General features: G+C 68.9%; 46 protein-coding genes and 3 pseudogenes. 23 read left to right on the top strand and 26 right to left on the bottom strand.

What is annotated here, in order from left to right; all coding sequences use genetic code 11:
- A partial coding sequence (locus KPF47_RS12640) for an ISAs1 family transposase (protein ID WP_224389058.1) occupies nucleotides 1–916 on the bottom strand: 916 nt, incomplete at its 3' end.
- Between the two features lie 329 nt (nucleotides 917–1,245).
- On the bottom strand, nucleotides 1,246–2,196 hold the full coding sequence (locus KPF47_RS12645; RefSeq protein WP_224389059.1) for a hypothetical protein: 951 nt from the start codon (nucleotides 2,194–2,196) through the stop codon (nucleotides 1,246–1,248).
- A 650-nt stretch (nucleotides 2,197–2,846) separates the two neighbouring features.
- Here KPF47_RS12645 and KPF47_RS12650 point away from each other — a divergent pair.
- Both KPF47_RS12650 and KPF47_RS12655 read left to right on the top strand, forming a co-directional pair.
- Nucleotides 2,847–3,521: a ParA family protein gene (locus KPF47_RS12650; RefSeq protein WP_224389060.1), complete on the top strand. Its 675-nt coding sequence runs from the start codon at nucleotides 2,847–2,849 to the stop codon at nucleotides 3,519–3,521.
- Nucleotides 3,522–3,937: 416 nt separating this feature from the next.
- Nucleotides 3,938–4,267 (top strand): antibiotic biosynthesis monooxygenase, encoded by a 330-nt coding sequence (locus KPF47_RS12655; RefSeq protein ID WP_224389061.1) that lies wholly within the window; start codon nucleotides 3,938–3,940, stop codon nucleotides 4,265–4,267.
- Between the two features lie 33 nt (nucleotides 4,268–4,300).
- Here KPF47_RS12655 and KPF47_RS12660 read toward each other — a convergent pair whose 3' ends face one another.
- The 5 genes from KPF47_RS12660 to KPF47_RS12680 form a co-directional block, all read right to left on the bottom strand.
- The gene (locus KPF47_RS12660) at nucleotides 4,301–5,368 is read right to left on the bottom strand and encodes a C40 family peptidase (protein ID WP_224389099.1); all 1,068 of its coding nucleotides are present in this window, start codon (nucleotides 5,366–5,368) and stop codon (nucleotides 4,301–4,303) included.
- Nucleotides 5,369–5,704: 336 nt separating this feature from the next.
- Entirely contained in the window at nucleotides 5,705–6,775 is a 1,071-nt protein-coding gene (locus tag KPF47_RS40085; protein WP_308015387.1) for a transglycosylase family protein, read from the bottom strand.
- A 656-nt stretch (nucleotides 6,776–7,431) separates the two neighbouring features.
- On the bottom strand, nucleotides 7,432–8,550 hold the full coding sequence (locus tag KPF47_RS12670) for a glycoside hydrolase family 16 protein (RefSeq protein ID WP_224389100.1): 1,119 nt from the start codon (nucleotides 8,548–8,550) through the stop codon (nucleotides 7,432–7,434).
- Nucleotides 8,550–9,782, bottom strand: coding sequence for a MinD/ParA family protein (locus KPF47_RS12675; protein WP_224389062.1), 1,233 nt, complete (start codon nucleotides 9,780–9,782; stop codon nucleotides 8,550–8,552). Before KPF47_RS12675 ends, KPF47_RS12670 begins: the two co-directional genes overlap by 1 nt.
- Nucleotides 9,779–10,546, bottom strand: a complete 768-nt coding sequence (locus KPF47_RS12680; protein ID WP_224389063.1) for a hypothetical protein — start codon at nucleotides 10,544–10,546, stop codon at nucleotides 9,779–9,781. Before KPF47_RS12680 ends, KPF47_RS12675 begins: the two co-directional genes overlap by 4 nt.
- Before the next feature lie 453 nt (nucleotides 10,547–10,999).
- Here KPF47_RS12680 and KPF47_RS12685 point away from each other — a divergent pair, with 453 nt between their 5' ends.
- The 3 genes from KPF47_RS12685 (at nucleotide 11,000) to KPF47_RS12695 (ending at nucleotide 12,438) form a co-directional block, all read left to right on the top strand.
- Complete coding sequence (locus KPF47_RS12685) at nucleotides 11,000–11,524, top strand: hypothetical protein (protein ID WP_224389064.1); 525 nt, start codon at nucleotides 11,000–11,002, stop codon at nucleotides 11,522–11,524.
- Nucleotides 11,521–11,772 (top strand): hypothetical protein, encoded by a 252-nt coding sequence (locus KPF47_RS12690; RefSeq protein ID WP_224389065.1) that lies wholly within the window; start codon nucleotides 11,521–11,523, stop codon nucleotides 11,770–11,772. Before KPF47_RS12685 ends, KPF47_RS12690 begins: the two co-directional genes overlap by 4 nt.
- Nucleotides 11,773–11,850: 78 nt before the next feature.
- Entirely contained in the window at nucleotides 11,851–12,438 is a 588-nt protein-coding gene (locus KPF47_RS12695) for a hypothetical protein (RefSeq protein ID WP_224389066.1), read from the top strand.
- A 223-nt stretch (nucleotides 12,439–12,661) separates the two neighbouring features.
- Here the strand turns inward: KPF47_RS12695 and KPF47_RS12700 are convergent, their stop codons facing one another.
- Nucleotides 12,662–15,664, bottom strand: coding sequence for a Tn3 family transposase (locus KPF47_RS12700; protein WP_224386186.1), 3,003 nt, complete (start codon nucleotides 15,662–15,664; stop codon nucleotides 12,662–12,664).
- Nucleotides 15,665–15,811: 147 nt separating this feature from the next.
- On the opposite strand from KPF47_RS12700, the gene KPF47_RS12705 reads away from it, so the two are divergent.
- The 3 genes and pseudogenes from KPF47_RS12705 to KPF47_RS40880 all read left to right on the top strand — a co-directional run.
- The gene (locus KPF47_RS12705; RefSeq protein ID WP_224389067.1) at nucleotides 15,812–16,747 is read left to right on the top strand and encodes a transposase; all 936 of its coding nucleotides are present in this window, start codon (nucleotides 15,812–15,814) and stop codon (nucleotides 16,745–16,747) included.
- Nucleotides 16,701–16,859, top strand: a complete 159-nt coding sequence (locus tag KPF47_RS12710; RefSeq protein ID WP_224387492.1) for a hypothetical protein — start codon at nucleotides 16,701–16,703, stop codon at nucleotides 16,857–16,859. The genes KPF47_RS12705 and KPF47_RS12710 overlap by 47 nt, the downstream gene beginning before the upstream one ends.
- A gap of 33 nt (nucleotides 16,860–16,892) precedes the next feature.
- Nucleotides 16,893–17,306, top strand: a pseudogene (locus tag KPF47_RS40880) (hypothetical protein); the annotation flags it as partial.
- Nucleotides 17,307–17,626: 320 nt separating this feature from the next.
- On the opposite strand, the gene KPF47_RS12715 reads toward KPF47_RS40880, so the two are convergent.
- The 4 genes from KPF47_RS12715 to KPF47_RS12730 all read right to left on the bottom strand — a co-directional run bounded on the left by KPF47_RS12715 (nucleotide 17,627) and on the right by KPF47_RS12730 (nucleotide 20,555).
- A complete protein-coding gene (locus KPF47_RS12715) occupies nucleotides 17,627–18,046 on the bottom strand; it encodes an antibiotic biosynthesis monooxygenase (RefSeq protein ID WP_224389068.1) in 420 nt (139 codons plus the stop codon).
- A gap of 218 nt (nucleotides 18,047–18,264) precedes the next feature.
- Nucleotides 18,265–19,200 carry a DUF6545 domain-containing protein gene (locus KPF47_RS12720; RefSeq protein WP_224389069.1) on the bottom strand — a complete coding sequence of 312 codons (936 nt, stop codon included), beginning with the start codon at nucleotides 19,198–19,200 and terminating at the stop codon, nucleotides 18,265–18,267.
- A gap of 304 nt (nucleotides 19,201–19,504) precedes the next feature.
- The gene (locus tag KPF47_RS12725) at nucleotides 19,505–20,077 is read right to left on the bottom strand and encodes an ImmA/IrrE family metallo-endopeptidase (protein ID WP_224389070.1); all 573 of its coding nucleotides are present in this window, start codon (nucleotides 20,075–20,077) and stop codon (nucleotides 19,505–19,507) included.
- A complete protein-coding gene (locus tag KPF47_RS12730) occupies nucleotides 20,055–20,555 on the bottom strand; it encodes an XRE family transcriptional regulator (RefSeq protein ID WP_224389071.1) in 501 nt (166 codons plus the stop codon). The genes KPF47_RS12725 and KPF47_RS12730 overlap by 23 nt, the downstream gene beginning before the upstream one ends.
- A 412-nt stretch (nucleotides 20,556–20,967) precedes the next feature.
- On the opposite strand from KPF47_RS12730, the gene KPF47_RS12735 reads away from it, so the two are divergent.
- Both KPF47_RS12735 and KPF47_RS12740 read left to right on the top strand, forming a co-directional pair.
- Nucleotides 20,968–21,207: a hypothetical protein gene (locus KPF47_RS12735; protein WP_224389072.1), complete on the top strand. Its 240-nt coding sequence runs from the start codon at nucleotides 20,968–20,970 to the stop codon at nucleotides 21,205–21,207.
- A gap of 552 nt (nucleotides 21,208–21,759) precedes the next feature.
- Nucleotides 21,760–23,241: a hypothetical protein gene (locus KPF47_RS12740; protein ID WP_224389073.1), complete on the top strand. Its 1,482-nt coding sequence runs from the start codon at nucleotides 21,760–21,762 to the stop codon at nucleotides 23,239–23,241.
- 717 nt (nucleotides 23,242–23,958) lie between these two features.
- Here KPF47_RS12740 and KPF47_RS12745 read toward each other — a convergent pair.
- The gene (locus tag KPF47_RS12745) at nucleotides 23,959–24,816 is read right to left on the bottom strand and encodes an IS5 family transposase (RefSeq protein ID WP_224389074.1); all 858 of its coding nucleotides are present in this window, start codon (nucleotides 24,814–24,816) and stop codon (nucleotides 23,959–23,961) included.
- A 103-nt stretch (nucleotides 24,817–24,919) separates the two neighbouring features.
- Nucleotides 24,920–25,369 carry a hypothetical protein gene (locus tag KPF47_RS12750; protein WP_224389075.1) on the bottom strand — a complete coding sequence of 150 codons (450 nt, stop codon included), beginning with the start codon at nucleotides 25,367–25,369 and terminating at the stop codon, nucleotides 24,920–24,922.
- A 2,348-nt stretch (nucleotides 25,370–27,717) separates the two neighbouring features.
- On the opposite strand from KPF47_RS12750, the gene KPF47_RS12755 reads away from it, so the two are divergent.
- The 10 genes from KPF47_RS12755 to KPF47_RS12800 all read left to right on the top strand — a co-directional run bounded on the left by KPF47_RS12755 (nucleotide 27,718) and on the right by KPF47_RS12800 (nucleotide 34,627).
- Entirely contained in the window at nucleotides 27,718–28,692 is a 975-nt protein-coding gene (locus KPF47_RS12755; protein ID WP_224389076.1) for a hypothetical protein, read from the top strand.
- 282 nt (nucleotides 28,693–28,974) lie between these two features.
- A complete protein-coding gene (locus KPF47_RS12760) occupies nucleotides 28,975–29,271 on the top strand; it encodes a hypothetical protein (protein WP_224389077.1) in 297 nt (98 codons plus the stop codon).
- A complete protein-coding gene (locus KPF47_RS12765) occupies nucleotides 29,268–29,573 on the top strand; it encodes a hypothetical protein (RefSeq protein WP_224389078.1) in 306 nt (101 codons plus the stop codon). The genes KPF47_RS12760 and KPF47_RS12765 overlap by 4 nt, the downstream gene beginning before the upstream one ends.
- Complete coding sequence (locus tag KPF47_RS12770; RefSeq protein ID WP_224389079.1) at nucleotides 29,570–30,091, top strand: hypothetical protein; 522 nt, start codon at nucleotides 29,570–29,572, stop codon at nucleotides 30,089–30,091. Before KPF47_RS12765 ends, KPF47_RS12770 begins: the two co-directional genes overlap by 4 nt.
- Nucleotides 30,088–30,528: a hypothetical protein gene (locus KPF47_RS12775; protein WP_224389080.1), complete on the top strand. Its 441-nt coding sequence runs from the start codon at nucleotides 30,088–30,090 to the stop codon at nucleotides 30,526–30,528. Before KPF47_RS12770 ends, KPF47_RS12775 begins: the two co-directional genes overlap by 4 nt.
- A 508-nt stretch (nucleotides 30,529–31,036) precedes the next feature.
- On the top strand, nucleotides 31,037–31,639 hold the full coding sequence (locus KPF47_RS12780) for a hypothetical protein (protein WP_224389081.1): 603 nt from the start codon (nucleotides 31,037–31,039) through the stop codon (nucleotides 31,637–31,639).
- Nucleotides 31,640–32,319: 680 nt separating this feature from the next.
- Nucleotides 32,320–32,790, top strand: a complete 471-nt coding sequence (locus KPF47_RS12785) for a hypothetical protein (RefSeq protein WP_224389082.1) — start codon at nucleotides 32,320–32,322, stop codon at nucleotides 32,788–32,790.
- Nucleotides 32,757–33,122: a hypothetical protein gene (locus KPF47_RS12790; protein ID WP_224389083.1), complete on the top strand. Its 366-nt coding sequence runs from the start codon at nucleotides 32,757–32,759 to the stop codon at nucleotides 33,120–33,122. The genes KPF47_RS12785 and KPF47_RS12790 overlap by 34 nt, the downstream gene beginning before the upstream one ends.
- Nucleotides 33,122–33,304, top strand: a complete 183-nt coding sequence (locus KPF47_RS12795) for a hypothetical protein (RefSeq protein WP_224389084.1) — start codon at nucleotides 33,122–33,124, stop codon at nucleotides 33,302–33,304. Before KPF47_RS12790 ends, KPF47_RS12795 begins: the two co-directional genes overlap by 1 nt.
- Nucleotides 33,305–34,258: 954 nt before the next feature.
- Nucleotides 34,259–34,627, top strand: coding sequence for a hypothetical protein (locus KPF47_RS12800; RefSeq protein ID WP_224389085.1), 369 nt, complete (start codon nucleotides 34,259–34,261; stop codon nucleotides 34,625–34,627).
- 904 nt (nucleotides 34,628–35,531) lie between these two features.
- On the opposite strand, the gene KPF47_RS12805 is transcribed toward KPF47_RS12800, so the two are convergent.
- Complete coding sequence (locus KPF47_RS12805; protein WP_224389086.1) at nucleotides 35,532–35,942, bottom strand: hypothetical protein; 411 nt, start codon at nucleotides 35,940–35,942, stop codon at nucleotides 35,532–35,534.
- Nucleotides 35,943–36,464: 522 nt separating this feature from the next.
- On the opposite strand from KPF47_RS12805, the gene KPF47_RS12810 reads away from it, so the two are divergent.
- Nucleotides 36,465–36,758 carry a MobC family plasmid mobilization relaxosome protein gene (locus KPF47_RS12810; protein ID WP_224389087.1) on the top strand — a complete coding sequence of 98 codons (294 nt, stop codon included), beginning with the start codon at nucleotides 36,465–36,467 and terminating at the stop codon, nucleotides 36,756–36,758.
- A 50-nt stretch (nucleotides 36,759–36,808) separates the two neighbouring features.
- A complete protein-coding gene (locus KPF47_RS40885; RefSeq protein WP_374108839.1) occupies nucleotides 36,809–37,615 on the top strand; it encodes a relaxase/mobilization nuclease domain-containing protein in 807 nt (268 codons plus the stop codon).
- Between the two features lie 765 nt (nucleotides 37,616–38,380).
- Here KPF47_RS40885 and KPF47_RS12815 read toward each other — a convergent pair.
- From KPF47_RS12815 to KPF47_RS12870, 11 genes and pseudogenes are all read right to left on the bottom strand, one after another.
- Nucleotides 38,381–39,022 (bottom strand): plasmid pRiA4b ORF-3 family protein, encoded by a 642-nt coding sequence (locus tag KPF47_RS12815; protein WP_224389088.1) that lies wholly within the window; start codon nucleotides 39,020–39,022, stop codon nucleotides 38,381–38,383.
- A gap of 86 nt (nucleotides 39,023–39,108) precedes the next feature.
- Nucleotides 39,109–39,825 (bottom strand): hypothetical protein, encoded by a 717-nt coding sequence (locus tag KPF47_RS12820; protein WP_224389089.1) that lies wholly within the window; start codon nucleotides 39,823–39,825, stop codon nucleotides 39,109–39,111.
- Nucleotides 39,826–40,106: 281 nt separating this feature from the next.
- A complete protein-coding gene (locus KPF47_RS12825; RefSeq protein WP_224389090.1) occupies nucleotides 40,107–41,267 on the bottom strand; it encodes an ISAs1 family transposase in 1,161 nt (386 codons plus the stop codon).
- A gap of 214 nt (nucleotides 41,268–41,481) precedes the next feature.
- Nucleotides 41,482–42,054: a hypothetical protein gene (locus KPF47_RS12830; protein ID WP_224389091.1), complete on the bottom strand. Its 573-nt coding sequence runs from the start codon at nucleotides 42,052–42,054 to the stop codon at nucleotides 41,482–41,484.
- Nucleotides 42,055–42,059: 5 nt separating this feature from the next.
- On the bottom strand, nucleotides 42,060–42,614 hold the full coding sequence (locus KPF47_RS12835; protein ID WP_224389092.1) for a hypothetical protein: 555 nt from the start codon (nucleotides 42,612–42,614) through the stop codon (nucleotides 42,060–42,062).
- A gap of 128 nt (nucleotides 42,615–42,742) precedes the next feature.
- A complete protein-coding gene (locus KPF47_RS12840; RefSeq protein ID WP_224389093.1) occupies nucleotides 42,743–44,404 on the bottom strand; it encodes a hypothetical protein in 1,662 nt (553 codons plus the stop codon).
- On the bottom strand, nucleotides 44,401–45,084 hold the full coding sequence (locus KPF47_RS40090) for a DUF4913 domain-containing protein (RefSeq protein ID WP_224389094.1): 684 nt from the start codon (nucleotides 45,082–45,084) through the stop codon (nucleotides 44,401–44,403). Before KPF47_RS40090 ends, KPF47_RS12840 begins: the two co-directional genes overlap by 4 nt.
- Nucleotides 45,081–47,132: a type IV secretory system conjugative DNA transfer family protein gene (locus KPF47_RS12850; protein ID WP_224389095.1), complete on the bottom strand. Its 2,052-nt coding sequence runs from the start codon at nucleotides 47,130–47,132 to the stop codon at nucleotides 45,081–45,083. The genes KPF47_RS40090 and KPF47_RS12850 overlap by 4 nt, the downstream gene beginning before the upstream one ends.
- Before the next feature lie 302 nt (nucleotides 47,133–47,434).
- A complete protein-coding gene (locus KPF47_RS38705; protein WP_255659606.1) occupies nucleotides 47,435–48,784 on the bottom strand; it encodes a helicase HerA domain-containing protein in 1,350 nt (449 codons plus the stop codon).
- A 277-nt stretch (nucleotides 48,785–49,061) separates the two neighbouring features.
- Nucleotides 49,062–50,569, bottom strand: a pseudogene (locus tag KPF47_RS40890) (SCO6880 family protein).
- A 2-nt stretch (nucleotides 50,570–50,571) separates the two neighbouring features.
- Nucleotides 50,572–50,787, bottom strand: a complete 216-nt coding sequence (locus KPF47_RS12870) for a hypothetical protein (RefSeq protein WP_224389098.1) — start codon at nucleotides 50,785–50,787, stop codon at nucleotides 50,572–50,574.
- 28 nt (nucleotides 50,788–50,815) lie between these two features.
- Between KPF47_RS12870 and KPF47_RS12875 the strand changes: the two are divergent.
- Nucleotides 50,816–51,063, top strand: a pseudogene (locus tag KPF47_RS12875) (hypothetical protein); the annotation flags it as partial.

Genomic DNA, 51,063 nt, shown 5'->3' on the forward strand with positions numbered 1-51,063 from the left:
TCGGGTCTGCCTGGAACGCGGTCAGGCTGGTGATCGCGTAGACGGTCACGGTCTTCCACCGTGCACCCGGACGTAGCGGGCGGCGCCGGCGGATGAGCCGGATGGCCTGGGCGGCGTGTGGGAAGAACTCCCCGCCCCGGTCCGGGCACCGCTGCAGGGAGAGCACGCTGATCGTGCGGGTCTCGACCCGCCCGTGGCCACGGGCCCGCTGCCGGGCGGCCGGCCCGATCATCTTCCAGGGCAGCGCACGCAGCCGGGCCAGCAGCGTGGGCTGGTTAGCCTTGACCGTCATCAGGTAGTGCCCACCGCGTTCGTGCAGGTAGCGGGCATGGGAGCGCTGAGTGTGCAGCGCGTCGGCGGTGACCAGCACACCGCGCAGGTCCAGTCCGGCCAGGAGCTCGGGGACCGCGGCCAGCTCCCCGGACTTCGAGTCGACCGCGACCTGGGTCAGCACGACACCGCTGGTCTGGTCGATCACCGACACCAGGTGCGTCGACCGCTGCTCACCATGACGGGCCCCGCGCAACGACTTACCGTCCAGCGCCCAGACCGGGCGTCGTTCTCGGGCGGGTATGCCCGGATCGGTGGGCCGGGTCGCGAGCTGCGTGGTCGCCCACCGGTGCAGCGCGTCTTCGACCGCGGTCGGGTCGAGTTGTTGGAGCAGTCTGCGGATGGTCGACTCGTGCGGGGCGACCGGTCCGGCGCCGAGGAGGTCGAGCACGGTCCGTCCGGTGTCGTGGACGTACTCGGCGATCGCGACGAACGAGCGGGCACCGGCCAGGACCGCGCACGCGCTGACCAGCAGGACCGCGATCACGCCGTGGCGCACACCGCGGGCGGCACGCGGGTCGGGGATCTGAGCCAGGGCATCGAGCAGCGACAACGCGGTCGACTCGACACCGGTATCGGCCCTCACCTGGTCGATGACGGTGTCCGATGCGGTCAGGGCAGCAAGGATCGGGGAGGATGACACGGCGGGCACGGCTTCCTGACGGTGATCAAGGCTTCGACACCCTGATGATCACGCCGGGACCGTGCCCGCGCCCATATCTCAAGCCTGCGTGTCACTGCAGCTCAGCGTCTGTCCACTGCGACTTTGCCGGGGCCCTGGCCTCGACCCGGACACACTCGGACTGACCACCACCAAAAACGGCATCTGGATCCAGCCGTAAGTTACCCTCCTGATTGTTTAGCATAATTCAGCAGTGGGCGACAAACCCGGGGCTGCGCCTTAAGTTCCATCGCCTACATGCGCGCGAGGGGAAGTTCGCGGAGATGGTCGACAGCGCGACGGAGTGAGTGTACAAGTATGCGCTCGCCCGCCTGTCCAATATCCGCATGACGCTCTGTTCCGCCCTTGGCGTAGAACCGCTCCAGATCGGCGTCGATCACTGGCGTATCTCGAAATCTCATCCGGTCTGGAAACTCAGTTTCGGCGAGGGGGTTCTTTAATTCTTGGCTCGTAATGAGCTGCCGCTTCGCGGCGAGCTCGAGACCGGTAGCGAGCCAGCCGCTGAACGCCTCCAGCCGCTGTATCTGCGCTTTTACTGCATAGCCCCCCAGAAGCCAGTGGCGCTGATCGATGCACCGTCGCCCGGCGGCTTGGGCACGGTGACACCCCTGGACGACTGCGTGGTAGGCGGTCCGATGGCCGCCACCATCAAGATGGTGTCCCATTTTATGAATCAGCGTCTGATCTCGCTCGTACCGCCACTCATCCCAAGCCGAATGGAGATTCTTTCGTATTTCAAGAAGGGGGTTTATCGCGGCCATCACTTCGATCGCCACCGCGCGAGCTTCAGCGACAGGAAGCCCATCAGCTTCAGTCAATTCGTGCATATATTCGCACGGGGCAAGATCGGGCCAGACATGCTCAGGGAGGACTTCCAGCACGCTCTCTTCGGGGAAAATCTTTGCGCGCCTTAGGTCGTCGCTCACGTAAGCGAAACGATCCGGCGTGGATTCAGTTGTGCCGTACTTCAAAAACAATATTCGGAGCACGTGCGGATACACCCCGGACGAGCGGTTCGCATGCAAAAGGCGCGTCCGCCCTACCCGTGATTCCTGCAACAGCCCAGCCGCGACGAGCCGGTTAGCTTCGCGGAGCGCTTTCGACTCCGACCATCGAAGAATGCGCGCCGCATCAGCGATGGAGACGAAGCCTCCGTGTCCGTCATGCTCGATCACGGCGTGCATCAGACCCTCCGCCGCTGAGGCGACAACGTTTAGGAAGTTTAAGTCATCCTTCACACAGTGCATGATACCATGCTGCCAGGTGTGCCTCTCCGGAGGTGTGCCTCTCCGGAGGTGTGCCTCTCCGGAGGTGTGCCTCTCCGGAGGTGTGCCTCTCCGGAGGTGTGCCTCTCCGGAGGTGTGCCTCTCCGGAGGTGTGCCTCTCCGGAGGTGTGCCTCTCCGGAGGTGTGCCTCTCCGGAGGTGTGCCTCTCCGGAGGTGTGCCTCTCCGGAGGTGTGCCTCTCCGGAGGTGTGCCTCTCCGGAGGTGTGCCTCTCCGGAGGTGTGCCTCTCCGGAGGTGTGCCTCTCCGGAGGTGTGCCTCTCCGGAGGTGTGCCTCTCCGGAGGTGTGCCTCTCCGGAGGTGTGCCTCTCCGGAGGTGTGCCTCTCCGGAGGTGTGCCTCTCCGGAGGTGTGCCTCTCCGGAGGTGTGCCTCTCCGGAGGTGTGCCTCTCCGGAGGTGTGCCTCTCCGGAGGTGTGCCTCTCCGGAGGTGTGCCTCTCCGGAGGTGTGCCTCTCCGGAGGTGTGCCTCTCCGGAGGTGTGCCTCTCCGGAGGTGTGCCTCTCCGGAGGTGTGCCTCTCCGGAGGTGTGCCTCTCCGGTTATGGTCGTCGCATGCGGATCACTGTGGGGTCGCTGAAAGGGGGCGTCGCGAAGACGACGACCTCGGTTCATCTGGCATTAGCGTTGGCGCAGGTGGGTCGGACGTTGCTAGTGGATGCTGATCCAGAGCAGGCGTCAGCGTTTCGTTGGTCCGAACGAGTGGGTGAGCAGTGGCCGGATTCTTGTGTAGTTGCCCCGCTCGCCTCTCGGGATCTCGCACGTCGTGTCGCCCAGGTGGCGGCTGATTATGAGCACGTCGTGATCGACACTGGCCCAAAAAATCCATCGATGCTGCGGAGCGCGATGACGGTCTCCGATTCCCTCCTCGTGCCCTGCGCGCCCCGGCCGTTGGATCTGGAGGAGCTACCAGCAACATTTGAGCTGGCCGCGGAAGTAGACGTCACCCACCCCCTGTATGCCGCCGTGCTATTGGTCATGGTTCGAGGTGGAACCCGCGCCGCCACCGAAGCCCGCGAGATGGTCACCGAGGATCTCGGACTGCCGTTGCTGGATACCGTCACGCACCTGCGGGAGTCCTACTCGTTGGCCTACGGCACAGTCCCAGATCCTGCTGAGTACGCCGATGTCCTCGCTGAGCTGTGCCGAAGCGATACATCCAGCACCAATTGCTCCAGTACCGCCACGAACACAGCCGCCGGAGCCACCCCCACGGAGGCGACCGCGTGAGCACACAGCGGGCATCTGCATTTCGAGACCGCATGGCCCAAGCCAACACCCGCCCACCCAGCGATACCAGCACCCCGACTACCCCCGTCCCAGCTAGCGCAGCGACCAGCTCGAGGAGCAAGGAATCAAAGTTCTCCGTACTCCTCGACAACACCGAGGCCGTCGAGTTCGACCGCCTCATGATTGAACTCCGCGCGCTACTCGGTCACAGGACCACCAAGGGAGACGTGGTCCGATCGCTAATCGCGCTGGCGGCCGACGATGCCCCCCTCAGAACGCAAGTCGTTGACGAGCTCAGGGGGCGACCCGCACGACGGCACGCTTGATCCATAGCGTCCGGGACCTATCGTCGCAGCGACCACCTACTGCTATCCAGTACGTACAATCCATCGCCCGAGCAACACGGAGACACAACCATGACTGTCGTGAAGATCAATGCGATCACAGTGCCTGCTGGGCAGGGTCCGGAGTTGGAGGCGCGGTTCGCGGCCCGGTTCGCGCAGGGTTGTATGGGTGGGGTGGCTGGGTTCCTGGGGTATGAGTTGCTGCGGCCGGTCGCGGGTGACACGCGGTACTTCGTCTACACTCGGTGGGAGTCCGACGCTGCCTTCCAGGCGTGGCGCACTGAGGGCAGCGAGGCGGCGCACTGCGACTCGTCTCGTCCGCAGGTCGGGACCGGTGCTGACCTGTTGGAGTTCGAGACCGTCGACCTCGCCACCAGCTCGGCCACAGCGGACGAGGCGTAACCAGCTCCCACGGTGCAGACCTCGTGCGGCCGTCTACGTGGCGGGGTGGTGGGTGGCGCGGACGGCGCCGATGAACTCGCGGGCGTAGTAGGTGTTGTTCCAGATGTCGGGTTCGGTTTTGACGACGTCTCCGGTCTGTGGCGCATGGAGCATTCGGTTGTTGCCGAGGTAGAGGCCGACGTGGTGGATCCCGCCGGGGCGTCCGTTGCTGGTGAACAGGAGCATGTCGCCGGGTTGGACCTGGGCGGGGTCGGTGATGGCGGGTTGGAAGCGTTGCCAGATGGCCTGGGTCTGGTGGGGGACGTCGATCCCGATGCCGGCGAAGGCGTAGGTCATGAGGCCGGAGCAGTCGAAGCCGCCTTTGGTGGGGCCGTGGGCGTCGCCGCCGGCCCAGACGTAGGGCTGGCCCTGTTGAGTCAGGGCGCGGTCGATCACCTGGCGGATGTGCGGGGCCACCGCTCCGGGCAACACCGGCCCTGCCCCGGGCGGACTTCCTGGTGCGGGGCCGGTGCAGGTGATGTTGTCCAGCGCTCCGACCAACAGCACGGCGGGGTGTTCCCATTTGGCGTAGGCGGCGGGGAACGCGCTGATCTGCACCGACTGCGCCGACCGGGTCAACGGCATCGTCTCCCACCCGGGGATCTGCAGGAGGCGTTCATAGAACAACCGCGCCGATCCCCGGGGGTCCATGCGGAGAGCGACTGGTCCCCAGCCGGCGGCCCGCTGCTGGAACAGCCCGACCGAGTCATGATCGGCCCCGACCGCCTCATGCGGGCGGGTCAACGATTCGGCGACAGTGTGGTTGGCGTAATTGAGCAGCGTCGATTCCTGCATCGCGGTCGCGACCGCCACCACCTGCCCCCGCACCGGAACACCCATCTCCACACCGACGGCGACGATGTGGGCGGCGTTGGAGACCTGGGCGGGGCCGAACCCGTCGACCAGGTCGGCCGGGTCCACCCCGGCCGGGGCGCACACCACGCCCGGGGCGCCGTAGGAGTGGGTGCGGCCACCGGCCGTGACCACGCCGCCGAGGGCGATCACGAACAGCACGACGACCACACCCACCAGCGCGGCCACGCACGCGAGCCCCGTCGTCACGGTCTTCAACGCGGTCGCCCCCTCTTTACCCTGCTCGCCTGGCCTCGGTATCGGGGCTGGCGGGGTGGTGACACAGGCCGCACCGGACCGCTACTGTCCGGGCTGCTCGGGCCGGGACCCGCCGAGGTTTGAGAGCCCCTCGGCCGGTCGGCCCGAGCGGGTTGTCTCCGGGCCTGCACACCACCGGCCCTCCTCGTCTCGTGTGGGAACGGTGCCTTGGTGTCGGTGACGCAAGGTCCCCCCTGCGTCAATCCCTCCCACACCACAGGCCCGGAGCCAACGCCCACCACCCGGACCAGTGGCCGCGACCACATCCGTGTTCGTACCCGTGGGCGGTCAGTCGGTGAGACCGAGCCGCTTGCTACAGGCCGGCCACGCCTCCCAGCCTTGGCCTTCCTGCACCCGCTGTGCGACCGCGATCTGCTCATCCCGGCTGGCCTCGTGGGCCGCACCCTCGCCGCCAAAAGCTCTCCAGGTCGAGGGCGTGAACTGCAGCCCACCGGCGAATCCGTTCCCGGTTCGAGTCGACCAGTTCCCACCGGACTCGCACTCGGCCAGCGCATCCCACACCTGATCCGGGCCCGAGCCCTTCTCACCGGCAGAAGCAGACGACGGCTCGGCGTCGGAATCCTGGCCGTTGCCAGCGGCCGTCGCGCCGAGCTCGGGAGCGGGAGCGGCGCTACTGCTGGTTCGGGAAATCGTCTCACCAGCGCTACCAGCGCTGCTGCTGGTGGTGGTGTCGAGGTCGTCGAGGTTCAAACCCGGGTCGGTGAGGGTCTCCAGCAACGCGACCGCGTCCGGGTCGGCCGTTGCCGCCTGCGCGGCCTGCTCCGTCAGCTTCTCCACACCGGCAGCCAGGCCCTCGCTCTGCGGCCCGCTGCTCTGACCAGTGCTGGAGTGCTCATCCGGGGTTCGCGTGGCCGTGCTGGAGCCGCTGGTAGGCGACTTCGGAGCAGTAGTGTCCACGGGGCGCTCCGACGGGGCCGCAGGCCCGGACGCGGCGGCCACAGCGCTGCCGACGGCGGCCGTGCCGCGGCCGCTATCCGCAGCTGCGTCGAGGACCACCCGACTCGCCTCGCCCGCCGCGCCGATCGGGCTGGCCGGGGCGGTGTCCAGGGCGTCGAGGAACTCGCCCAGCAGCGCGACCGCAGCCCGTGCATCCTCCACACCCGCCTCATCGCCATCGGATGCGACGGTGGCGGTGTTCGTGCCGGAACCACCACGACCCGAGCCCGAGCGACTCACCTGCTCCCCGCTGCCACCACCTGCAGCGGCAGAGCCGCCCCGGTCAACGGCGTCCGCACAGCAGTCCTTGCCATGCTCCTTGCCGTGGTTCTCCTCTGGTCGGCTCGTGGGCGTGCCGACCGGCGACTCACCACCGCTGTGGGAGGCGACCGGAGCGGGCATCGTAGTGACGACAGCGGGCCGTACCGGTACCGCCTTATCCGGTACCGGAGTAGTCGACGGCGACGGTGACACGGCCGGGGTCGAAGCGGGCACCGGGGCTACGGGCGGTGGTGGGACGTTCTGCGGCGGCGCGGGTGGCGGCGCAGGAACCGGCCGGGGCGGGGCTGCCCGCGGCGACGCAGGTGCGGGCTGGGGCGGGTCCGGGCGGGACGGCGGTTCAGACACAGGAGCCGGGACCGGCGCGGGTGCGGGGGCGTTCACCACGTCGGTGACCGCGCCCCCGGCCGCGCCGACCGCGTCCACGGCCTTATGGCCCGCGTCGGTCAGTCCGCCCAGGACACCCACCGGGCCGTCCCCCGGCGGGGTCGCAGGCGGTGTTTCGGTCGCGGCCACCCGCAGCGCGACCGCAACGGACTCCTCCGCCCACGCGGCGGAGGCGAGCAAGACCGGGGTCAGCGCGGTCCCACCGAGCATCGCTCCCGCCGCCAACGCCGCGACCGCCGACCGCCGCACCGCCACCCCCGCCAGCGACGACGAGGACGAAGGCGAGGGCGGGCGAGAAGAAGTAGCAGGACGAGGGGACATCAGAAGATCTCCTTCATGATCAACAGAGCAGGACAGAGAGCGCGCACCAGTGCAGGTAGGCCACCGCAGGGTCATCGGCGACCACCGACGTTGTTGACCTCATCGGTGACCGTCGTGGAGGAGTCCGCATCGGTCGAGCCCTCGCTACCACCGGAGTTCGTGGACGATCCCTCGCCTGCGGCGAGGCCCCACTGCTTGACCCAGTCGACCTGCATCCGCCCCGACTCGCCGTCCCCGCGCGGGAACCAGTCCAGCTGCAGACACAGGTGCATCGGGCCCGGCGGCAAGATCGACGTGTCAGTGGTCTTCCACCACTCGCGGCCGTCGACGAACGCGGTCACACCGTCCGGGGTCCACTCGACGGCGTAGTTGTGCCACCGCGTGGCATCGATCTCGAGTTCACCGTGGACCTGGGAGTTGTCCGCCCCGTAGTGCAGAAACAACTCGACCTTGTCCCGGGATGGGTCCATGATCTCGGCGAAGTCGATCTCGCCGCCCACCGGAAAATTTTCTTCGGTGGGCCAGAGCAGGGCGAGGGCGTTGTAGGACGGCGACCCGGTCGGGGCCCGCATCCGCGTCTCCCACCGGCCGAACTTCTGCGCATGCGATGTCCAGGCCAGACCGGCGGTCGTCCCGTCCCCACTGCCATCGATCGTCAGGACACCGTCAGCGACGGTCGCCGCTGCGGGGGAGCGGACGCCGTTCCCAGCATGCCCGGGACCGTCGTAGGCGTTCCAGCCAGGACCCAACGCACCGCCGGTGAAGTCATCGACGACATCCGGGGTACCCCAACCGAACACCTCACCCGCGCTGTCGCCCCGGCCCTGGTCCTGTGCGGACGGCAGCTGGGAAGAGCCGACCACCGCTGGCGGCAGCGTGCTCTGTCCGGTCCGTCCTAGTTGATCATTGGATCCGCTTTCATGATCACCCAACCGGTTTCCGATACCGCCGGTGTCGTAGCAGGTGGCAGGCACGAACCCCGGCTTGTCGACGCCAAGGGCGATCAGCGCCGACTGCAACACCCCCGCACCACCACCGCTGCCGGGGTCAAGTTCAGCGAGGACACGAGTAGCAGTGATCCGCCAGTCGCACACCGCCTCCACCTCCGACGCCCCCGTACCCGGGGCCGCGGGGGAGAGCGCGAGCGCGGCAGCAGCCGCGATAGCGGTGATGCTGCTGGCCAGGCCCATCACCGGCCGCCACTAGGGTCCCGCCGGGCACCGCGCCTACCAGCAGACCCGGCGCCGCGGCCACGACCGGAGTCGCTGACGGCGCCAAGGGTGGTCGGGCAGCCGTAGAAACCGACCGCGACGGTCGCGGCGATCTGCAACGCCGCATCCCGCGTCCCCGGCTTGAGCGCGTCCAGATCGATCCGGCCACCGGCCGCGAGATGCGGATCCGACGGCAACGTCAACACTGCGCGGACCCGGGCCTGAAAATGGGCGAGGATCGGGGCCTCGTCGATCAACGCCGTCCGCCGGTCCTGCGACAACACCACCACCGCCCTGGCCGCAAGCTCCGCCCAGCCATTCCCGGCCAGCCAATCCAGGGTGCGGGCCGCACGTGAGGCGGCGTCCTGGGTCAGCGATCCGACGATCACCAACGAGTCCGCATGCGCGAGACCGCCCTGCATCGCTGAGTGCGTGATCCCGGTCCCGGAGTCGGTCACCAACACCTGCGCAAACCGCGACAACACGCCGAGGACAGCGTGGTAATCGGCATGCGAGAACGCCTCTGACGCCTCTGGTTCCTGCTCTGAGGCCACGATCTGGAGTCGGTCGACGAGGTGGACGTAGCGGGACAGGTCCGAGAAACTCTGGATCCGATCCAGATTCGCCAACAGGGAACGGACCGCCACCCGGCCGGCCTGCTTCTCTCCCACCAGGCGGTCGGCGAGGGTCCCGGCGTCGGGGTTCGCGTCGACCGCGACCACACGCTCCCCGCGATGCTCCGCCAGCAACAAGCCCAGCAGCGCTGACACGGTTGTCTTCCCGACACCGCCTTTCAACGCGCCGACCAGCACCGAATGCGCACCGTCGAGGGGTGTGCGGATCAACCGGCGCTGCTCGACCAGACGCTCCTCCGCTGCGGAGATCCCCGGGTTGATCCCGGTCATCCGGTGCCACGCCGCACGCCACCCCTGTTTCGGGACCGCGCCCCGAGCCCGGACCGCGTCCACGAACGGCTCAGGCCCCGCCGACAGCGCCTCCACACCGGCGGCGTCACCACCGTCCGGCACCGCGCGAGCGGGCCGCGGCGACCACTCAGCCAGCGGGACTCCGGGGGCGACCTCGTGATCGGGCAGCGCCTCCCAGGAAGCATCGATCCACGACACCCCCGCACCACTACCACCGGCGCTGTCGCCGGGGACGCTGCCGCTGCTGACGCTGGTAGGGCTGTGGTGGTTGTTGGTACTGGTCACAAGGCCTCCTCTGCTGTCGCGGGTAGGGCCTGGAGGTCGACGACCAGCCGGCCCGAGTCATGCCGACGCACCGGCACCCCCACACGCCGCCACACCACCGCCGCCCGCCGTTCTCCCTGTTCCGAACACGACGTCGGCGGGACCGCCGAGGGCCACACCACCGCCGACACCGCCTCGCCACCAGCGACAGCCCCGGCGACCGACCCGATCGCCGGCACTCCGCCGGCACTGCTCTCGATCTCGATCTCGACCAGGGCGACGACATCCACCACGAAGCCGTAGTCCCAGGACAGGGCCCGGCCTGCTCGGGCCTGCAGCGCACGGCACCGGCCCTCGCCGGGGGCGGGGCCGGGCCAGCCCAGCTCCGCGTCCACCGGATACGACACATAGGCCGCCAGGGCACGGCGGCGCTGGTCGGGATCGGCCTGGTCGCAGGACAGATAATCGACCGCGAAGCACTCCGCGACCTGCCGCGCCTCCATCGGGTCCACCGGGTCCAGCGCTGCGAGAGGGCGTTCCACCGTGGTCCGCACCTGAACCGGACGATCCGCCGGACGACACAACACCTCCGTCAACGACGGCACCACGCCCGCCGCAAGCCCATCCGGATCGTCACCGACGACGCCGGCCGGCGCATGCTCCTCGTACTTCTCCGGTGGAACGTCTGCGTCGAGTTCAGCATCGGCGAGACCGGCAGACACATCGACATCCGGCTCTTCCGGCGCATCCGCAGCGTCTTCCGCGACGTCAGCAACCACAGGCACGGGCGCAGCGCGTCCCGCACGCCCCGGGCGCGTGTAGGGCGGGCGCAGCGGCACGGGTCGCGGCGTCGCCGCAGGTGCCGTCGCGGTGTCCCACCACGGCGGCAGCACCGACCGCGACGCAGTAGAGACACGACGCTTCACCACCCACCCCACCGCCTCCACCGATCGATACCCGCCCCGAACACCACCACGACTGTATCCTATTCATTGTTGTATATCCGTCCACTAGAGCGTGTGATGCGCACCTGCGAACTCGGACCAGGGATAGAGTCCCGGAACCTGCTGGCCCCGGCCCCGCACCCCCGGCAATCGGGACCAGCAGGGACAACCAGGAACAGCCACGACACAAGAAGGACCAGCATGACCCGACGACGAGCACAGCCCGACAGCCCTGCCAGCACCGCCACTACCAGCAGGAAGAGCACAGCAGCCAGCAGTCCGTCGGGGACGGTGGTGCCGGCGCGGATCAAGCCCGGCGCGCCGGACCCGAACCGGTTCGGCACCATCAGCGAACGGCTGAACTACCTCGCCACCACCATCCGGCGTCCCAACGGCACCGTCTTCGCCGCCACCGACATCGTCCGATGGATCCGAAGCCAAGGCGGCAGCGTCAGCGACGTCTACATCACCAAAATCCTCAACGGCACCCGCGGGAAAGAACCCTCACCCACCTACCTGCGCTGGCTCGCCCGCTACTACAACGTCGCCGACGACTTCTTCTACAGCGACCACCCCGAAGCCGTGGACGGGCCCGCGCACACCCTGCACATCCTGGTCCGCGAACCCGCCGGGACCGACCTGCTTCACAACTGGGCGCTCCTCCCAGAGCGACAGCGCGACATCGTCTCCGCCCTGATCACCAGCATGGTCCCCCCGCACCACCGCCACGCCCTCAGCACCACCGCCGACCAACACGACGACGACACCGACGAGGACGACACCTCGACGACCTCGACGACGAAGATCCGCCGGCCATGACCACCGCGCTCCGATCTGCCAGGGCCAGCCGAAGCAGAGCTGACGGCGAGATGTCGATCTTCTACGTCGTTCCCGACGATCAACTCGTCCCCGATCTCCACCCCACGCTCGGCGCGTTCCGGGCCGGGGAACACGTGTTCGCGACCGGGTATCTCGTCGGGCTCCTCGAAGCGCCCTGCATGGGCTTCCTCCGCCACCACCGCGCCGTCGACGGCCAGACCCCGGTCGGACCTGAGTTGCACAGGTAGTCGGGGGTTGTGAGGTGTCGTTGCTGGTCAGCGGGCTGTGGGGTCGGGATCTGGGGCACTAATCGGTAGTCTCGGGTGGTGTTCGTCCGGAAGGTGAAGACGGCGTCCGGGGCGACGGCGGTGCAGATCGTGGAGAAGCGCCACGGGGTCCGGCGGATCGTCGCCCACGTCGGTTCCGCTCATGATGACGCCGAGCTCGCAGTGCTGATCGCCTCAGCGCGGGATCGCATCCATGCAGGTCAGCAGGCCCTCGACCTCGACGCCCCTGCCACCGGGGGCGCGGCGGGCGCGGTCGTGACCGGGTCGGCGAGCGAGGTCCTGTGGAACGTCCTGTGCGATGCCTACCGCCGGTTGGGGTTCGACCAGCTCGCCGACGAGGTGTTCCGGGCGCTCGTGCTCGCCAGGATCGTGGAGCCCACCAGCACCTCTGCCGCGGTCGGGGTCCTCGATGAACTCGGGGTGGTCGCGCCGCATCGCAACACCTTCACCGCGGCGCTGCGCCGCTGCAGCGACAAGGACTACCGGGCCGTCCTGGCCGCCGCCTGCACCGTGGCCTCGCGGGTGGGGGCGGCGTCGCTGGTGCTCTATGACGTGACCACGCTGCATTTCGGGGGCGCCGTAGTATCCGGAATTTTTCGGGCGGATATGGAGGATGCAGGGCTGTGACCTCGTGGTTCGTGGGGATAGGTCAGATAAGCCGCGATTATCGCGTGTCTCAATCTATCGAGGCGGAAGCGACCATGGACTCGTCTCGACAGCAGTGGCCACGGAGTGCGCTGCCAGAGACGACAGTGGGTCTGAGCAGCGACGATGGGTGCTGTGGTGGCTGGCCAGTGAGTGAAACTTGCCCGATGACGGGGGCGTCGCGTCGTGAGGACGGCGAACCTGATCAGAACAGGGTGTCGCGGACACGTAGTGGTCGGTAGCCGGTCGGGCTGAGTTGGGCGAGTTCGCCGTCGATGTCGACCTCGATGGCGCCGAAGAAGTTGATGTTCTCCGAGTGGGCCGGGGAGATGTGGGCCAGGACCTCGTCGTCGATGCGGCGACCGGCGGCGCGCATCTGCTCGACGGCCAGGCCGTAGTACTCGGTCGTCCAGGTGACCACGGCGTTGGTGACGAGGGTGAGGCACCACGCCTGCTCGGTCTGTCCCTCCAGGTGTCGGGCGCGGATCATGCCCTCGTGGGCGTAGAGCAGGTCCCGCTTGAGCGCGTGCAGCGACTCGCCCTTGTTCAGCTGCCGGGAGATCTTGCGCCGGTAGGCCGGATCGGACAGGTACCGGGCGGTGTAGACGGTTCTGCGCAGCGCGCCGTACTCCTTGAGCGCCGCGGCGAGCGCGTTCTGCCGCCCGGACGCCGAGAGTTTCCCGACCAGTAGCGATGCGGTGGCGTGCCCGAACTTCAGCGACCCGGCCAGGCGCAGCAGGTCGTCCCAGTGCTCGGCGATCAGGTCGGTGTTGAGCTTGCGAGCCAACAGCGGCCCCGTCAGGGGGAACGCCGTCTCGGCCGCCGCCTTCGCACCCGTCCGGTAGAGAGTGATCTTGCCCAGGTCCCGGATCCGCGGTGAGAGCTGCAACCCGAGCAGGTCGAACAGCCCGAAGTTGACCAGGGTGACGCCGTGCGTGTCGGTGGCGTGCTCGGTGATCGGGATGTCGGTCGCGTTGCCGAGGATCTCGTCCAGGACGTAGTGCGCCTCGCGTTTCGTGGCGACGATGATCTTCGTGCCGTAGGTGGTATGCTGATCGGTCACGTGCGTGTAGGTCGACAGGCCCTCGTGCGCAAAATACCTGCTCAGAGCCCTGGCGGTGACCGACTTACCTCGCGTCGGGAACCGCTGACCGTCCGAAGAGGACAGCGTGCCGGTGCCGAACACCGGGGTCAGCGGCAGGCGCTGGTGGTAGCCGATCAGCGCCAGGTTCGCCGCCCGCAGCGTTTCCTCCCGTACGTACCACTCGGCGGTCCAGGCCAGGATGTCGTAGGAGATCCCGCACGCGTCCGCCATCCGTGTGAGCCCGAGGTTGGTGGACTGGGCGAGCAACACCGCGATCAGGTTCCGCTTCAGCTCGCGCGTGCGGGCCTGCTTGCCGCCGGCGTGGGTGAAGCAGTCCAGGAACCCGGTGCGCTTGTCCATCTCGATCAGCAGCGACACGATCGGCGCGAACGGCAGCATCTCGGTCAGCTCCGCCTTCAACGCTCTCGCCTCGGCCGGGATGTCCTCCGCGGTCAGCGGGGAGATCACCAGATCGCCGTCGTCGTCCAGGCGGACCGGGCCGTCGCCGTGGGCGAGCGTCGTTTCCAGCTTGCCCAGCGCGGTGTGCAGCTCGTCTTCGGCCTCGGCCAGGCCGGTGGCGGCGTCGGAGGGTTTGCCGACCAGTCGGCAGAACTCCGCCCGCTGATCCGCCCACTTGTCCTCGGTGAGCAGGTAGGCGGCCGGGTCGGAGTAACGGCGGCTGCCCGGCACGAACACGTCCCCGGTGCGCAGCCCGTCCCGCAGGGCCAGCAGCACGCACAGCTCCCAGTAATGCCGATACGCCGTCGCGCTGCGGTTCGCCGCGGCGGTGTCCAGGTAGCCGCGGAAGCGGGCCGGGACGAACCCGCTCGGCGCGTCGTCGGGGACCTTGCGGGCGCCGGTGGCGTTGAGCTCCCGCAGGATCGCCACCGCCTCCAGCAGCTCGGCCGCGGCGGTGCCGCCGGCGAAGGTCACGGCGTCGAGGACGTTCGGGGTGAACTGGCGCAGGTACCCGTACGAGCCGTCCAGCGCGGCGAGGTGCCCGTGATCGCGCGGCAGCGGCGGCAACGCGCTCGACTGCGCCGAACGCAGCCGGTCCCAGCCGACCCGCTCGCCCCGGATCAGACCGCCGACATCGCCGTCCGGCACCGCCGGGTCGGCCACGATGGCCAAGATCGCGTCCAGAAGCTCCTGGCGGTCCTCCCCGGACTTGGCGCGTTCGGCCAGATAGTCCCGCATCCTGTGCGCGGCCTTGCTCTCCCGCGCCGAGAGCGCCTGGTCGAACAGCGCCACCACCTCGTCGAGCACCTCGGTCGCCGACTGGGCCAGCAACGTCAGCAAGATCGGGTACCGGCGTTCCGGCTCCCGCCGTTCCAGCGCTTGGGCGGTGAGGCGGCGACCGACCGTGGCCAGGAACCGGCGGCGTTCGGCCGGCAGCACCGACAGGTCCAACGCGTGGGCGTCCATTCCGCGCAGGAACTCCAGCTTCGCGATCTCGGCCTTCACCGCCGCGGGCGAGGCCTCCACCGGCCCCTTCCCCAGCCACCGCAGCCGGGTCATCCCGATCTCCGAATCCACCACCAGCAGCCCGTCCAGCCCGACGCGGCGGGCGTCGGTGAACTCGTGCGCCAACCGGTCGAACGTCTCCTGCCGGGCCACCTCGCGGGCGTGGGCGACCCGCTTGACCACCGTCACCGGTCCCGGCCGGATCACCCGCGCCGAGATCAGGAACTCGCACGCCAGCCGGAACAGCAGCGTCGGCGAATCATGCTCCATCGCCCGCGCCAGCAGGAACTCGTCGAGCTCCTTGATCTCCAGCGTCGTCGGCGGCCGCCACCCCAGATACTGCGCCGCCAGCCGAAGATGCTCGGTGCGGGTCTTCGCCCGGCGCCCATACGAACCGATCACGGCCGGATCCACGCGCAACTGCTCAGCCAGGCGCACCACCGCCGCCTGCGGCGCCGACGCCACCTCATCCGGCACGAACCCCAACCACGACAACGAGCACACCGCGACCGCCAGACCCAGCCGATCCGCCGCGCCCCGGCCCCGACCGGGATCAACAAACGCAACGTCCGCCGGGGCCAGCGTGAAGAACCGGAACAACTCCTCCCGGCCGATCTCCGGGAACCGCCGCAGCCTCTCCAGCTCGACGTCTGTGAACACCGGAGCGACCACCCGACAACCTCCCGACCAGAACCCCAGAAACCCCCTGGTCAGGAGCCTACCCAGCCATATCCGCCCGATTATTCCCGGATACTACGGCGACCCCATTTCGAGGTCGAGCACGAGGACACGCTGCGCAAGGTAGGGATGAGCAAGGAACGCCGGGTCGACCCGCAGATCCAGGTCGGGCTGCTCGTCGACCCGTCCGGGTTCCCACTCGAGGTCCGCTGCTTCGAGGGCAACAAGGCCGAGACGACCACTCTGCTACCCGTTCTGGAGGACTTCCGCAAACGGCACGACGTGAAGGACATGGTGGTCGTCGCCGATGCCGGAATGCTGTCCGCGTCGAACCTGAACGCGTTGGAGGACAACGGGTTCTCCTTCATCGTGGGGTCGAGGATCAGCAAGGCGCCCTACGATCTGGCCGCGCACGTCGAGCGTCACGGCAACGCCTTCGACGACGGCCAGGTCCTGGAGTCGCGCCGCGACATGGGGACAGGGAAGGCGAAACGGAGCCGGCGGGTCGTCTACCAGTACCGCTTCGCCCGCCACAAACACGATGACCGGGCGATCAACGCCATGGTCGACCGCGCGGAGAAGGTCGCCGCCGGCACCCGGCCGTTGAAGAAGGACCGCTTCGTCCGCATCGCCTCCACCGGCACCGAGGTCGACTGGGGCCTGGTCGAACGCGCCCGCCAGCTCGCCGGGTTGAAGGGCTACGTCACCAACCTGGCCGAGTCCACCATGGACGGGCACAAGGTCGTGGCCGCCTACCACGACCTGTGGCAGGTCGAGGCCAGCTTCCGCATGGCCAAGTCCGACCTGCGAGCCCGACCGATCTTCCACCGCGAACGCGACGCCATCGAAGCCCACCTCACCGTCGTCTTCGCCGCCCTCGCGGTCTCCCGACACCTCCAGGACGCGGCAGGCGTGACCATCAAGAAGCTGGTCACAGCCCTGCGCCCACTACGAACCGTCCGAGTCGACGTCGGCGGTCACCCGATCACCGCCGCCCCGCAGATCACCAGCGGCGCGCGTGCCATTCTCGACCGGCTCCCCACCATCACCGCGCCGGGGCACTAAGAGGTCATTTCAGAACGAGGTCGACGTGTCTGTTGTAGACGACAAGCGGCTATCTGACCTGCCGTTTGATCTGTCGTCGAGGGGTCAATGGAAACTCGACAAGTCGTTCTGAAACGACCTCTAAACCTGTGCAACTCAGGTCGGAGCAAGGGTCGAGATCACCCACCGGGCGCCGTCGATCCCCGGCGCCCGACTCCAGGTCACCGCCCGCTGCATACACGAGGTCGACACCCGGTTCGTCTTCGCCGTCACCGCACGCGACCAGCACGGGGTCCTCGTCGCTGACGGACACGTCGTCCAGCACCTCGTCGCCGTCACCGCATTCCGCGCGGCGCTCCACGAACGCACGCCGGGAAAGGACACGCCCATGAATCGCCTACACAAGTCGTCTACCAGCAGAAACAGCGCTTACGACGAGAGCGTCAACAACAAGGAGGCAGCGCACGCAGCCGCGTACACGACCGGGGAACTCGCCCACCGCCTCCGCGAACACGGCTTCACCCACCACCGCGCCGCACGCCCGCAGGACACCGCCAAGGACGCAGGAGCGACGCCATAACCATCGCCATCGCCGCCACCAGCGAGGGCCACCCGCCGGCGCCACGCTGGGATGGCATCTACAGCGTCTACCGATGCCCGACCTGCGACCAGCCACCGCAGAACCTGCAACTCGGCCCGATCGAGATCTTCCTCTGCAGCGACTGCGCCACCTACTGGCCCGCCCACAACACCACCCGCGGCTTCTGGGACCGAGACGCCGCCTACCACGAGCACCGCAGCCGCGGATGCCTCGACCACCCAGCCACCGCCACCGCCACCGCCGAGGCTGCGCTCACGGTGGAGGCAACCCAAGCAGCCGTGTAAACCCGCGCCGATCGCTCACCTCAAATCGCCGGCGAGGCCGCGCAGATCGACGACCTCGAACTCCAACAACTCCGACGCCACACCCAACCGGGCCGTCGAGACCCCATGCGCCAGCTCCCGGCCATACGATAGCCAATCATAAAACGAGTCGTCGAAATACCACCACGACACCACAAAATACCGGCCGACACCATCAACCGGCCGCAGTAACTCCAACCCGCGAAACCCTGGGACATCGCCCATATCGGCGCGACACGAAACGAACCGGCCCTCCAGGTCAGCTTCCCGCGCGTCCGCGGCGCGCACAGCATGGATTTTCACGACCGGCACGACAGCCACCTCCGCGATAATCGACGAGCCACGGACGGCGGGATCATTTTCCCAGCCATATTTTCTGCCTGCGCATAATCCGGCCGACTCCAGCCGTCGCAGCAACAGTCACGAGAGCCGGGAACATATACACCACGAAGCCAACAAGCCACCACCGTTCACCCCTATGGACCAGCTCGCCGAGAACAAAGACGACACTTGCGGTCACTGTGACAAGTAGTGCCACAGTGACCCACGACGGATACCCACTCCTTCAACCTGCAAAAAAGTCGCGAACGGCCGAAAGCATCTCGGTCGGCGATCGGATTCAACAATGGATAGACTCACTCTCCTTGCACTTCCGTGCCGTCCACATGTGGCTCTATCGGCGCGATGCTCCGGTCGGGCGGACCGTACCGATTGATTAATTTACCCAGTTCGGCGGCAAGAACCAGCAGAGGGCGATCGTCGCTCGCGGATACCGGAACAATCAGGACAGGCCCCGTTGCAGTTGCCACGCCTCTGTGAATCTTAACTAACGCTTCATATACTAGCCAAGCCCGCTGCCTGAAGCTAACTGGACCAGCCTCATCCAGAGCGGAGTCGTCGACATACACGCTTACTCGCCACAATGCCCCTTCGTATTCGATGGAGAGCTTATCGTATCGGAATCGCAAGTCACGACGGAGACGATCAACGATCACCGAAAACCGACCCCGGCGACGGAAGGCGACGTCTGGAATCGCGGCCACTAACACCTCCCACGCGGGATGTAAGCGGTCCACTTTCCTCTGGATCAATTTCTGCTCGCGCCAGAGCACATACAGAACTCGGAGGCCGAGTGCGCAGAGACTCCCAAGGAAAACAGCTATCCCCGCCTCCAGGAGAATTGCCCCCACGCTCTGTAATGTGACAGAAACGCTGGAGCGGCCTTCAGAGAACCAGCGCACCACGAGTGTGGGTATCCGCAGGATAGGTCCGCCAAGTAGCATGGCGAGCGAGGCAAGAGAGGCCAAGTAGAAAACCCAGCGTACGGCCGATTCCACTGCGCGCGCAGCGCCAGTCGCATTAATCGCCAGCAGTACGCAGCTGTAGCCCAGATACGAATTCGCCACCACATGAAACATATAAGCTGGTGCCAGGTCTGCACTGAACTCGTCGAGAATTTCCGGATACTGGATGAGGTGACCATTGGATGCGCCCCAAAAAACGGTCAGCAGCACTGCAGTAAATAGAAAGGCAGCGACTTGTTGATGAATAGGCGTCTTTTGTGTGCGCATACTGGACCTACTGAAGCGACAGTCCAGGACAAAAAGCAGTGCTACTAGAAAGAAGGAGACGAGAGCCAGGTAGAATACAAGGAGACGCAGACCCGGCGCTATCCCGTCCAAAGCCCGACCAAGGACCCGCTCTGACGCAATGAACATCGTCAGTAAAGAGGTCGTCAGAGCGTTCCCCCAAGGGCGGGCACGTGACGTTCTGACTATGAAAATGCGCCCCACGAGAATCGTTAAAACAACGACCCATACTGCAATGTAGGCGGAGAGCATAACAGTGCCCTACTCTAGCTTATTCTGGCCTGGCTCAGAATATGTCGACCGCGTTCTCCAGCGCCCCACCAAGAATACTTCGTCGCGTAGCCGCCTCTGCCTGATGCCCCCAGTACTGAAGAAGCGCAGCGAAGTGCTCCGCGTCATTCTCGTGAGGGGAGTCGAAGCGATCTCGGCGAAGGCACCTCCAGGTTGTATCGGGAGGTAGGTGCGGTGCAATCATCTCCGCTACATCATCGTCACTGTTATCCGGTTCATGGTCAAAAACCATGTGGCCGACTTCATGCAAAATAGTTCGTGTGCGCTGCCGAGGCGGCAGGTTCGCATCATGGATGATGATGTCGGTGTCGGTTGCTTCGACCCATAGCCCAAAGATGCTTGGATCTGGGAAGCAGAACTCTAAGGTCTGAATTGGCCGCATCCGCTTTTCGCCAAGCTTCAGACAAAGCTCGTCAAGGTCCAATGGCAGCTGCAGGTTGAGATCACGAAGCAGATGGCGCGCTTTAGCTTCAACAGCCCGCCCCGGAGACCGCGACCAGAGCGGAAACTTCAGCCTCTTTATCAAAATCTGCGACCCTCCGTGGTCACCAAGCATTGAGGTCCTCACCTGGAAGCTCCTCGAAGCGACGGCGACGGGCACAGTCGCGCTGCTTGCCCAACGGCTTCCCCGTCGGCAAAGTGGTCACCATATGGTGGAGCCAATCACGCATCTCCGGATCCAGCGTTGCTGCCCGGGCAGCAATACCGTGAACTTTCGCGTCACGCAGGCTCGCGATCAACTGCAACTCTTCATGGATAGCAGACGCAGTCGAACCGCTCTCCAAAAAATAAGCGGAGGGAATTCCAAAAAATCTCGCAAGCGCCTCGACAGTCTGAATCGTTGGATTTCTGCTCTTGCCGCTACGCAAGAGTCCTATATAATTTTCACTGAGAGTCGGCTCGCCGTTTGTCGAGTTCTTCTCGAGCCACCGAGCCACCTCCCGATTTGTGTACGGTGACCGCCCCGGTGGATGCACCGTCTCGAAGACCTGATTGACCTTCTCTGCGAACGTGAGCGGGCGATCCCCATCATCAGCAGCCGACATCAGGGTACCGTCCTTCCAGGGGCCAGGGGCCAGGGGCCAGGGGCCAGGGGCCAACCGTAGCAGCGAAGCTGCCGCTCATCCCTAGCAACGACTCCGGCCGGCTCCAGAGCAACCCTAGCAGCTCTTACCCAACTCATCATTGAAACGCTCGACAGTCAAACCATGTACGGAGTTGCCAGGCCGCAGGCTGTGTGCCAACCTCTCGGACACGCCCTGTGACGACAGAATCACTCGACCACCGCCGGGCGGGCTGCCCGGCGTCATGGTCGACAGCGCGTCACATGCAGGTTGCTTCGTCTCCCCGGAGGTCCCCATGCTCGACTCGCCCCCCGACGAGCCTGAGCCCGTGCGGCAGTGGATGCCGCCGGGCCTCGTCCCGACACGGCCGGTCCGTCGTACGGGACGTGACGGGGTGGACCAGGAGAACTGGTTGCGGGACAGGATCCTCACCGCCACCCGGGAGCTGACGCTCGCCGCAGAAAAAGTCCGCAACCCCTACGGGGCAACCCTAGAAGATCAGGCGCCAGCGGCCTGGCATGTCCGAACCACCCAGGCGATCCTCGACGACTGCGTCGAGCACCTGGATGACCTCGACGACTGCGACGGACACCACCGGCCCGGCGAGCCCCCGACGCGGCCGACACGCCCGTAAGAGCTGCCGACGCCCCGGCCAGTATCCGGGTCTGGCAAGATCGGACAGTGAGCCGGCTCTTCCGGCTCTTCCGGCTCTTCCGGCTCTTCCGGCTCTTCCGGCTCTTCCGGCTCTTCCGGCTCTTCCGGCTCTTCCGGCTCTTCCGGCTCTTCCGGCTCTTCCGGCTACTGGGCACTGGGCGGCAGGCTCCCGCTCGGCCCAGATGAAGGAGCAACGACGATGACCATCTAGACCCCTGGAGGGGCGGCCGACACATGCGGGTCGTCCTTGGAGTCCAATTCGATATGGCGGGCTGAAGCGGCCGCACGCTTCAGAAACACCATCGGGCCCACACCCCCACAGGGGGTCAGGCCCGATGAAGCGGAGCAAACAGAGATTGCACTCTCTGGCTCCTTCAGCCCCCCCACCATCATCTGAAGGAGTGAGCACGCGTTGGATGCGTGGTTGAAGGATAACGCGACCAGTCAAGCCCCGGCAACGCCCCCGCACGAGGGCGCCCGGGATGTCTGTGGATGTCCGGTCCGGTCCGGGCTCGATACTGGCCTCTGGCCCTTGGGCCAGCTCGACCCGGGTGAGCTGGCCGCCACGACCGCGGCGATGACCACCGCGGGCTGGTCCAGTGCCCGTGAGCTGCACACCGACCCGCCACCAGCTCCGCGGATGTGTACGCACTGCGTGCGTCGGTCCGGGGTCGCCCGGGGCACGGTGCTCAACTCGATCGTCTGCACCCCGTGCTGGGCCGAGCTGACCGACGACACGACCCCCCAGAGCACCGCCGAGAGCAACGTGGAGGCGAGCCGGGGTCTGCCGCGGACCGCCCGGGACTGGGACGAAGCGATCCATGCCTCAACCTGGTATCAGCGGCTGCGCCGTGATGTCCGCCGACGCCTGGAGCCGTTGCTCGACGAGCTCGCCCGGCGCGCGGACTGGACCGATCATCTGACCTGGCCGACCTGGGCCCGTCTGCAGCAGGCCTCGGGGTGGTCACGGTCCTCGGTCGCGTCCTGGCTGGCGAAGCTGAAAGAGCACGGCTGGCTGACCCTCGTCGAGCCCGGTTCGACCCCGCAGTACCGCGGCCCGCTGCAGAGCATGATCCACGGACGGCACGGCAACCGCGCGGCGGTCTACCAACTCCACCTCCCCGACCACGCCATCACCGACACCAACACCGCCGAGACCCGAGACGACCGCCGGCCGCTCACCGAGATCGGTGACACCCCCTCTGAAAGCCGTTCCGGGAGCCCCTTCGAGACCCCTTCTGGATCGTTGCGCACCGAAAGTTGGACCCCAACGGGGTTTACTCTTACCCAAGGTAAGAGTTCTGTTCACACGCGCGCGAAAACGATCATCCACAGCCAGCGGAGGACTGGGACCCGGCCCGGCCGGCCCGAGCCGCCCCGCCAGGGCCGGCGGTGGGGGGACTGGTTCGATGACCGGGTGCCCACCAGTCCGGGGGAGATGCTCGGCGCAGCCCGACAGCTGCGTGATGACCCGCTGCTGGCGCGGTTGTCCCCTCGAGCGATCCGCGCCCGGGTGAAGCCGTTCTGGCGGGCCGGGTGGACCAACAACGACCTGCGCCACGCCCTCGATCACCAGCCGAGCATCGACGGGCCTGCCCGACGGGTCGAGCGCTGCCCGGCAAGGCAGGTACGCTGGCCGTCGGCGTGGCTACGCCACCGCCTGACCCCCTGGACCGGGCACAGCGGGCCCCTGAGGGCCCCGCACGCCGACTCCCAAGCCCGGGCCGCTGTCGCGGCCCGGCACGGCCGCGCCGCCGCGCAGCGGCTGTCCTACGGCCACACCACGCTGCCCGCCGCGGCCCTCCGGGCCGCCGACCAGCAACGGGCTGAAGCCCGCCTCATCCTGGCCGGTAACCAGGCTCGTGACCGTCACGCACTACTCACCGGGCTCGTCCCCGCCCCCGACATCGACCGCAACACCTCCTCCACCCGGGAGGCTGCACGCGCCCACATCACGGCTCTGCTTCAGGCCCGACTCTCCCGACGACTCGTCCCTGCCGGGGCGTCATGCTGAACACCCGCACCCACGCCCGACCGGCGGCTCTCGACCCGCACGAACGGTGCTGCCGCGCCGCTTCCGGTCCTCGCCCGCCAGAGCGGACTCCGGTCCGGGTCGACTTGCCCACGACCGCCCCGGGCCACCTCACGCCGTCAGAAAGCTTCTCAGCGGCCGTTACGGGCCCGCCCCGCGCCGTCGTGAACGTCCCCGGCCCGCCCCCAGCCAGGAACAAGACCGCCTCGAAGAAGAACAGCAGCCCGGTCAGCACTGGAACGCTCGACGCAACACCTCCGCCGAGGCCTCCCGCTGACCCGCCACGACATCCCTCTGACCTGCGGATGTATCCGCACGGGGGCCGTCCCGAGCTTGAGCACCACCCGCGCCCGTCCCACGCACCACTCCAGGCGATCGAATATCGGAAAGTACCGGGACCAGCGACAACGCCACACAGAAACGATCATGGTCGCCGTCAGGTTCGGATGCTCTGAGCGACTTTCAGGGACGCGGCGCTCTGACCTGGCGATTCCTTCCGGCGGCCCGGTCGTCGCCGGTGTCATCCGACCACCGGCAGGGCCCGACACGGCGCGTGGCGCGCGAGGTGAAAGTGCTGGTCCCGATTGCCTGTAGAGCGATCATGAGGCGCCTTCTCGACCGTCGGTCAGGCAGCGGCCGTGTCGGTCCCGCCCAGGTCGGCGTCGATCGGGAGGCTTCAGAGCGCCCGGCAATTGATCGTTACCGCAGCCGGCGGGTGGTGGGCCTATCCGGCCAGCGGTAGCGGTTGCGGGCCGCGTTGATCAGTCTGCGGATCACGGTGAGTGCGGCGGCGAGGTCGAGGTAGAACGCGGCGATGACGGTGCGCCGGTCGGTGAAGCGGCGGAGCTTGCCGTAGCCGTTCATCCAGGAATGGGTGCGCTCGACCGGCCACCGCTTACCGACCTGGATCGGGGCGGGCCGGCCCTTGGTGGCGATCTGTGCGTCGAACCCGAGTCGTTCGAGCAGATCGCGGGTCTTGCCTGAGTCATAGCCCCGGTCCAGGTGCAGGCACGGTCGCTCGGGCAGCGGCCCGATCATGTCGTAGATCCCGATCAGGGTCGGTTTCAGCAACGGCGAGTCGTGGTCATTGGCGCGGGCGCTGATCAGGTGCAGCGGGATCCCCGCACCGTCGCAGACCACGGAGCGTTTGGTGCCCTGTTTGCCCCGGTCGACCGGGTTACAGCCGGCGCCCTCGCCACCGCAGGGAGCCTTGGTGATCGCTCCGTCGGCAGACAGATCGTCGAGGTCGAGACCGATCATCTGGTCATAGCCGGCCAGCGCGGCCCGAAGGACCTGCTCCCCGACGCCGGCGGCGGCCCACTGGGCGAGACGGCGGCGGATCGTGCGGTCCGAGCAGCCGGGGGTGGCGATGCGTTCGTAGCCGCTGCCGTGCACCAACGCCGCGAGCACGTGCTCGAACACCAGGCGGTCGGGGATACGGCGGCGGTGACATCCCCACGGATGGGCCGGGTCGAACTCCGGGCGCCGCTCTGCCTCGATCAGGGCAGCGAACTCGACCCAGAGGGGGTCGATCAGCGATTCTGGCAATAGAGGCACGGACCCTCCAGGCGACCATCAGGACATCAGCAATCCGATGATCACCCGAGGTCCGTGCCTCTACCTGCAACGACACCCCCACGACCTCATTTGCCGAGCGCTCTCAGAGGATCCCGGCCCGGATCAGGTCGACCCCCAGGTGCTCTCCGAGCAGCTGCCGAGCGACACCCGGTAGCGTCTCCTTGACCGTCAGCCGGACCGCTGCGGTCTCGTAGAGCCGCTCTGCGGCATCAGTCCGTTCAGCCGCGGGCACCTGGGTCAACGGCCCGCGCGGATCAGCTGCCGCAGCCTGGAACACCGCCCTCAGCACCCGCTGGCCGTGCTGGCGAGCACGCCGCCGATCCCCGGCAGTGACCACCACCAGTACTGCCAGTGCCTCCCCGATCCGGGCGCGCACCTCGGCTCCGGCCTTGACGTCGTGGTCCTCAAGCAGGCCTCCAGCAGGCCCAGCCTGCTGGGCCCGTAACGCCTGCCGCAACGGCGTCACCAACACCTCTGCCGCCTCGTCGCTGACCTCGAACACCTGCGCCACTGCCCACGACCGCACCGTCACCGCTGCCTCCTCTCCACGCTGTATGCGCACCCGAAGCCCCCGCCCAGGCAGCCACCGCACCGCCCGCGCAGGGGCCGGGACCAGCGCAAACCCACCACACCATGATCGACACCGCGGGCACGACAGACCACCACCGAAACCGACCCCAGCCCCGCCGCGCGAGTGCTGGCCTGCCGATCCTCCCGAATCCGCCGCCGATGCTCCACCCCACCGACACCACCCACCCGACCGTGCGATAGACCATCGATAAATAGCCGGACCAGCGGAAACAGCCTTGTTCATGATCGTCTTACAGGCCGCTGCGCAGCGGTGGTCGCACCTCTGCCTCGCCCGGATCATGCCCCTGACCTGGGAATACGTGCGCTCGCAGGCATCGGCGACCGAGGTCTCTGCCCGCCCCCACTCCTCCCTGCGCGCCCAGGCGAGTAGGTGTCGGCAAGTATCGGGACCAGCGGAAACGCCGCAACGAAACGATCTTGAGCGGCTGCCTCGGGTGGAGGCTGGACACGTCGACCGAGTGGCAAACGCCCTGACCAGGGGATTCTCTCCGACGATGTGGCTGTCATCGGTGCTGCCCGGACCACTCCGCACCGCTGCGCGGCGAACGTTGCACGCGGCAAAAGTGCTGGTCCCAATACCTGTAGAGCGATCTTGACGCGGGCCCCTGGGGCGCCGGCGGGGCGGGTGTCCGCACGGCCCCAGGAGCGGACCGGGACCGGGCCCGGTCGAGGGACCGGCGCGCCGGCGCCCCCTCGCGTCGCCGCGGTCACGCTCGCCGCAGCGGCCGTGGAACGGCGCGCGGCGCGGCGTTGCGGGGCCGCTCCCGACCGCGCTCCCGACCGCGCTGAACCCGGGGACTCGAGCCCGGCCGGGCTGCCCTCGGACACCTCGCCACACGCTGCCAGGACAGGACACCGCGGCGCTCGAAGCCGCCGAGAGCTGGACGGCGCGGCCCGTATCCGCTGGTGCCCGATGTCGGCCCCAGCGGTCTCGACGCCCCGTTCAGACGCGCGCTGAGCTGCTTCGGCCGGATCGCCGCGCCACCTGTGCTGCTGGGCCGGTGCCGGTCTCGAAGCCAGGCGCCGCCGGGGCCCCGCCCACGCCGCCGGGGCGGCGCTCGCCGAGACCGCCGCCGCGTGTCGCGCCGATTCCGGCCCTGCCCCGAGAGGGCGTTATCGAGCAGGTATCGCACAGGCGTGGCCGCGTGCCAGGCACCCGTCCACGGGGACCACGGCGAGGCTGTCGAGGGCGCCGATAGCGGCGCTGGGGAGTGGCGAACGAGCACCGTCTCGCGCCCGTCCGGGGAACTCGGGGACATCATCGTCGGCGGTCGTCGTACGCGGTTGCGCCCGGAAAAGTCGAGTGGAAATCCCCGGGGCTCTCGCGCGCGCGACGCGCGCCTACGCGCACATCGCGTTGAGACCCGACCGACGGGGATTTCCGGCGCGGAAATTTCCTTGCTGGAAAATCGGCCGGCCCGACTCGGTCGGCACCGCCGGGCTCGGCCGGTGCGGCCCGGCGTCAGCGAGGGTCGGCGGGCTCGGCGGTTGCTTGCTCGTGGTCGTGCTCAGGTCGCGCGCCCAGGTCCGGGTCCGGGGCGGTCGCCGGCTCACGGTTCGGCTGAGCTGGCCGGGGCGTGGTGCGGTGTTCCCGGTCTGTCGTGATCGTCGCGCGGTCGGGGTTTTTCCCTGGGGGAAATTTCCTCGGCGACTGCTGCTGGGGAGTGGTCTCAACGCGATGTGCGCGTAGGCGCGCGTCGCGCGCGCACGCGAGGCACTCCGGAATTTCCGTCGCCCGGGGCTGGCTCGCCGCGACCCGCCGGTGGCGTCCTGGGCTGGATCGCTGGGTGCGCTGGGTGTCTGCCCGGTGACAGCGGGTTCGACCCCGGTCTTGTCACGGCCACCCCGGGGTGTTAGACATGAAAAAGTCCGTCTGGCTTCCTGCCAGATGGAGCGACCGACACCCCGGAGCAAAATCCGGGGCGCCGGTCTGACCAACCAACCTGCGCTATGAAACAGGTGATCGGCTATGTGGCATCCTGCCTGCACGATGCGTGACGTTCCACCCCAGGGTGGAGTGGTTTTTTCTCCGGATGGTGAGCCCGGCTGTGAGCAGCCGAGATGGTTCCCGGATGGTTTGACGGAGAAGCTCATCGATCGCGTGTGGGCGACCGTCGATGCGGTTCCGCTGCCCCGTGCGTCTGCGCCGGGGTGGGCCCGGTGAACGCTCCCGTGAACGGCTCTTCGACGAGCGGTGCCCGCTCGGCTGGTTCCCGGTCGGAGTCGTGGCTGGAGGATCTGGTCCTCGCTCCCGACCCCGCTGAGAGTGCGGCTGCTGGGCCACGTCTGGTGGGTGAGGCCCGTCTGTTGGCGCGGGAGCTGGAGCAGGCCCGCGCGGTCGTCGCGCTCCAGGACGATCCCGCCCTCCTCGCCGCGCGGTCGCAGCGGGAGCGCCGCGCCGACCGAAAGGTCACCGAGAAGCTGCGCGGCGCGGAGCGGGTCGAGCACTGGAAAGCTCGTCTGGCGGAGATCGCTGCGGTGCGGGGTGAGCGCCGGGAGGCCGGCTGGGCGACCCGGGCGGTCGCGAACCGCGACCGGCTACTCAACCCGGACCGTCGGTTGACCTCGACCTACCGCCGCTACGTCGGCCTGTCGATGGTGCCGCCGTTGCTGATCGCGGCCGGTGTGCTGTTCATGTCTGTCACGGTTCACGACGGTGTCGTCGGTGTGGACGGCCCGTGGTACGGCTACCTCATCGAACCCCTCGCCTCAGTGCTGCTGGTCGTGAGCCTGTTCGTCGGTTTCACCGCGGTGCAGCACGGCCGCCGGGTCCCTCGCGGTCTGTATGTGCTGGATGCGGGTCTGGCGTCCGCGTCGCTGGCATTGACGGTGGTGCCGTGGGGCGTGCGCTACGGCTTCGACCCGGGTTCGACCCTGGCTCATGTGCTGCCGCCGCTGCTGGTCGCCGCCGCGGTGGTGGTGCAGCACGTGCTGCACTCGGTGTTCCGCCCGATCTTCGCCGACCTGTATGACGAACTCGCCCCGACCCGCCTTGACGAGACCGCTGCGGACACGGTGGTGCTGTATGAGCGGACCCGTCAGGCCGTCGCCGACGGTCGCATCGCGACTCCGGCGGGCTCGGTGTCGCGGGAGGCGATCCGCAAGACCTTCGGGGTGGGGAAGTCCCGCGCCCAGCTCGCGGGCGATGCCTATGACCACGTCACCGCGTTCCTGCACCGCACCGCCGCCGCAGCAGCCTCGGCAGCGTCCGGTTCGCCGGTGTCGGGGCGTGTGAACGGGGCCCGGGTCGCGGCCCTCGCCTAGGGCGATCCTGTGAGCGGTCAGCCCTGACCGTGTGGTGTCTGTCTAGGTCTTTCTCGGGCCGTCTTCGTCTGGCTGTAGCTGCTGCTGTGTGCGCCGCAGCCCGAGTGTGTCCGTTCTCTCCTGTTTTTTCTGCTTCTTCCTTTTCGGGGTGAGGTTTGCATGTCTGTTGTCGTGTCGTCCTCTGGAGTGTCCCGGCCGGTGATGCGTCGATCGTCGGGCCGGTCGCTGGATCAGCCGCTGGAGTACTCGTCGGGTCTTCCGAGTGATCCGGGGCAGTTGTCGTTGTTTCCGCCGGAGCGGGTGCGGGTGCGTCGTCCGCGGTTCGCCCCGCACCCGGTGCGGGCAGCGCTGTCGCGGCTGGGGTCGGTGGTGTCGTCGGTGCCGGTGCTGATCGGGCTGGGTGGTGTCGGATTCAGCGTGTTCGTGCTGGTGGAGGCGCTGTTCCCGGCGGCCGGGGACTGGTCGGGGCCGCGGATCGTGATGGGCTGCGCTGCGGTGGTGGTGTGGTGCAGCGTCGCGGGTCTGGTGACCCGGGCTCTTGGGCACCGGCGTGGTGTGGGGCGGGGTGGTCGGCGGTGAGCGGCTACCGGCGCCGGGCCGCCGCGCTGTCGGGTGCTGAGGTGGAGGTGGCGGTGCGGCGTGGTCGTCCGGATCGGCGGCGTGGCCGGTTCGTGGTGCGGTTCGCTGCGGCCGGGTCGGATGTGGAGCGGTTGGTGGCGGCGTTCGATTACGCCCGCGGGGCGGCGAGCAGGCGGCATCCGGACCCGGCCGAGGCCTCGCGGGTGGTCGAGTCCGTGGCGTCGGCGCTGGTCACGGCCGGAGATCGGCTCCTGGAGCTGCAGGCCCGTGAGCCGCTGAGCGCGGGAAGGAGTCAGCGGTGAGTACAGCGACGAGTACGACGACGAACGAGTTGTCGAGCGTGTCGGGCTCGAGTGCTGCGGTGTCGGCTGTTGCGGGGAAGGCCGGGTGGGGCCCGGCCCCGGCGGCGGGGCCGTCGTGGTGGGTGCGGTTCGCCCGCAGGCTGGCGGCCTCGGCTGCCGGCGCGGTGGCGGGCTGTCGGGTCGCGGTGGAGCGCCCGGTGACCCTGGCCGAGGGCCTGGAGCTGGCCCGGCGCGGGGACTGGACGACCAGTGAGCATCCGGTGGTGCGTCAGGTCGCGGTCGCGCATTTCTGGCTGGTGCAGGCCCCCGTGCTGATCGTGGCCGGGGTGGCGGGGTGGGCGTCGCGCACTGCGGGCCGGCTGTGGACGGTCGGGCCGCTGGCGGTGACGGTGGCGTCGGTGCTGAACGAGATTCCGCTGGTCGGCGTTCTGGTGCCGGAGTTCGTGACGTGGTCCTACTGGGTGCCGGCCTGGCTGTCGGGGTGGCTGTCGGGGTCTTCTGCTGGAGGTGCGTCATGAACGCGTGGGCGTCGACGGGTGTGGTGGCGGCGTTGGCGCTCGTGCTGGGTGCTTGGTTGAAGTACAACGGCAACTGCGCGAAGACCACGAACGCCCTGTTCCTGGTCGCCGGGACCGGGGTCGGCGGTGTGCTGGGGACGCTGCTGGGCCGGGTGTTCACGACGCTGTCGGGTGCGACGTCGACGGTCACCCAGCTGTTGGGTGTGGCCGGGGGGACGATGCTGGCGGCGGTGTGTGTGATCGCCACCCTGGAAGTGGTGGTGAAGGGCATTGTTCCGAAGACCGCGCGCCCGAAGTCGTGGCATCCGTGGCTGGCGCTGACCGCCCCGACCCTGGCCGTGGCCTCTGGTGTGCCGTTGCTGGCCGGTTTCTACAGCGTCCTGGCCCGCGGCGTGGGTGACGCGGGCGCGGTGGCCTCGACGTGGATCACCGGGTGATGCGGGCGTGGAGACGATCTTGCTGGTCACCCTGGTCGTCTGGGGCCTCGCGCGATATGCGGGGACCGAGGTCATCGCGACCGCGCGGGGGACAGAGCCGCCGCGGCTGGCGGATCGGCGCCGCAGGGCCGAACGCGCCCATGAACGGCGCATGGCGAAAGACGCCCGCCGGACCGGTCCGACGATCGCCGAAGCCCTCGCCGCGCGGGTGGCGGAGCGGATCGCGCATCCGCGGTCGCGGCGTGAGCCCGGCCCGGCTCGTCGAGCTCTGGGTGCGTGGTGGGCCGACGGGTGGGACTACGCCACCGATCGGCGCCGGCGCCGTCATGAGCGGGCTGCGGCCGGGGAGTTGCGGCGGCAGCGGTGGGCCCGCGCCCTGCGCGAGCGCGTTGGGCGGAGGCCCCGCCGCCGGACCGGGTCGGGTGAGTGGACGTCGCGTCCGGGCCGCCGGTCCCCGTCTCCGCGGGCGACGTCGAATCCCGGCCCTGACCCGCCGCCGGGTGGACCGATGGTGATCACTGTCGATCCACCCGTCCCCGAGACGACGACGCCTCCGGCTCCGGCGCCGGTGCCCGCGGAGAAGAAGACCGAGAAGAAGGCCGAGGACCTGCCCGTCAGCGGCAGCGTTCCCGAGACCGAGACCGAGACCGAGACCGAGACCGAGACCGGGCCGGGGTGGGCGACGGTGCATCCACTCCGCCCCGCATCGGCCAGCACGGCCAACAACGGCACGGCCAACAGTGGCGCGACCGGCAGTGACGAGGGAGAGGGCGTTCCGATGACCGCAGCCAACACCAGCACCAGCGGCATGGCGAGTGGGGAGACGTTGGATCCGGGTAGTGCGCATCATTTCTGCGAGCAGATGCGGTCGCTGGCCGAGCGGATGTTCACCGAGATCGAGCAGTCGGTGGTGTCGCTGTCCGCGGCGGGTGTCTCAGGCGTGCCGATCGCGCTGTTGTCGCAGATGCAGGAGCACGCCGCGCTGTTCCGGGACAGCGCGGCGAGTGCGCAGAGTCATTTTGCGCGGCATCTGTCGACTCAGGACCAGGTCCTCTCGGATGACTCTCTGGCGTCGACGGTGTCGGGCACCTACATCGGCACCCGCACCTGAGGCCTCTGCCTGGATCTGCGCGTTTCCCCAGGTCCGGGCGTCAGCCCGTCCTCGAAGCCGGTGGGTGAGCCACTGGTTGTCGGACGTCTGTGTCGTGGCGGTGCGGGGCACCACCGAACGGAACCGATCTGTGAGTGAACGCCCGGAGGGATATCGATGACGTCATCGGCGGAGTTTGCGGTTCTCACGCCGGAGGTGTTGGTGGCGGCGTTGCAGCGCCTGACCGCCGCCGAGGTCGCCGAGCCTGTCGCGGGTGGGGAGGTGGTGGTACGGGCGTCGGGGTCGGTGTTGCGTCGGGAAACGCCTGGTCAGGTGGTGGTGAGTGAGCGTGCGGAGCGGGTGCGGGCGGGGGTGTGGGCGCGTCGGGTGCCGTATCTGGCCACGGCCGCGACCGCGGCGACCGGGCCCTGGGCTGGGCGCTGTGTGACCTGGTCGCCGCTTCCGACGGCCCGATGGTGGCGGGGGTGACCGCTGCCGGTCTCGGGCTCGCGGTGTCCGTCGCGGCCTGGCTGCGGTCCGGGGGTGGTGGCGCCGTCGGATTCCGGCGGCTGGTGAGGGCGTCGTGGTCGGGTGTCGCGGGTGCTGGGGCGTGGGTGGGTGCGGCGTCGTTGGCCGGCCCGACGGATCCGACCCTGCTCGGGGCGTTGGCGGCGGGGTCGGCCGGGTGTTGGTCGGGGTGGATGGCTGCGCATCCGATCACCGTGCCCGCGACGGGCCCGGTCCTGCCGGAGGAGGAGGCCGACGCCGATGTGGGGGACAGATTGGCGCGGCGGTGGGCTGCCAATGTCGCCCGTCGCGGGAAAGCCCTCCCCGACTCGCTGCTGACCGACCGGACGGATACGTCGCGGGCGATCCGATGGACGGTGCGCACTCCGCCGGGTGAGCTGTGTTTCGACGACATCCTGGGTCGTCGTGGCCGGATCGCCTCCGCCCTGGGTGTGTCGGGGAAACACCTGGTGGTGGAGCCGTTCCCGGATGACGAGGGCTGGGCGCAGCTGACGGTGATCGTCCGTGACGTGCTCGCGGCGGGGATCCCGTACACCGGCCCGCGGTATGTCGATGGGCGGTGCCGTTGGGCCCGTATGCCGACGGTGAGGGCGAGATGGTCTTTCATGCGGTGGAGTCCGTCGGTGTCCGCAACGGCCTGGTGACGGGTGAGCCGGGGTCGGGGAAGTCGGCGTGTTTGGAGGCGATCGGTCTCGGCCTCGCCGCGTCGGGGTGCTGGCATGTGTTCTTCGGTGACGGTGACCCCGATGGCGGGTCGTCGCCGGTGCTCAACGATGTCGCCGACTGGGCGGAGTCCGGCCCGGACGGTGTCCTGGCGCAGCTGGGGGCGGTGGAGGCCGCTCTGGAGGTGCGGTCGCTGCTCAAGTCCACCCTCACCGAAGCCCCCGCCGTCGGCGGAGCGTTGGTGCCGATCACCGACCCGGCGACCCAGTCCCCGGCGCGCAAACTGCTGCCCACCCGGAGCTGCCCGGTCTGATGTGGATCATCGATGAGTTGCATCGCCTGTCGACGCATCCGCACATGGTTGCGGCGGGTTTCATCGGGCGTCTGGAGCGGGTGGTGCGGATCGGCCGTAAGTACGGGGTCGGGTTGGTGGTGGGGACGCAGTCGCTGCTTGCCGGTGACTACGGCAATTCCACGGTGCTGCGTGGTTCCTGACTGCCCGGAACCTGTTTGCTTTCCGCAACATGAACCGTAGTGAGAACGCCGTGATCGATGGTCTCGCGGTCGCCCCTACCAGCCTGCCGTCGGGTGGGGGGTATTGCTTCGCGAACTCGGGTGGGGCGGATGACGATGGGCCGGGTGGCCTGGGCTGAAGATCTGGGGGAGTGGGTGCGTGTGCGGTGTCCGGCGCTGCTCTGGACGGCGACACTGCGGGGGCGGTTCTGCCGTTCCAGCCGGCCCAGTGTCTGTCGCCGCAGGTGCGGTGGGAGGCCCAGGCGGCGAAGCTGGCCGCCCCTGGCGCCGCGCCACCAGCGCTGGCGGGCGGTCGAGCCGGCCGCGGCGTCTTCGCCGGCCTCGTCGGTGGCGGTGGTGGCGTTGCCGGGGTGGTCGGGTGTCGCGGTGCCTGCGGCGTTGACCGCCGCCGATGTCCGGCCCCGCCACGCCTCGGCTGCCGAGCCCGGCGCCGTCGAGAGTGGGGGAGGTCGCGGGGCACCCCGGGTTGTCGCCTGCGCAGCGGGAGGTCTACGCCGCACTGGCGGCCGGGCACACCCGGACCGGGGACATCGCCGCAGCGACGGGGCGGAAGGCCCCGGCGGTGTCGAAAGCACTGGCCGCCCTGGCCGGGGCTGGATATGCGGTCAAGACCGGGCGCTGCTGGGCTGCCTCGACTGAGTCGGATGGCGTGGCGCGGGTGGGTGCGTGATGTCGGAGGTCGGGGGTCTGACGCTCGCTGTAGTTGATGCCACTAAAATGGTAGGATTGTTTGGTGGGATCAACGGAGAAGGTGTCGCTGTCGCTGGATGCGGGTGCGCTGGTTCTTGCTCGGCGGGCTGCGGAGTTGGAGGGGCGCACGTTGTCGGCGTTCATGAGCGGTTGGTGTTGCGGCATGCCTGGGAGTCCGAACGGCCGGTGTTGAGTGCTGCGGAGCAGGACCGTGCCGATGCTGCCGTGGTCGCGCTGGACGAGCGTGAGGGCCAGCTCGGCACCGTGCGGGAGCTGCGGGTGGGTGGCGTGCGTCGGGGTGAGTTGTGGCGGGCGCCGTCGGTGGTGCGGGATCGGACGATCCTGATCGTCAGCGCGCAGCCGGTGCTCGACCGGGGTGTGTCGATGCTCTACGGGGTCGAGGCTGACGAGCAGGACCCGGGCGCGATCTTGTTGTCGTGCCGGTCGAGGTTGATGGTTGAGTTGCGGTGGCTCAATGTGCAACGTGGCCTGACTCGGGTCTACCGGCCGACGTTGACCGAGTCACTCGGTCTGGTCGATCAAGCTGTGCTCGACCAGCTCGACGCGCTCCTACGCGTCGCGCTCGACCTCTGAACGCGGCCGGGTGGGCGCCGTCGCCGGTTCTGTCATCGTTTGGTGGGTGCGCCGCCGCGGGTGGCGGCGTGTTTGATGCGGAGTCCTACGAGTAGTTTCGGGTTCCATCGTCCTTGTGTCATGAGTTGGTGTTTGGTCAGCCATGCGACTGCTGTTGGGATGTGTTTCCGGAGTCGTTGGCGGTCGTTTTTGCCGAGTCCTGCGGGGCCGGCTCTGTTTTTTTCGAGTAGTGCTCCGATGACGGGTGCTAGTGCTCGGCGTGTTTGTGGTGACGGTGAGTGTCGTGCGAGTAGTGCTGTGATTCGTTGTTGGAGCACGGCTGTGTCCTGTGGGTGTATCACTGTGAGTGGTGTCATTTTCACTGGGCCGGTCGTCTGGATTTGTAGCCAGCCGTTCTTCACGGGTTTCAGTGCTACTGGAGCGGGCTTTGGTTTCGGTGGTGGGGGTGGCTGGCGTTTACGTTTGGGGGTGGGGCGTCCCTTCGGTGGGAGTTTCCCTTCGAGGTTTCCGGCTGCGGTGAGGACCAGTAGGTGCGCGGGGGTCGTGACGCTCTCGTTTGCGGTGATCTTGTCCAGGTAGTCTGGCCATGATTTCAGCTTTGTGAATGCGGACAGTTCCAGTCCGGTTTGTTCTGCGAGTTGCGGTAGTGCCGCGAGTTCTTCCACTGGCACGCGCTGCGTGATTTGCATGGGCAGTCGTGGGGTTCCGCCCGGCAGTGTCGCTGTCACTGCGTCACCGGGGGCCGCGTCCGGGGTCTGGCTGCTGATGGTCGCTGTTTTGCGGCCATCAGCCAGTCGGGTCAGTGCTCCCCGGCCGAAGAGCAGTACCGGTCGTGGGTTGCCGGCGTCGGAGGCGGCGGCAGTGTTGTCGGCGGGGTCAGCGGTGTCGTCTGCTGACTCGGGGGTCATCGGGGGGACGCCTTCGACACCTGGTTGTCAGCGTTATCGGTGGTCACCGGAAGTGCGGGCGCTGAGGTGTTGGTGGGCTCGTCGCTGTCGCTGTCGCTGTCGCTGTCGGGGGCTGTGCGGGGTGGGGTGGTGCGTAGTGCTGTGCCGGCGGGTCCGGTGCCGCAGCCGATGTCGTGGAGTTCGGCTCGGCTCCAGCCGGCTGCTCGGGCGGCGCGGTAGCCGTGGGCGTAGGCGTTTTGTGCTGCGCGCCATTGTTGGCGGGCGGCGTCGAGGTGTGCGCGGGCGGTGTCGACGGCGGTTCCGAGTTCGGCGAGTTCGGTGATGGGTTGCATGCGTGCGCGGAGGAGGTCTCGGGCTGCTGTGCGTGCGTGGGTCTTGGCCTGTGTCGTCGCCGCCTTCGACTTCATGCGCCCGATGGTATCGGGTGGCGTCCCGGATCGTGCCCGGTCTGCTCCTGCTCGAGCTTCCTGACGTGCTGCACCGTAGGTGTGCTGCGGTGTGCGTAGCTGCGCGGCCTAACTTGCTGCCACTTGCTGCCACTTGCTGCGGAGCTTGCTGCCGCCTTCGGCGGAGCAAGTTAGGTGTTTTCTGGCAGAAAACATGCAGCGGGTCGTTGGTCGTGAGACGCTCGCTCCGGGGTCCGGGGCGAGCAGGGTGCTGGGTCTGAGTGGGCAGGAGGTCGTGAGCGGATGGCGGGGATGCGTCGTGGGCGGGCGGTGGGGGGGCGTCCGCATTCGTTGACGGTGTGGTTGTCGTCGGAGGAGCGGGTTGTGGTGGAGGCGGCGGCGGTGCGGTCGGGGATGGCTGTAGGGGCGTGGTTAGGAGCGGCGGGTGTCCGGTCGGCGGAGGCTGACGCGGCTGGGGCTGGTGTAGGCGGGGGTGGTGTAGCTGTGGTGTCGGCGCGGTCGGCGGGGTTGTCGGGTGCGCGGATGCAGGCGTTGATGGGGTTGCGGTCGGAGTTGATGGAGGACCGTCGGGTGCTGCGCAATGTCGGGGGGAACCTCAACGACGTCGCTCGGGTCGCGAACAGCGACGGGGTCGTGGATGCGTCGGCGGGGCGGGTACTGGAGCTCGTGTCGCGTGCGGTGGAGCGGATTGATGCGACGGTCGTGGCGGTGGATGAGCAGGTGGGTGTGGAGCGTGCGGTGGTGCGGTCGCGTGCGCGTTCCCGAGCTCAGCGGGATCGGGGTTCGGGTCCGGGTGAGTCCGGGGGTGTGGGGTGATCGCGAAGATCAGTCGGGGGTGGCGCCCGGGTGGGCTTGTCGCTTATTTGATGGGTCCTGGGCGGGCGAACGAGCATGTGGATCAGCGGGTGGTTGCGTCGTGGGATGGCTGTCCGGAGGTCCATCAGCCGTCGCTGCGGGCGGATGGGGGCTTTGATGTTGCGGGGGTGGTGGCGGAGTTGAGTGATCCTGCGGTGGCGGCGGGGGTGTCGTTGACGCCGCCGGCGGCGGGGCGTCCGAGGCAGGGTCCGGTGTGGCATTGCTCGTTGCGTTGCGCACCGGAGGACCCGGGGCTTAGCGATGAGCAGTGGTCCCAGGTCGTCGAGGATCTGATGGACCGGACGGGGATCGCGCGGTGTGGTGATCCGGACGGATGCCGGTGGGTCGCGATCCGCCACGCTGATGATCATGTGCATGTCGCGGCGGTGTTGGTGGGGCAGGTGTCGGGTCGTCGGGTGGCGCCGTTTCGGGACTTCGTGCGGGCGCGGGAGACATGTCAGGTGTGGGAGGAGCGCCTGGGTGTGGTGCGGACGGCGGGTGCGGATCGGTCGTCGGTGACGGGGCCGTCGCGGGCGGAGTTGGAGAAGGCCGCCCGCCTGGGGCAGGAAGGCCCGTCGCGGGAGTGGTTGCGTCGGCAGGTGCGGGCGGCAGTGGTGCAGGCCCGGGACGCGGAGTCGTTCATGGTGGTGTTGTCGCGGCGGGGGGTGTCGGTGCGGCCTCGTTACGCGGTGGCGGGGGATCGGGGCAGTGGGGTGGTCGGGTATGCGGTGTCGGTGCCGGGGATAAGACGGTGGAGGGGCGGTCGGTGTGGTTTTCGGGTCGGCGGTTGGCGGCGGATCTGTCGTTGCCGAATCTGAGAGCGCGGTGGGCGTCCGCTGAAGCCGAATCGGGTCCCGGACAGCCGGCCATAGAGGAAGCGGGTCGGCCGGTGTCGGTGCCGGTGTCGGTGCCGGTGTCGGAGAAGCGTCGGGCTGCGGCGGTGGACAGCGCGGTGTCAGCGATGGAGCAGGCGACCGCAGCGTTGACGGATGCGCGGTCGTCGTCGGAGGGGCTGTCTGGTCTGGATGGGGATGGTGTCGCGCACGCGGCGGGGGACATGCTGGCCGCGGTCGGTGTCGTCACCGCGGTCCAGGATCCTGAGGGGCGGGTGTCGCGGGTGGCGGGGGATGTGTTCGACCGGGCGACTCGGGTCCCGGGGCGGGTGTTGCCGGTGCGGTGGCCTCTGGTGGCTGTGGGGTTGCGGTCGGCGGCGTGGGAGTTGGCGGCGGTCCGGCACCTGAGTGAGTCCGGTGAGGCGGATGCGGCCCGGTTGATCGTCGCGTTGGCGGCGGTGGTCGCGGAGGTGGCGGCGTTGCGGGAGGCACAGCGGCGTCCGGCGCAGGCCGCGGCGGCCCGGCGGAGCTATGACACGTTGGCTGCTGTCCCGGTTGCTGCAGCTGCTGTGGTGTCGGCGTGGTCGGTGTCTCGGTCGCCGAAGGTGGGGCACAGTCGTGGGCAGGAGCCGCCGCGGCCGGTGAGGCCGGTGGCGTCGCGGCGGGCCCCGTTCCGGGACCGTGGTCAGGGGCCGGAACGGAGCCCTGGGCTGTAGAGGGCTGCAACGTCCCCGGCTGAGCTTGTGGGTGTCACAGCATCAGGTGGAGGGCGGTGTTGGTGGCGTCGAGGTCGAAGTGGTGGGGGTCGTACTGGTCAGATCCCCACCAGTGGACTCGGTCGGCGTGTTCGGGGTGGTGGGGGTCGGCGAGTGCGTCGAGGAATTCGGCGTAGCCGAATGCTCCGCCGACGTCTTCGGGTGGGCAGGCGCCGTGGCCGTCGATACAGCGCGGGTAGCGCACTCCGGGCTCAGCGGTGATGAGTGCGGTGACGGTCAGGGTGTGGTGCCAGTTGTCGCCGAAGTCGTAGACGTAGTCGGCTTCCTGTCCGAGGGTGAGCACGCGGGCCAGTGTGGTGGCCCCTTCGTCGAGGGTGCGGTCGCCGAGGTCCCCGGCGGGGTCCCAGTCCGGGTCCGGGATGCTGTAGCAGTCCTGGTTGATGGTGAATTCGTGCAAGTGGGAGTTCTCCCAGCCCATCGCTTCCTGGATGACCTGGTGCAAGACCGCGAGGGTGGCATCGCCGGGGACCTCCACGACCCGGTAGACGGCTGGTTCGACCTCGACCAGTGTGATCTCGATCCGGAAGATCGCCGCGGGTCCGGCCCCCGCTGCCGGGTTCGGCGCAGCGCCGGTCGTGGGCGCTGCTGCTGGTGCTGCGGTGTCCGCTTGTGTCATGGCGGCGATGCTCCCACCATTGGCTAGGCCCCGGCCTCGGACACTGCCTCGCCCGGGGACGCTTCGGTCCCCGGGCCGCTCCATTTCTACAGTTCGGGGGCTGCGTCGCGGATGAGGTCGGTGGCGTAGTTCTCCCGTCGGATGCGCTGGTCCTGATACAGCAGGGCGGTCGCGCCGATGCCGTAGCTGGAGCCGAGGCCGAACACCACGGTCAGCACAGCGGCGGCGGTGCCGATCGCGACCCAGAGTGGGCCGGCGATCCCGATCACGGCGGCGAAAGCGATTGCAGGCAGGGTGATCAGGGTGGTCGGGATCAGGATGAGCACGCTGATCGCGGCCAGCACGGCGAAGCAGCGCCACCAGGACCGGTGGACCAGGTCGAAGGAGCGGCGTAGCGCGGCCCCGGCGGTGAGTCCTTCGACGATCACCGCGGCGGGGGCGAAGGCGATCAGGACCGAGACGTAGATCAGCAGCAGGACCGCTGCCACGGTCAGGATCCCGGCGACCGTGCTGATGGTGTCGCCGTTGCCGGCCGGGTCGGGGGTGCCCCAGGACGGGGCTGCTGCGGCGGTTTCGATGATGGTCGGGATCAGGCTGATCAGGGTGACGACCGCCCACACGGTGTAGAGGGCCCGCAGGTGGGGGCGGGCGGTGGCCCAGGCCTGGGACAGGGTGAGGCGGGGTCGGCCGAGGACGGCGGGGCGCAGGGTGGACAGCACGACGCCCAAGGTGGGCGGGGTCACCACGAAGCAGAGCGCGACCAGTGCGAGGGTGAACAACACCTCCTGCGGCGAAGTCCCCACGGGAGCGGCTTGCGCTGCGGTTTCTGCTGCGGCCGGGTCGGCTGCCGCGGCATCGGCGATGGCGGGGCCCGGGTCGAGGAGCCACCACCCGGCCAACACACCGCCCCCGACCAGCAGGAGTGCTTCCAGCAGTGCCGGGACCAGCACCGCTACCGGGTTCGCCCGGACGAACCGGACCGCCGTGGCGGCGATCTGATACCACCGCAACGCCTGCAACGACATGATCCCCGGACGCGGCACCGAGGCCCCGTCCCCCGCGGGGCAGGGCCCCGGCAAAGTCGTCAGATGATCTTGTAGGTGGTCAAGGGCCGGTGGGCGTCTCGGGCGTGGTGGCGTAGTACGGCGGCGATGTTGGTGGTCCCGGTCAGTCGGAGTGCGGTGATCGCGAGGTTGCGCAGGGCGGCCATGACTTGCGGTCCGGCTGCGGTGCGGGTCTGGGAGCGGTCCTCGTCGAAGGAGACGTCCCGGACCCAGTGCAGCCGGTTCTCGATGTTCCAGTGTCCGCGGATCCAGCGGGCCAGCAGGATCGGGTCTGCCTGGAACGCGGTCAGGCTGGTGATCGCGTAGACGGTCACGGTCTTCCACCGTGCACCCGGACGTAGCGGGCGGCGCCGGCGGATGAGCCGGATGGCCTGGGCGGCGTGTGGGAAGAACTCCCCGCCCCGGTCCGGGCACCGCTGCAGGGAGAGCACGCTGATCGTGCGGGTCTCGACCCGCCCGTGGCCACGGGCCCGCTGCCGGGCGGCCGGCCCGATCATCTTCCAGGGCAGCGCACGCAGCCGGGCCAGCAGCGTGGGCTGGTTAGCCTTGACCGTCATCAGGTAGTGCCCACCGCGTTCGTGCAGGTAGCGGGCATGGGAGCGCTGAGTGTGCAGCGCGTCGGCGGTGACCAGCACACCGCGCAGGTCCAGTCCGGCCAGGAGCTCGGGGACCGCGGCCAGCTCCCCGGACTTCGAGTCGACCGCGACCTGGGTCAGCACGACACCGCTGGTCTGGTCGATCACCGACACCAGGTGCGTCGACCGCTGCTCACCATGACGGGCCCCGCGCAACGACTTACCGTCCAGCGCCCAGACCGGGCGTCGTTCTCGGGCGGGTATGCCCGGATCGGTGGGCCGGGTCGCGAGCTGCGTGGTCGCCCACCGGTGCAGCGCGTCTTCGACCGCGGTCGGGTCGAGTTGTTGGAGCAGTCTGCGGATGGTCGACTCGTGCGGGGCGACCGGTCCGGCGCCGAGGAGGTCGAGCACGGTCCGTCCGGTGTCGTGGACGTACTCGGCGATCGCGACGAACGAGCGGGCACCGGCCAGGACCGCGCACGCGCTGACCAGCAGGACCGCGATCACGCCGTGGCGCACACCGCGGGCGGCACGCGGGTCGGGGATCTGAGCCAGGGCATCGAGCAGCGACAACGCGGTCGACTCGACACCGGTATCGGCCCTCACCTGGTCGATGACGGTGTCCGATGCGGTCAGGGCAGCAAGGATCGGGGAGGATGACACGGCGGGCACGGCTTCCTGACGGTGATCAAGGCTTCGACACCCTGATGATCACGCCGGGACCGTGCCCGCGCCCATATCTCAAGCCTGCGTGTCACTGCAGCTCAGCGTCTGTCCACTGCGACTTTGCCGGGGCCCTGCCCCGCGGGGTGGTCTGTGCTCATGGTGAATGCCCTTCGTCTAGACGATTGTCTGTGTGGTCTGATGCGCGGCGGATGTCGTCCTCGGCGATTAGCGAGGGATCGTCACCTCGACGCATAGCAGCGCGGCGAGCTGCCAGGAGTTCGTCGCTCGGACCGGGTTGCCATGGTTTCAACCACACCATCTCGATGATTCCCCCGCAGATCGCCACAGTTCCTGAATAAGCGACAAGAAAGGCGGGATCGATCCCGAACATCCAGCCTGAAGCGATGGCGACGCCAAATGTAAGAACAGCGTAGAATAGATACCAGTAGTACCACTGGCATCCCCTTAGTCTTACTAGGATAAAGCCCTTAAAGGCGCCGATAAAATTGGCAATCAGGTAGATCGATATGGCGGCGCTGGCTATCCGAAGTTCCTGATTTTCAGGTACTTGCAGTAGGCCCACCCAGAGGTACCCGAAGCCCGCTAGGAGTGCTGCGCCGAGGACTGGGAGCCATCCAATAAATCCGAATATGAGGGTGACCCAAAAGCTGATCCATCGGACTTCGGCGAGGGAGCAACGTGACTGCTGCGGTGCGTCGTCTGACATGCCTGTCAGATGCTCCCACATTTGGCGATGACACCGTCGATCCCGATGATCTTCTGCAGGATCGCGATGGATTCCTCGCCCAGCTCTGACAGGCTCGGATTTGTCCGTACTGCCTTGAGTGCAGCCATCAAGGAGCCGTGGAGCTTCCTCGCGTCCCGGATAATCTTGACGATTTTTGCTCCGGGGATCCCGGTGGTGATGATGAACTCGCCCAGCGCGGCGAGACAGGCTGCAACCCCGACCGGATTGAGTCGATCGTGAGATGTGCTCCGCAGGAGTGCATTGCGGACGGCGTGCGGATTGTCGCGTTGGTCAGCGGGCAAAGAGGCCAGAGCGCGTTCCAGCTCTGACGCGATCCGTTCCAGTGCTCGTGCAATCTCTTCATAGCTGTGATTGGAGGGGAGCGCCGCGCGAAGAGATGCAACTGGCGCACTGATGGAAGCAGGCGACGGCGCGTACTGCACGGGTGCAGTGGCGGTGAATCCGGTGGTCATGCTCATCGGAATCGCGGCCGCCAGAATCACGGTGATGGCGCGTTGTGTGGACGTCGTCGTGCTCATGTTCCGTAGTGCAGCACGCTGCAGATGAGTCGGTCAACATCAGACGCATATCGAGTATATGCGCCCGCGAAATGTGTTATTGAGTGCAGATTCCGCCGAAAACCGCATGCATGCGTGTTGTCGTCTGATTAGTGGTGTTGTCGTGGTGTGTGGGTGTTCTGTCGTTTCCGCGTGAATCGGGCCGGTCGCGTCGGTGCGGGCTGTGCCGTGGCAGCTTCTGCTGCGCTGTCGATGGTCTTGGTGGTGGTGGCGGCGGCCGTGCGGGTCGCGTCGGGGCTCTCGTCTGCTGCCATATCGCCGGGGGATGTCATCTGTCCCGCAACGTTCTCCGGTTCCTGCTGGTCAGGGATGTATTCCGTGTGCCGCTCCTGGGTGGGGGCGCCGACTGTGTAGTCGGGATGCTGGATCTCGGTGGGGTGGTCGGCGGCGAGGATGGCGTCGATGTGGTCGTCGGCGGTGGGACCGCCGACGCCGCGGGAGGCGCGCAGTGCTTCGCGGTCCAGAGCGTTGCTCGGATCGAGTCGGTGGATGTCGAACGGTGTCGGCGGCACCTGCTCCCGGCCCGGGGTCTGCTCCTCGGTCGTGGCGTCGTTGGTGTTCTGCCCGGCGGCGGCGTCTCCAGCAGCGGTGTCGTGTCGCCTGCGGAAGGTGATGTTGCGGTCGAGGATGGAGCGCAGGTAGATCGCGGGGGCCCGTGCTGTTCGGACCCGTGGGGCGGGGACCCGGGCGAGTTCGGTGGCCAGATACCGGGCGTGGATGTCGTTGTGGTGCCAGGTGTGGAGTTGGCGGGCGAGGCCGGGCCAGTGCCGGCACCCGGTGACCGCCGCGGTGGTGTCGGGGTCGAGGTGATGGCGTAGGAGCTGGACGGCGGCGTGGAGGTCGGTCCCGCGCCGCGGCAGCGAGTGGGCGGGATCGCTGGTCGCGGCGCTCGGCTGTCGGTGTGTATCGGTGGCCAGGGTGTCGAGTGCTGTGGTCAGAGCCGCGCGGGGATTGTCGCGGTCGATGCCGGCCGGGTTGATCGTGGCGAGGATGTCGACGGGTCGGTAGCCGCGCTCGTCGAGGGCCCGGAGTCGTTGGTGCAGGCCCTCGAGGGCCCTGTCTCTGGGGGCGTCGTCGTTGTTCGGGTGGAGGACCTGGGTGGCGAGGTCGGGGTGGTCGGGCCAGGCCGTGTGCAATGCGTGGCGGACGTGTTCGGTGAACTGGGTGTCGTCGGGGCGGAGCTGGGTGCGGGCGTCGTCGGCGCGTAGGCGGCCGTAGACGCCGAGGTCGCGGAGTTGTGTGAGGGTGCGTTGGTGGCCGTGGGTGACTTCGTCGCGCAGGGCGGTGGCGAGGTCGAGGTCGGGGACAACGACGAACACCGACAGTTCTGTGTCCCCGCGCCGGCCGTGGGCCCACAGGCCCCAGCGGCCCCGGCCGCCGGAGGGGGCGTGGGCGGGGATGGGGCCGATGGTGGTGTGGACGGTCCATCCGAACTGCGGGTCCGGACTGGTCAGCTCCTCGAACCCGGCCGCGGCGGCGTTGTCGGCGACTGCGGAGTGGCGGAAGGCGGTCTCGTCGGCGGCGGCCATCGCCGCGACGCGCGGGTCGAGATCGTTCGCGTACTGGGCGGCGCGGCGCAGTGCTGTGTGCTGGTCGCTGAATGCGGCCCTGCCGTGGGTGAGGCGGTGTTGGCGCAGGGTGGTCGCGATGGTCAACGCGAGGCGTACCCAGGCCTGGGACTGGTCACGGCCGAGCCCGAGGGCCGGAGCCTCACCGATCGGCGAGCTCGACGCGCTCAGCGTTGTCGTCATCGCTGCGGCTCCTTCTCACCCGCCGGGGCCTCGGTGGCCTCGGGTTCGGGTTCGTCGGGGTGGGGGTCTTGGCGGAGGTAGCCGACGGTGGGGTCGCCCCGGCCGGGTGGGCGATGCTGCCCGCCTGGGCAGGCGGAGAACGGCCCGTGTTCACTCATCAGGACCTCGAGGGTGTGGTCGAGGTGGGTGTAGTAGGTGACCAGGGCGGTGCTGGTCTCGGGGTCGGTGGCCTCGCCCCAGGCCCGGTAGAGGGCACCGAAGCGGGCGACGGCTTCGCGGTGGTGCCACCAGGAGCGGCACCAGCGGATCCGCCCTTGGCCTTGGGGCAGTTTCCGCTCGCAGAGCTCAGCGATGTTGATCCGGACCCACGGGATCAGGACTCGCATGTTCGGGGCAGTAACGCGGTCCCCGGCGTCAGCGTCGTCCTTGTTGTCCCTGCCGGGGGTGGCCGGGGCGGGGGTGTCGTGGTCGTCGCGGGCGGCGCGGAGGGTTTCCTCCAGGCGGTCGAAGGTTCCGGCGAGGGTGTCGAGGTCGTCGGCGAGGACAGCGACACGGCGGTCGAGCAGGGTGTGGTCGTCGCGGAGCGTCTCGATCAGCACCGCATGATCACGATGACCGGCGCCGCTGTCGGTACGGCTGCCGGGGTGCCCGGTGCCGTTTATGTCGTGGTTGCTGGTCACGACGTCTCCTCTCCCCGGTCGTGGTGGCGTAGGCGGTGGGCGAGGGGGTTGTCGGGGCCGAGGTGGGTGATCGCGGCCCGCCGCACGTCGGCTGCGGCTGCTTCGGCGGCGGCGCGGATGTCGGTGTGGGTGTGTCCGGTGGTGTCGGGTTCGCGGTACCAGGGCATCAACTCGATCACGGTGGGGCGCGCTCCGGTGGCGAGGCAGAGGGCGTAGCGCTTATCGAGGGCGGCGATGTCGGCAACCGACATCGCCGGTGTGTCCCGATGGCTGTGGGAGGTCGAGGTACCGGCCGCCGAGTGGGTGCGGGATGTGGTGGGGAGTTCGAGGTCGCCGAGCAGCGCGGAGAGGTGGCGGGTGAGATCGAGGTCGGTGACCCCAGCCCCGACCAGCGTGATCGTCGCCGCACCCCAGAGCTTGTTCATCCCCGCCGTGCCCCAGACCTCGGTGCCTTGGGGGAAGGACTGCAGGAACGTGGCGACCTGGATGCTGTGGGAGCCGAAGTAGGAGTAGAGGGCGGGCAGATTGGCGATCGGGCACACGTTCGCCGCCTCATCCAGGATGACGCGTAGCGGTGGGTCGCAGCGCCCGCCCTGGGCGGCGGCCGCGCGGGTCGCGACGCGCAGCAGGTGGTCGACGACGGCGGCGATGATCGGAGCCCCGGAGCCGGGACCGTCCTGGGTGAGCAGATACAGGGCGTCCCGCGGCGGCACCAGCTGCCCGTCGGGTCCGGTGCGGCCGACGACGAACGCCCACGGATCCAACTCGACCACCGCGGAGGGGTCCTCGGGTGGGGTGCGCCACGTCTGAGGTGGGGTGATGATACGGGCGACGTGTTCGTTCTCCAACGCCCCCAGCGTCGTCAGGGCGCCGGCGAAGATCCCGCCGCGGGTCTCGACCGGTGCCTCGTATTGGGCTTGGAGGCCGTCGGCGACCTCGGCGAACCCGTGGGCGCGTAGGACGGCGACGGGGGCGGGGTCCTCGGTGGCGGCCCAGCGGCGGACGTCGCGGATCGACACCGGCACCCCCGCCGGGTCACGCTCGGTCGGGGTGCGGTCCCCGGCCCGGGCGGAGTGGGCGGCGGCGAGGACCAGCGCGGCGAGCAGGCGCCGGGAGGATTGGGCGAAGAACTCTCCGTTCCCGCTGCTGGTCGTGCCGGTCGACGGGCCGGTGAAGTGGGAGAGCAGGGTGGAGGCGTCGGCGAGGTCGTGGACCGGGGCTAGCGGGTCGAGCCACCAGGTCTGCTCGGTGTCGGTGAGAGCTTGCGGGTCGGCGACCCACACCCGGGCGCCGGGGATCGCGGCCCGCAGGCGGGCGGTGAGGGTGTAGATGTCGTTTTTGTTGCTGGTCGCGATCACCGGGCCGGGCGCGGACAGGATCCCCGGCACGACCAGTGCACTGGTCTTGTTGGAGCGGGGTCCGGCGATGACCAGGATGACGTCTTCTTCTGCGGCGTAGACCCGCCGCCTCCGCTCGCGCTCCTGCCCTCCACCCAGGAGGCCGCTACCGAGGATGCTGTTGTTTGGGATGCGGCCGAGGGGCATGCCGAGGTCCCGCTCGTCCACCCGCCCACGACCGTGCCGCCGGTGTCGCTGTTGATCTGGCTTGCCCTGCTGTTGGAGCAGGGACGGGCGCAGCTCGGTGGCGCGTTGGTGGGCGGCGCGGCCGCGCATCCCGGGCAGCGCGTTGCGGGTGAGCGCCGCCGGGGGCCGCCCCGGGCGGGTCGTGTCGCGCACGCCCCATGTCACGGTGATAACCACGATTGCCGTGGCGAGGACGAGCGCAGCGATGACGAGGACGGTCCAGAACAGCGGCCGGGACCCGGCATGGCCGATGAGTGGGTCTAGGGTGCCTGCCTCGGTGGCGGTGATCAGGGCTTTCGCCGTGGCCGAGCCCCATCCCGGTGCCGCGTCCGGCCCGGCGATGGCGGCGGCAGACCAGACGAGGGTGACGGTCCCGGTCCCGGTGGCGAGGACTCCGATCAGCGCGAGCGGGGCGGCGAGCTGCGCCCACGGGATCCCCGACGGGGGCTGCGACGACGTGGTCACGGGGCGGTCACCGCCGTTCCCACTCACTGTCGTCGGGTGGGGGTGCGGCTGGTGCTGCTGCCCCGGACAGGTCGGGGGGCTCTGGCCCGGGGCAGCAGCACCAGCGTCATCGGACGCGCGTCCGGTACCGCGCTGGTGACGGTGCCAGCCCGCGTTCCTGTTCGGGAGGTTGCGATGAGGTTCGTCACTGCTGGCCGGGTGCGCTGGTGGGAGCCACGGCCGGGTCTTCCCGCACTGGGTGCCGGTGATCGCCAGGACATCACCGCGAGCGGACGGCTCGGGTGGGGGTGTGGGCCGTCCGGTCATCGGGTCTTCTCCCCGGTCAGTGGCCTGTTCCAGGCGTGGTCGGTGTTGTAGAGGTCGAGTTCGTCGCGGGTGAGGGTGAGGTGGATGGGTAGGCCGGTGCGGCCGCCGGACTTGATCAAATATTTGCCGCGGCCGGGGTGGAGTTGTCCGGGCACCCAGGTCGGGGGTGCGGCCCACCCCCGCACCATCTGGGATTCCGCAGCGCTGAGCGGGGTGATGGTGTGGAGGCGGTCGAGATCGGCGGCGTTCATGCCGCCGAGGACGGTGATCGCGTTGCGCCCGGCCAGCCCACGGGCCTTCGCGCGGTCCTCCGGAGTCGGGAGGGCGGCGAGGTCGTCGAGGGAATGGGTGACCTGGGCGGAGATCTCCCCACGGCTCCGGCCGAGGCGGGTGACGCGGTCGGAGAGTTCGACCAGGCCGGGAGCGACCCGCAGCGCGCGCCAGAGCTCGTCCTGGACCCGGAACACGGTGCGCCGCTCGCCGAGGGTGGTGGCGGTGATGACTCCGGCGGCCCATGCCCAGGCCGAGAGCATGGCGGCGGCGACGACGTCATCGTCGTCGTGATCCAACGCCGAGATGTCGAGGGACAGGGCGGGGGTGTCGAGATCGGCGGTGACGGTGGAGGCCCGGTCGAACAGGCCGCGCATCCCGCCCGAGCACAGCAGGGCGAGGGTGTTGACCAGCTCCCGCGCTTCGCGCCGGTACTGGGCGTCTGTGTCGCAGGCGGTGACGGCAAGCAGCGTCGTCGGCGGGCTGGTCAGGACTCCGAGGATGTCGGGGATCACCGGCTCGGCCCCGGCGCCGTCTCTGGTGGTGGTGTGGTCGAGGGCGGTGTCGAGGAGGCGGCGTTCGGTGACGGTGATCGGTCCGCGGCGGGCGATCACGACGAGTGCCTCCAAGAGGGAGAGGCGTCGGGCGCGGATCGTCTCGGCCAGCTGGGCTCGTTCGGTCCCGATCGCGGCGGCCAGGGCGGCGCGCAGCGGCCCCGCATCCAGCGGGTTGAGGGAGTGCAGGCCGCGGCCGAGGCGCCACACGGTCCCGCCGAGGTGGTCGACGAGCGGGGTGTATTCGCCTTTGACGTCGCCGGGGATCACCGCGGTCGCCCCGAACGCCACCAGCCCGGTGAGCAGACGTTTCACGATCGTCGACTTGCCGATGCCGGGCTGGCCCTGGATCCACATCCCGGTGTTCGAGACGAGGCCGGTGCGCAGCCAGTGGGCGGGGTCGAGGCCGACAGGTTCGCCGGTGTGCAGGTGGCGGCCGACGGGGGCACCGCGGGGTGCGGCGCCGCCGGCCACAGCGAAGGGGAACAGTCCACACACCTGGCTGGTGGTGGCCTGCCACATGATCCCGGGTTCGACGTTCGCGGCACGGCCGCCGCCGCGCGCTGGCCATCCCCATGCCGGCGGCAGATCCCGTCCCCGGGTCTGCTGCGCGGCGACAAGGTCGGGCGCGGCCGGATGCACCGGCTCCCCGGCCGGCCGAGATCGAGGTGTGTCGTCGTCATGGGCACCTCATAGATGTCTCCGGTCCCCTCTGGGGCTCTCCGGTCAGGTCTGAGTAGGTGTGGATAGGTCGCGGCAGATACGGACGTGGGCAGAGGTGTATGGGCGCGGGTGGGTGTTAGTGGCGGTGGTGGAGTTCGTCGGGGTTGGTGCCGAGGCCGAGGGCGGCGGCGAACCCGGCCGCATGCGCGCCGTTGAGGCGGCGGAGGCGGAGTTTGGTGTGGCCGGCGCGTTGTTCGAGGTCAGCGACGGCGGCGGGGAGCAGGTCGGGGTCGGTGACGGTGGTCGTCGTGTAGAGGGTGAAGCGGCCCAGGCCGGCGCCTTCGGCTTCTTCGCGTGCGGTCTGGATCGCCCGGGCCATGTCGTCGCGGTCGCGTTGGGTCTCGTCGCGTTTCGTTTTGCGTGCCCAGGAGCGGCGGATGTGGGTGTGGGTGATCTCCCGTTCCACCTCGGTCGCGGCCGCACTGGCGCTGAACGGTGCGTAGAGCAGGGTGGTGCGGCGGGCGAAGGGGCCGGGGGCCAGCAGCGGGCCCAGGATGCGGTCCATGACAGCCTGCCTCGGTGCTTCGATCATCGCCCACGACACTGAGCTCCCCGAGTCATGCCGGTAGTGCTCCCACGACTCGCGGGCGCGGATCGGGGCCGCGTCGGCCCACTCCGACGCCCAGTGCTGCGCCGCGTCCGGCAGCGCACCGCTACCGACACCACCAGCGCCAGCAAGATCAGCTCGGGTGGTGGGGTCGTAGGCGGCGCGTAGGTGATCGGTCAGCCAGGGGGTGGTGGCACGTCCCAGAACCGCGACCCCGGTTGCGGACAGCGCTCGTTCCATGCCGGGCAACCAGCGGGTGACCTCGGCGACCGCCGCGGGGAGGTCCGGGGGGCGTGGTGTGGCGCGGGCGGGTCGAAGCAGAGCGCGACATAGGTGTTGACCTCGGCGGCGGAGGACGGTGCAGCGGCGGCGAGGGCGGCCATCACCGCCCGCGCCGCCGCCGGTGCGTCGGGGTGCAGGCGGGTGGTGACGTCGTCGCGCAGGGTGGTTCCGCCGGTGGGTGAGGTGTCGATGGTGACGGTGAGGTGTCGGATCATGGGTTGGTAGCCGAGGTCGGCGAGGAAGGCGCCCCACTGCGCGACCCAGGTGTCGGCCTGTGCGCGGTCGATCAGGTCCAGGCCGACCGGGGAGACGCGTAGGACTGCGGTCAGGGTCCCGGTGCGCCGATCCCACAACAGGCCCTGTCTGCTGCCGCGGCCGTCGTCGGTCGACAGCGGCACCACCGGGGCGAGGGGGCCGGGGAGGTCGTGGCGGCGGGGGTGCTCGGTGAGCAGCCCGCCGGAGAGCTCGGTCCAGCCCGCGCGGGCCGCACGGTGGAACCGCAGCCGACGTAGTGCCAGACCGGTGAGGGAGTGGCCGTCGACCTTGACCACGGTGACCGCGACCAGCACCGCCCCGACCGCGGCCAGGGTGAGCGCGGCGCGGCCGGAGCCGATCGCGACCAACGCGGGGCCGACCAGCGCGGTGAACACGACTTTCGTCTCGGTCGGCGACAAGGTGCCGATGCCGAACCCGCGGGCACGGCGCCAGTTCCCATAGGTCCGCCGTGTTGTCGGCGCACTGCTGCTGTTACTCATGTTCACCGTCCTGCTTCGCCGGTGTCGGTGCCTGCGCCGGGTGGGGCTGGTCCGGCACCCGAGGGACCACCAGCGCTGCCGCTGCTGTCTGCTCCGGCGTCGGTGGTCGTGGCGGTCCCGGTGGTGGTGCTGGTCAGCTGGGCGGCGGTGGCCTCGGCCGCCGACTGCGCGGCCTGCACCGCCGCTCCGGCGGCCGCTACCGCGCCGACCCCCGACACCGCAGCACCGGCCCCCGTAACACCTGCGGTGCTGGCGCTGGCCCCCGTCGCCGGGCAGGGCGCCGGTCCCTGCCCGGCGCCCTGCCCGGCGGCCGGGGTGTTCTGCGGGCCGGGCGCCGTCCCAGCGCCCGCTCCTGAGGGACCGGCGGTTCCCAGCCCGCTGTCGGCACCCGGGCCGGTCCCGCTTCCCTCGGCACCGGCGCTGGGGCCGGTCGCGGCGGGAGCCCCGGGCGGCGCCGCAGCAGGTGGGGTGGCCCAGGCCGGAGCGCTGTCCGG

The organism is Pseudonocardia sp. ICBG1293 (assembly GCF_020131355.1).
GTDB lineage: Bacteria > Actinomycetota > Actinomycetes > Mycobacteriales > Pseudonocardiaceae > Pseudonocardia.

Excerpts from the sequence above, each read along its gene's own strand:
- KPF47_RS12645 (WP_224389059.1), bottom strand. The coding sequence starts at position 2,196 with ATGCACGCCGTGATCGAGCATGACGGACACGGAGGCTTCGTCTCCATC.
- KPF47_RS12650 (WP_224389060.1), top strand. The coding sequence starts at position 2,847 with ATGCGGATCACTGTGGGGTCGCTGAAAGGGGGCGTCGCGAAGACGACG.
- KPF47_RS12655 (WP_224389061.1), top strand. The coding sequence starts at position 3,938 with ATGACTGTCGTGAAGATCAATGCGATCACAGTGCCTGCTGGGCAGGGT.
- KPF47_RS40085 (WP_308015387.1), bottom strand. The coding sequence starts at position 6,775 with ATGCCCGCTCCGGTCGCCTCCCACAGCGGTGGTGAGTCGCCGGTCGGC.
- KPF47_RS12670 (WP_224389100.1), bottom strand. The coding sequence starts at position 8,550 with ATGGGCCTGGCCAGCAGCATCACCGCTATCGCGGCTGCTGCCGCGCTC.
- KPF47_RS12690 (WP_224389065.1), top strand. The coding sequence starts at position 11,521 with ATGACCACCGCGCTCCGATCTGCCAGGGCCAGCCGAAGCAGAGCTGAC.
- KPF47_RS12705 (WP_224389067.1), top strand. The coding sequence starts at position 15,812 with ATGAGCAAGGAACGCCGGGTCGACCCGCAGATCCAGGTCGGGCTGCTC.
- KPF47_RS12720 (WP_224389069.1), bottom strand. The coding sequence starts at position 19,200 with ATGCGCACACAAAAGACGCCTATTCATCAACAAGTCGCTGCCTTTCTA.
- KPF47_RS12730 (WP_224389071.1), bottom strand. The coding sequence starts at position 20,555 with ATGTCGGCTGCTGATGATGGGGATCGCCCGCTCACGTTCGCAGAGAAG.
- KPF47_RS12775 (WP_224389080.1), top strand. The coding sequence starts at position 30,088 with ATGAACGCGTGGGCGTCGACGGGTGTGGTGGCGGCGTTGGCGCTCGTG.
- KPF47_RS12780 (WP_224389081.1), top strand. The coding sequence starts at position 31,037 with ATGGTGATCACTGTCGATCCACCCGTCCCCGAGACGACGACGCCTCCG.
- KPF47_RS12785 (WP_224389082.1), top strand. The coding sequence starts at position 32,320 with ATGGCTGCGCATCCGATCACCGTGCCCGCGACGGGCCCGGTCCTGCCG.
- KPF47_RS12795 (WP_224389084.1), top strand. The coding sequence starts at position 33,122 with ATGTGGATCATCGATGAGTTGCATCGCCTGTCGACGCATCCGCACATG.
- KPF47_RS12805 (WP_224389086.1), bottom strand. The coding sequence starts at position 35,942 with ATGAAGTCGAAGGCGGCGACGACACAGGCCAAGACCCACGCACGCACA.
- KPF47_RS12810 (WP_224389087.1), top strand. The coding sequence starts at position 36,465 with ATGCAGGCGTTGATGGGGTTGCGGTCGGAGTTGATGGAGGACCGTCGG.
- KPF47_RS40885 (WP_374108839.1), top strand. The coding sequence starts at position 36,809 with ATGGGTCCTGGGCGGGCGAACGAGCATGTGGATCAGCGGGTGGTTGCG.
- KPF47_RS12815 (WP_224389088.1), bottom strand. The coding sequence starts at position 39,022 with ATGACACAAGCGGACACCGCAGCACCAGCAGCAGCGCCCACGACCGGC.
- KPF47_RS12830 (WP_224389091.1), bottom strand. The coding sequence starts at position 42,054 with ATGTCAGACGACGCACCGCAGCAGTCACGTTGCTCCCTCGCCGAAGTC.
- KPF47_RS12835 (WP_224389092.1), bottom strand. The coding sequence starts at position 42,614 with ATGAGCACGACGACGTCCACACAACGCGCCATCACCGTGATTCTGGCG.
- KPF47_RS12840 (WP_224389093.1), bottom strand. The coding sequence starts at position 44,404 with ATGACGACAACGCTGAGCGCGTCGAGCTCGCCGATCGGTGAGGCTCCG.
- KPF47_RS38705 (WP_255659606.1), bottom strand. The coding sequence starts at position 48,784 with ATGTGGCAGGCCACCACCAGCCAGGTGTGTGGACTGTTCCCCTTCGCT.